At 39.6% G+C, this 47,293-nt stretch carries 47 protein-coding genes and 1 tRNA gene; 19 read left to right on the top strand and 29 right to left on the bottom strand.

What is annotated here, in order from left to right; translation table 11 throughout:
- From O2942_11140 to O2942_11130, 3 genes are all read right to left on the bottom strand, one after another.
- On the bottom strand, positions 1-281 hold a 281-nt coding region (locus O2942_11140; protein ID MDA0782803.1), incomplete at its 3' end, for a hypothetical protein.
- Complete coding sequence (locus tag O2942_11135) at positions 281-520, bottom strand: helix-turn-helix domain-containing protein (GenBank protein MDA0782802.1); 240 nt, start codon at positions 518-520, stop codon at positions 281-283. The genes O2942_11140 and O2942_11135, both read right to left, overlap by 1 nt.
- 136 nt (positions 521-656) lie before the next feature.
- A complete protein-coding gene (locus O2942_11130; protein MDA0782801.1) occupies positions 657-1,364 on the bottom strand; it encodes a hypothetical protein in 708 nt (235 codons plus the stop codon).
- A gap of 96 nt (positions 1,365-1,460) precedes the next feature.
- Here O2942_11130 and O2942_11125 point away from each other — a divergent pair, with 96 nt between their 5' ends.
- The 5 genes from O2942_11125 (at position 1,461) to O2942_11105 (ending at position 4,412) form a co-directional block, all read left to right on the top strand.
- Positions 1,461-1,970 (top strand): DNA polymerase V, encoded by a 510-nt coding sequence (locus O2942_11125; protein MDA0782800.1) that lies wholly within the window; start codon positions 1,461-1,463, stop codon positions 1,968-1,970.
- A 123-nt stretch (positions 1,971-2,093) separates the two neighbouring features.
- On the top strand, positions 2,094-2,279 hold the full coding sequence (locus tag O2942_11120; protein ID MDA0782799.1) for a hypothetical protein: 186 nt from the start codon (positions 2,094-2,096) through the stop codon (positions 2,277-2,279).
- Positions 2,272-2,691: a DUF2924 domain-containing protein gene (locus tag O2942_11115; protein ID MDA0782798.1), complete on the top strand. Its 420-nt coding sequence runs from the start codon at positions 2,272-2,274 to the stop codon at positions 2,689-2,691. The genes O2942_11120 and O2942_11115 overlap by 8 nt, the downstream gene beginning before the upstream one ends.
- Complete coding sequence (locus O2942_11110; protein MDA0782797.1) at positions 2,692-4,002, top strand: recombinase family protein; 1,311 nt, start codon at positions 2,692-2,694, stop codon at positions 4,000-4,002.
- The gene (locus O2942_11105) at positions 4,002-4,412 is read left to right on the top strand and encodes a hypothetical protein (GenBank protein MDA0782796.1); all 411 of its coding nucleotides are present in this window, start codon (positions 4,002-4,004) and stop codon (positions 4,410-4,412) included. Before O2942_11110 ends, O2942_11105 begins: the two co-directional genes overlap by 1 nt.
- A gap of 20 nt (positions 4,413-4,432) precedes the next feature.
- Here O2942_11105 and O2942_11100 read toward each other — a convergent pair whose 3' ends face one another.
- Both O2942_11100 and O2942_11095 read right to left on the bottom strand, forming a co-directional pair.
- On the bottom strand, positions 4,433-5,185 hold the full coding sequence (locus tag O2942_11100; GenBank protein ID MDA0782795.1) for a hypothetical protein: 753 nt from the start codon (positions 5,183-5,185) through the stop codon (positions 4,433-4,435).
- A 1-nt stretch (position 5,186) separates the two neighbouring features.
- Positions 5,187-5,939 (bottom strand): nucleotidyltransferase, encoded by a 753-nt coding sequence (locus O2942_11095; protein MDA0782794.1) that lies wholly within the window; start codon positions 5,937-5,939, stop codon positions 5,187-5,189.
- Between the two features lie 316 nt (positions 5,940-6,255).
- Here O2942_11095 and O2942_11090 point away from each other — a divergent pair, with 316 nt between their 5' ends.
- Both O2942_11090 and O2942_11085 read left to right on the top strand, forming a co-directional pair.
- Positions 6,256-6,606, top strand: a complete 351-nt coding sequence (locus tag O2942_11090; protein ID MDA0782793.1) for a helix-turn-helix transcriptional regulator — start codon at positions 6,256-6,258, stop codon at positions 6,604-6,606.
- Positions 6,593-7,468, top strand: a complete 876-nt coding sequence (locus O2942_11085) for an ImmA/IrrE family metallo-endopeptidase (protein ID MDA0782792.1) — start codon at positions 6,593-6,595, stop codon at positions 7,466-7,468. The genes O2942_11090 and O2942_11085 overlap by 14 nt, the downstream gene beginning before the upstream one ends.
- A gap of 346 nt (positions 7,469-7,814) precedes the next feature.
- Here the strand turns inward: O2942_11085 and O2942_11080 are convergent.
- The 3 genes from O2942_11080 to prmC all read right to left on the bottom strand — a co-directional run bounded on the left by O2942_11080 (position 7,815) and on the right by prmC (position 9,328).
- Positions 7,815-7,904, bottom strand: a tRNA-Ser gene (locus O2942_11080).
- A 75-nt stretch (positions 7,905-7,979) separates the two neighbouring features.
- On the bottom strand, positions 7,980-8,396 hold the full coding sequence (locus O2942_11075; GenBank protein MDA0782791.1) for a DUF4167 domain-containing protein: 417 nt from the start codon (positions 8,394-8,396) through the stop codon (positions 7,980-7,982).
- A 77-nt stretch (positions 8,397-8,473) separates the two neighbouring features.
- The gene (gene prmC / locus O2942_11070) at positions 8,474-9,328 is read right to left on the bottom strand and encodes a peptide chain release factor N(5)-glutamine methyltransferase (GenBank protein MDA0782790.1); all 855 of its coding nucleotides are present in this window, start codon (positions 9,326-9,328) and stop codon (positions 8,474-8,476) included.
- Positions 9,329-9,513: 185 nt separating this feature from the next.
- On the opposite strand from prmC, the gene O2942_11065 reads away from it, so the two are divergent.
- A complete protein-coding gene (locus tag O2942_11065; GenBank protein MDA0782789.1) occupies positions 9,514-11,379 on the top strand; it encodes an SLC13 family permease in 1,866 nt (621 codons plus the stop codon).
- Positions 11,380-11,404: 25 nt separating this feature from the next.
- Positions 11,405-12,370: a mitochondrial fission ELM1 family protein gene (locus O2942_11060; GenBank protein MDA0782788.1), complete on the top strand. Its 966-nt coding sequence runs from the start codon at positions 11,405-11,407 to the stop codon at positions 12,368-12,370.
- A gap of 246 nt (positions 12,371-12,616) precedes the next feature.
- On the opposite strand, the gene O2942_11055 is transcribed toward O2942_11060, so the two are convergent.
- The 5 genes from O2942_11055 to murB all read right to left on the bottom strand — a co-directional run bounded on the left by O2942_11055 (position 12,617) and on the right by murB (position 17,171).
- A complete protein-coding gene (locus O2942_11055) occupies positions 12,617-13,138 on the bottom strand; it encodes an HPP family protein (GenBank protein ID MDA0782787.1) in 522 nt (173 codons plus the stop codon).
- Between the two features lie 2 nt (positions 13,139-13,140).
- Complete coding sequence (gene ftsA / locus O2942_11050) at positions 13,141-14,373, bottom strand: cell division protein FtsA (GenBank protein MDA0782786.1); 1,233 nt, start codon at positions 14,371-14,373, stop codon at positions 13,141-13,143.
- A gap of 154 nt (positions 14,374-14,527) precedes the next feature.
- Complete coding sequence (locus tag O2942_11045) at positions 14,528-15,370, bottom strand: cell division protein FtsQ/DivIB (protein ID MDA0782785.1); 843 nt, start codon at positions 15,368-15,370, stop codon at positions 14,528-14,530.
- Positions 15,358-16,260, bottom strand: a complete 903-nt coding sequence (locus O2942_11040; GenBank protein ID MDA0782784.1) for a D-alanine--D-alanine ligase — start codon at positions 16,258-16,260, stop codon at positions 15,358-15,360. Before O2942_11040 ends, O2942_11045 begins: the two co-directional genes overlap by 13 nt.
- Positions 16,260-17,171, bottom strand: a complete 912-nt coding sequence (gene murB, locus O2942_11035; protein MDA0782783.1) for a UDP-N-acetylmuramate dehydrogenase — start codon at positions 17,169-17,171, stop codon at positions 16,260-16,262. The genes O2942_11040 and murB overlap by 1 nt, the downstream gene beginning before the upstream one ends.
- A 237-nt stretch (positions 17,172-17,408) precedes the next feature.
- Between murB and O2942_11030 the strand changes: the two genes are divergently transcribed.
- The gene (locus tag O2942_11030) at positions 17,409-18,518 is read left to right on the top strand and encodes a hypothetical protein (GenBank protein MDA0782782.1); all 1,110 of its coding nucleotides are present in this window, start codon (positions 17,409-17,411) and stop codon (positions 18,516-18,518) included.
- A gap of 32 nt (positions 18,519-18,550) precedes the next feature.
- Here O2942_11030 and O2942_11025 read toward each other — a convergent pair whose 3' ends face one another.
- The 5 genes from O2942_11025 to ccmE all read right to left on the bottom strand — a co-directional run bounded on the left by O2942_11025 (position 18,551) and on the right by ccmE (position 22,104).
- Positions 18,551-18,697, bottom strand: a complete 147-nt coding sequence (locus O2942_11025; protein MDA0782781.1) for a hypothetical protein — start codon at positions 18,695-18,697, stop codon at positions 18,551-18,553.
- A gap of 64 nt (positions 18,698-18,761) precedes the next feature.
- Positions 18,762-19,148 carry a cytochrome c-type biogenesis protein CcmH gene (locus O2942_11020; GenBank protein ID MDA0782780.1) on the bottom strand — a complete coding sequence of 129 codons (387 nt, stop codon included), beginning with the start codon at positions 19,146-19,148 and terminating at the stop codon, positions 18,762-18,764.
- Positions 19,149-19,283: 135 nt separating this feature from the next.
- The gene (locus tag O2942_11015; protein ID MDA0782779.1) at positions 19,284-19,862 is read right to left on the bottom strand and encodes a DsbE family thiol:disulfide interchange protein; all 579 of its coding nucleotides are present in this window, start codon (positions 19,860-19,862) and stop codon (positions 19,284-19,286) included.
- Positions 19,799-21,670 carry a heme lyase CcmF/NrfE family subunit gene (locus O2942_11010; GenBank protein MDA0782778.1) on the bottom strand — a complete coding sequence of 624 codons (1,872 nt, stop codon included), beginning with the start codon at positions 21,668-21,670 and terminating at the stop codon, positions 19,799-19,801. Before O2942_11010 ends, O2942_11015 begins: the two co-directional genes overlap by 64 nt.
- On the bottom strand, positions 21,667-22,104 hold the full coding sequence (ccmE, locus tag O2942_11005) for a cytochrome c maturation protein CcmE (protein MDA0782777.1): 438 nt from the start codon (positions 22,102-22,104) through the stop codon (positions 21,667-21,669). The genes O2942_11010 and ccmE overlap by 4 nt, the downstream gene beginning before the upstream one ends.
- Positions 22,105-22,345: 241 nt before the next feature.
- Here ccmE and O2942_11000 point away from each other — a divergent pair, with 241 nt between their 5' ends.
- The 4 genes from O2942_11000 (at position 22,346) to O2942_10985 (ending at position 27,265) form a co-directional block, all read left to right on the top strand.
- Positions 22,346-23,320, top strand: coding sequence for a quinone oxidoreductase (locus tag O2942_11000; protein ID MDA0782776.1), 975 nt, complete (start codon positions 22,346-22,348; stop codon positions 23,318-23,320).
- Between the two features lie 85 nt (positions 23,321-23,405).
- A complete protein-coding gene (locus O2942_10995; protein MDA0782775.1) occupies positions 23,406-23,840 on the top strand; it encodes a hypothetical protein in 435 nt (144 codons plus the stop codon).
- Positions 23,841-23,918: 78 nt separating this feature from the next.
- The gene (locus O2942_10990; GenBank protein ID MDA0782774.1) at positions 23,919-25,979 is read left to right on the top strand and encodes a TonB-dependent receptor; all 2,061 of its coding nucleotides are present in this window, start codon (positions 23,919-23,921) and stop codon (positions 25,977-25,979) included.
- Between the two features lie 26 nt (positions 25,980-26,005).
- Positions 26,006-27,265 carry a PepSY domain-containing protein gene (locus tag O2942_10985; GenBank protein ID MDA0782773.1) on the top strand — a complete coding sequence of 420 codons (1,260 nt, stop codon included), beginning with the start codon at positions 26,006-26,008 and terminating at the stop codon, positions 27,263-27,265.
- 373 nt (positions 27,266-27,638) lie between these two features.
- On the opposite strand, the gene O2942_10980 is transcribed toward O2942_10985, so the two are convergent.
- The 11 genes from O2942_10980 to serB all read right to left on the bottom strand — a co-directional run bounded on the left by O2942_10980 (position 27,639) and on the right by serB (position 41,495).
- Positions 27,639-29,396, bottom strand: a complete 1,758-nt coding sequence (locus O2942_10980; GenBank protein MDA0782772.1) for an alkaline phosphatase D family protein — start codon at positions 29,394-29,396, stop codon at positions 27,639-27,641.
- A gap of 130 nt (positions 29,397-29,526) precedes the next feature.
- On the bottom strand, positions 29,527-30,384 hold the full coding sequence (locus O2942_10975) for a hypothetical protein (GenBank protein ID MDA0782771.1): 858 nt from the start codon (positions 30,382-30,384) through the stop codon (positions 29,527-29,529).
- A 105-nt stretch (positions 30,385-30,489) separates the two neighbouring features.
- A complete protein-coding gene (locus O2942_10970; protein ID MDA0782770.1) occupies positions 30,490-31,911 on the bottom strand; it encodes an efflux transporter outer membrane subunit in 1,422 nt (473 codons plus the stop codon).
- A gap of 117 nt (positions 31,912-32,028) precedes the next feature.
- On the bottom strand, positions 32,029-35,148 hold the full coding sequence (locus tag O2942_10965) for an efflux RND transporter permease subunit (protein MDA0782769.1): 3,120 nt from the start codon (positions 35,146-35,148) through the stop codon (positions 32,029-32,031).
- Between the two features lie 305 nt (positions 35,149-35,453).
- Positions 35,454-36,515, bottom strand: coding sequence for an efflux RND transporter periplasmic adaptor subunit (locus O2942_10960; protein MDA0782768.1), 1,062 nt, complete (start codon positions 36,513-36,515; stop codon positions 35,454-35,456).
- 86 nt (positions 36,516-36,601) lie between these two features.
- Complete coding sequence (locus O2942_10955; protein MDA0782767.1) at positions 36,602-37,927, bottom strand: hypothetical protein; 1,326 nt, start codon at positions 37,925-37,927, stop codon at positions 36,602-36,604.
- A 196-nt stretch (positions 37,928-38,123) separates the two neighbouring features.
- Positions 38,124-38,495, bottom strand: coding sequence for a hypothetical protein (locus O2942_10950; protein MDA0782766.1), 372 nt, complete (start codon positions 38,493-38,495; stop codon positions 38,124-38,126).
- A gap of 218 nt (positions 38,496-38,713) precedes the next feature.
- Positions 38,714-39,175: a 23S rRNA (pseudouridine(1915)-N(3))-methyltransferase RlmH gene (locus O2942_10945; protein MDA0782765.1), complete on the bottom strand. Its 462-nt coding sequence runs from the start codon at positions 39,173-39,175 to the stop codon at positions 38,714-38,716.
- 11 nt (positions 39,176-39,186) lie between these two features.
- Positions 39,187-39,513, bottom strand: a complete 327-nt coding sequence (rsfS, locus tag O2942_10940; GenBank protein ID MDA0782764.1) for a ribosome silencing factor — start codon at positions 39,511-39,513, stop codon at positions 39,187-39,189.
- 182 nt (positions 39,514-39,695) lie between these two features.
- Positions 39,696-40,274, bottom strand: a complete 579-nt coding sequence (nadD, locus tag O2942_10935; GenBank protein MDA0782763.1) for a nicotinate (nicotinamide) nucleotide adenylyltransferase — start codon at positions 40,272-40,274, stop codon at positions 39,696-39,698.
- Positions 40,275-40,595: 321 nt separating this feature from the next.
- On the bottom strand, positions 40,596-41,495 hold the full coding sequence (serB, locus tag O2942_10930) for a phosphoserine phosphatase SerB (protein MDA0782762.1): 900 nt from the start codon (positions 41,493-41,495) through the stop codon (positions 40,596-40,598).
- 157 nt (positions 41,496-41,652) lie between these two features.
- On the opposite strand from serB, the gene miaA reads away from it, so the two are divergent.
- From miaA to tuf, 5 genes are all read left to right on the top strand, one after another.
- Positions 41,653-42,570 (top strand): tRNA (adenosine(37)-N6)-dimethylallyltransferase MiaA, encoded by a 918-nt coding sequence (gene miaA / locus O2942_10925; protein ID MDA0782761.1) that lies wholly within the window; start codon positions 41,653-41,655, stop codon positions 42,568-42,570.
- A 328-nt stretch (positions 42,571-42,898) separates the two neighbouring features.
- Positions 42,899-43,270, top strand: a complete 372-nt coding sequence (gene rpsL, locus O2942_10920) for a 30S ribosomal protein S12 (protein ID MDA0782760.1) — start codon at positions 42,899-42,901, stop codon at positions 43,268-43,270.
- Positions 43,271-43,305: 35 nt separating this feature from the next.
- Positions 43,306-43,776, top strand: coding sequence for a 30S ribosomal protein S7 (gene rpsG / locus O2942_10915; protein MDA0782759.1), 471 nt, complete (start codon positions 43,306-43,308; stop codon positions 43,774-43,776).
- 178 nt (positions 43,777-43,954) lie between these two features.
- Positions 43,955-46,051 (top strand): elongation factor G, encoded by a 2,097-nt coding sequence (fusA, locus tag O2942_10910; GenBank protein MDA0782758.1) that lies wholly within the window; start codon positions 43,955-43,957, stop codon positions 46,049-46,051.
- Between the two features lie 46 nt (positions 46,052-46,097).
- On the top strand, positions 46,098-47,273 hold the full coding sequence (tuf, locus tag O2942_10905) for an elongation factor Tu (GenBank protein MDA0782757.1): 1,176 nt from the start codon (positions 46,098-46,100) through the stop codon (positions 47,271-47,273).
- Positions 47,274-47,293 lie beyond the last annotated feature (20 nt).

Genomic DNA, 47,293 nt, shown 5'->3' with positions numbered 1-47,293 from the left:
TTTTGATCCCATATAGCTTTTTTAGGCACATCACTGGTGAGTTTAAAGCCGTCATCTTCAATATGAATAGTGCCGGTATCTTTCTCTAAACGATGACGCTTAGCCTGAATACGTTCCTTATATTTCAAGCCAATAGCGGCCTCTATCCACTGCTTTGTTTTTTTTGCGTTGGCAAAATACTCACTTGCAGCACATAAGAGCTCATTAAGTTGCCCTGAAGATAATGTTGTAAGATCTCCAACAGGAGTATGAGTAATTGTATGAATATTCAAATTTTCCATTACACAGCCTCCTGTATAAGTGCTTCTTGAGGCAAAGAAGGTGTGACAGACAATTTTCCTGTAGATCCATTATTATGCTTAGCTTCGAATTGCTCGATTGCCTCAAGCGTATAGCGTATGCGTCCGCCAATTCGAATATGTGATAATTTTTCACCACATGCGCGCCAGCGTTGTAATGTCCGATGAGATAATCCCCACCGTTTTGCCAGTTCTTTTTCAGTAATATGTTGTACCGTCATTTGAAGGCTCCTTATTGGTTAATGAAAAAACAATAAGAGCAGGATCTCACTCACGAGTGGTGGATGTCGTGGGGCTTGGTGAGGGCTTGGGTGGGGATGAAGGTGGTGGATTGCTGGGGGATGGGTGGTGGATGAACTACAGATTTAGTCTGTATTTGCCTTTTCCATCAGATAAAATTAGCTTCTGCCAATCTTTTTTTGATTTGAACAAATCACGAATTCTTGTGCTTGTTGAACCGGCCTTATCCAGCAATGGTTTGCAATGAACCCACTGGTGGTTAGTTTTGCTGGCAATATGTAGAGTTTCTATGATTTTTGCCTGAATCATGCCAAACTCAAACACGAGTTCATCATACTCAATATGGTGATAATCATTTTCCTGGTAAAATGTTGTTTTGCTTTTTGATTTTACAATGCTACAGACATTGTTCTTTTTCTTATGATCAAAATCATACTCCGTTTCATAGCGGCTCTTTTCTTCTCTGACTATTACCAAGTCTGATTTTTGTACGGTAATGCCATTATCTTTACGTATTTTGCAATATTCTTGAGGATTACCAACGTGAAAATAATGTATTTTGGTTTTTCCTCTGCGGAATATTTTACGGCAGTCATCTGGCAATAATTGATGAAGTCCTCTGTATTTTATAATTTCATGCGATACTGCGGAATACCTGCCATCAGCGGTTTTCTCATAAGTGCCAACCTCCACATCGACATTTAGCAAGAAAAAACATGCTGTCAAATGACCGTTTTCTATCAAATATTCAATGTCTACATTGCTGACACCCCAATGATTTATTACTTCATCAAGATAATAGTATTCTCTTTCAGGTGCCGGCATAATATCACCATTATTTAAATTTCTTGTTGCATATAAGGCTTCAATTGAATATAGTAACTCTATTCAAAAGATGCAATCTAAAATTGAAGGAAAAGCATGCCCAGAGGAGGCGCAAGACAAGGAGCAGGACGACCTGTAGGACAGGGATTATATGGCGAGCCGACCAAGGCTGTACGCATACCTATCTCTATTGTTGATGAGGTGAAAGCTTTCGCAAAAAGTATAACTTCTTCAATCCCTTTATACAACTTTCCGGTTGAAGCGGGTGTGCCGTTTTTATCTGGTGACGATAGCTGTGAAATGTACCAGTTAAAAGACCTCAATATCTCAAACCCTAAAGATTGTTTTATGGCAAAAGTTTCCGGATATTCAATGAAAGATGCAGGAATATTACCTGATGACTTGTTGCTGGTTGATCGGAATAAAGAAGCTGCGGATGGTGATATTATAGTTACTTCTGTTGAAGGTGGCATAGTTGTAAAACGCCTGGATAAAAAGAATGGGCAGCTAGTTTCAGAGAATAAGGATTTTACGCCTATAAAAATAACCGACCATTCAAACCTTCATGTCTGGGGTGTGGTTATTAAGGTTGTAAGAGAATTATAATTCCTGATTATCCCATCGTACATAAACGTACTTCTGCGTATTTGTGTCATCTATTCTAATTATCAATGAAGCTATATCCTTCAAAATAGAAACATTAGCAAACTATTTTGAAGGCGGTTATTAATGCAAACCACTCCTATCACAGCAAAAGATCGGCTAAGTGAAGTAGCTTCATTGCTGGCAGTTGCCATTAAGCGGCTAAACATCCGAAAAACATCAAAAAACAGAGAAGTTTCACTGGACTTCACCGCTCACCCAAGCGTTCATGCCTCAGAAGAGTTTAACTCAAATGGAGGTGAAAGTGAGTAAGAGTATTATAAGGCAAGTGCTGGATTTAGATAATAAAACATCAGCACAGTTACGAGAAATATATAACGGTATTTTCGATGATAAATGCACCCATAATGCCAGCAAGGATCAGCTGCGCCCAAAGATTGCCTATCGTTTGCAAGAGCTAACAATTGGCGGGCTAAACGATAATATAAAGTCAAAACTTGAATCTATTTCAAAAGGAGCAACTGTAATAGGCAGCAGTAAGCATAGCAACTTATTGCCTGGAACAAAAATATGCCGTGAGCATGATGGAATAATGCATCAGGTAGAAGTTTTGCGCGATGGATTTGAATATAACGGCCAAAAATTCAGGAGCCTTTCTGCTATTGCCAAAAAAATCACAGGGACGCACTGGAATGGCCCTGCATTTTTTAAAGTGAGGAATTAAATGGAAAAAATCAAAAAACGCTGTGGTATCTATACCAGAAAATCTCATGAGGAAGGGTTAGAACAAGAATTTAACTCACTTGATGCTCAACGTATGTCGGCAGAAAACTATATTGCCAGTCAGGAGCATGAGGGCTGGGAATGCCTTCCGGTACAATATAATGATGGTGGATTTACAGGTGGTAATTTAGAACGCCCGGCGTTACAGAGATTATTTCAGGATATTCGTGACGGTAAAATTGACTGTATAATAGTTTACAAAATTGATCGATTAACCCGCTCATTGCTGGATTTTTCTAAAATAATAGAACTTCTTGATGAACATAATTGCAGTTTTGTGGCTGTTACTCAGTCTTTCAACACCTCAAATTCTATGGGCAGGCTAATGCTTAATGTCCTGCTAAGCTTTGCCCAATATGAGAGAGAGCTTACATCTGAACGTATCCGAGATAAATTTGAAGCATCCTGCAAGCTTGGCATTTGGATGGGCGGCAATCCTCCGCTGGGTTATAATCCAAAAGACAGGAAACTCCTGATTAATGAAAGTGAGGCCAAACTCGTCCGCATTATTTACCAACGTTTTTTAGAAGTTGCATCACCTACAGAAGTTGCTCGTGATATGAACGAGATGGGTTTTAAAACAAAAACATGGATATCGGAATCAGGTAAGCTTCACAAGGGAAGTAATTTTACGAAAAGATCCATACGCCATATTCTTGATAACCCAGTTTATGCAGGCAAAATTTCTCATAAAGGCAATATATATGATGGTGAGCATGAACCAATAATTATGCCCGATATGTGGAATAAAGCGCAGTCCATATTTAAGCGGAAAAACGACAAAGTCACAAAGCCAACCTCACGAATTAGCAAACCACCACTGCTCAAGGGCATATTTTCTTGTGGATTCTGTGGAACCGTTATGACTCCAACCTATACCAATAAAAAAGGCAAACGTTATCGCTATTATGTCTGCTCGGCAAAACAGCGCGGCGTAAATGAGAAATGCCCTGTTGGAACAATATCAGCATCAGAAGCCGAGCAGGTTGTTATAGATCAGGTATTACAATTACTATCATCTCCTGAAATTACAGCGCGCACTCTTGCTGCCACCTCAGGTGAATTGCCAGATACTCAGGTGATATCTGGCCTGCAAAATATAGATAAAGTCTGGGGTGAGCTATTTCCATCGGAGCAATCGCGCATCATACACTTACTTATCAGAGGCGTAATAATAACACCAAAAGGCATCGATATCACCATACATTCAGATGGAATCAATTTACTTAAACAAGAACTGGAGGCGGCATAATGAGCACAATATATAAAAAGATTGATGATAAAACTGTAAGCATATTTATACCAATGAAAATCAAAAAACGTGGTGGTGCTGCCATGGTGATCTTGCCAAATGGTGTGCGCAAAAATGATTCTTACAATTACGATCAAAAGCTCATCAATGCCATTGCCAAGGCATATAAATGGCAGCAGACGCTCAAGATGGATAACAACTTAACAATAACAGAACTGGCCGCAAGAGAAAAAGTAGGCTTGTCATACTTTAGAAAAATAACACGCCTAAATTATCTATCGCCTTATATAATTGTTTCCATTCTAGAAGGCAAGCAGCCTCGCAATCTAAAGCTCCAGGATTTTATGGATAAACCTATTCCTGATTTATGGCAGGAGCAAAAGGAAATGTTTGGATTTAATTCTTCCTAAGAAAATCACTTGTGAAAACATTAAGCCTTCATAACAAGTGCATATTTATTCCAATCTACCGCAGGAACAGTGCCAAGTCCCTGTAGTTTTTGAAGAAGTCGGAACATAAAATACCCCAAAGAATTATTTGTAGGACATATTTCTAATTTTTCTCCAAAATCATCAAAACACCCACCAGACACCGCTAAGCCACAATTAATTAACTTGTTGCCATTTAATAAGCTATGATTATCTATAAATGCGTTGCTATTGAACCCTTTTGTCCACTCTACATTAACTGCAATTATCCCTGAAAGAATTGGGAATAATTCTCTTGGTGGAGATTCTCCTGCTGCATGCGTAATTGCAACGCTAGTCCTTTCTAGAATACGAACTGATTCTGCTTTTTCTGCTGCATACTCAAGATACTCTTTGTTAACCGTTGGTTTTACTTCAAATATGCCATAAACAGCTTCCGCTGGTACAAACCGATGATTATGTTGATCAAATAAAGTCGGAGTATACTGCTTATCAAAAATCACTATATCAATTTGATCACTAGAGTATCCATTTGAGTCTATTACAACTGCACTATCTATTGCATAACGATTTGGAAGGTATTTCCTCAACACCTCTATGAAATGCTGTTCATTTACATCACCCATCACTCCATCATGTGTAATGGACACGGAAGAAAAATTTAGTTTCACCTTAAGAAGTTCTTGTTCTGCAGAAAATGCGGAACAAAGAAATGATTTTCCATCGGTGTTAGAAGTGATTTTTGCCTTATTCATTTTACCAAACGATGCTCCCCCAGTTTTTCTGACTTCTTGATAATTTAGCTTTGTTTGCAATAGTTAATTTTTCTGAATAAGTTAAATCATTTGAGATGATATTGTTAGTATTTGCTGGATCCACATATTGGGTTGCTGTTAAATTATTACTAATAAACTCTAGTACAGTCAAAAAATTTGTAGAAATATTACCGCTCCTTGCATATTTCAGTGAATCAATAACGGACATCTCAAGATAAAAAGAAGGGAAGTCTAACTGATGCAGTTGACACCATATTTTTGCTAATTTTATCTCTGATAACCTATTACTGTTAGCAACGTATGTTATATGGGTGTTAATGTTGGTTTTCGTATAACTAGCAGCTTTACGTAGATATAGACTATGGTCATTACCATATTGAGATTGACGGCGGGCTGGAACCAAATCTACTTTGTATCCATTCACAGTTGTTCCAATTGAGACGTTCTGTCGTCTTGTTTCATACCCTGCCTGAGATATAGCATTGTGAAGAGTGTTATAAAGATCTGCCAATGTTCCTGGAGTGCTGGATGACATCGAAAGAAAAATATCAGCATCAGTACCAATTGAAATTGCGGTTCCTTTGGATAAAGATCCGGAAAACTCTGCTTTTACCATATAACCATTGCCCCAACGCTGTAAAATGGGATACATTAATTGCCCTGCATTTTGCGCATTAGAAATATTTACGGCATACTTTTTGATAACATTGTTTAAATATATGTCCCCGGACATAAAGTTTTATCCACCTTGTATTAAATAATATTTTTGTTGAATAGTGTTTAAAATTTCATTTTTTCTTTCTATTTGGACGTTGTGTTAAAGCTGACGCTGCTGCCGTTTTTGCAGTTTTACTTGATTTGGGATTACGTAATACCCTAGATGCTGCTGTCCCTGCTTTCTTTCCGGTAACCTCACATTTTCGTTTATTGGCCATAATAATAAAAATCCTTATTGTCAGTTGCAAAAATATGTAATATAAAATATTACGCTATCGTATATAGCATGATATATACGATATTGTCAAATATTATATTACGGAGTCGTCCACATGAATAAAGAGTCCAATGTTTTTGCCGAACGACTCAAAACGGCTCGTGAAGAATTAAGAGGATTAAGTCAAGGTGCTCTTGCAAAAAAAACAGGGTTGCAACCATCAGCTATTTCACATTTTGAGACTGGATCAAGAAAAGCATCATTCGATAATTTACGGAAACTAGCTAATGGGTTAGATGTCACAATAGACTATCTTTTAGGGCGTAGCGATGACCCATTTGCACATGGTGAAGTAGCAGCTAAATTAGCTCGTCATGTAGAGAATTTTAGTAGTGAAGATATGGAATTGGCTGAAAATTTCTTACAAATGTTAGGGGAGAGAAATAATAAAAATGATGATAAATAAAAAAGATCGATGTGTTATGGTACAACGCAAGGCTGAACATTTTCTAAAAGAAAACAATTTTTATGAACTTCCTGTAGATTTAGATGGTATAGCAAAAAAACTTGATATTTTAGTTCAAGCGAAACCTAAAAATGCCTCTGGTGTTTCTGGCATGTTACTAAAACAAGGGAATGATTTTGGCATTATGTATGCCACTCATATTGAAAATGATGGTTTTCAAAGGTTCAGCATAGCCCATGAAATAGGGCATTATATATTAGATGGACATATTGAACGAGTTCTACCAAATGGGGATGGTATGCATATATCTGAGTCAGGTTTTACGTCACAAGATCCGTATGAAATAGAAGCAGATAATTTTGCCTCAGCATTACTAATGCCCAGTGAGCTTTTTCAAAGAGCTATACGTAAAAATGGAGAGGGGTTAACAGCAATAAAAAAGTTAGCTAGTCTTTGTAGGACTTCCATTCTAGCCACAGCAATTCGCTATACAGAATTTGCAGAAGAAGCATGTGCAATTATTGTTTCAGAAGGCAATAATATAGATTATGCCTTTATGTCAGAAACATTAAAACAATTCCCTGATATAGAGTGGATTAGAAAAGGTAATAGTATTCCGACAAGCGCCTTAACAAAGACATTTAATGCTAAATACATAGGCAATTGTACTACTGAAGAAAATAGTAATTCAGGCATTCTTTCCGATTGGTGTGGGGAGTATGATTTGGAAATACAAGAAGACGTAATCGGATTAGGCAATTATGGTAAAACACTTACGATAATTACCGTAACCCAAGACCTTGAAGAATACGAAGAGGAAGAAGAGTTAGAAGAATCGTTGCAAATCCGATTTAAAAAATAAATACTACAAAGTGTATTTTCTAACACAGAATGTACATGACGCTCCTATGATATAAATGTTACTTCATAATATTTTGTCAGTTACACTCACCCGACCGCTTTACCACTTTCGAACCAAAACGCTATAACCCTTGTAAAATATAGGGTCACCGAAAATCCAAAAGATACCCTGAAACAGAGAAAGAGAGAGGAAATTGGCTAAAATGGTGTTTTTTTTATCAAATATAGTTTTGAAAAAGAGAGGGTGAAATGAAAAGGAAAGTCCGAAAACCCTTGCTCACACTGGGCTTTACAGCCCTACAAGGAATCAAAAATTCGTAGCAGAGAGCGGTTATCTAATAAGATAATGGCGGACAGAGAGGGATTCGAACCCTCGATACAGTTACCCGTATACCTCCTTAGCAGGGAGGCGCCTTCAGCCACTCGGCCACCTGTCCGTAATATAAAAACAAGATAAAAAATCCTGAAGAAAGCTTTTTAACGAGGAAAATCACTTTTTGCAAGCACAAAACTTAACTTGCGTTGCCTTCTTTTAATTCTTTCTGAGAAGTATTGTTTTTTCTCTCAGCTATAATATCGGTTGAATTGTCTGGATTTTCAAGTTGTTGGCTATTAATTTCTGCTCTTTTTTCTTCTGTTTGGATATTTTCGTATTCTGCTGCCTGAACAGATTCCTTTCTTTCTTCGGCCTCTATAAGAATCCTTTTGTAATGATCGGCGTATTGTAAATAATTTTCTGCTGAAACCCTGTCACCTGAAGACCTTGCTTCCTTTGCCTTTTCCGTATATTTTTCATAGTTTGTTTTTACAGAGGTAAGATTTGCAGAATTGTTAGAATGGTTATTACGCTTACCCCCGTTTTGCCTTCCACTTCCACTTCTGTTTTTGCCATTGCTATTGCGTGGCGAACGGTTTCTCATAATTGCCATATAAAATCCTGATTATTTTTAACATAATTGTTTTTCATAGTACCTAAATCCGGTAATTTTTTTCGGGTATTCTTGAATTAATGTAGTTTTTGCCTGCGTACGGTAATACATCTGTTAATACCGGCTAAATCCTGTTTGTAATTAACAAAACTAAGATTATTATTTTCCAGAATCTCCCTTATCTCGGTTTCCTGACCGATGCCATGCTCAAATACTGCAAATCCGCCTTCGCATAATAAATTAAAAATCTGTGGAGCTAATTCAATATAACATTCAAGTCCGGTCTTACCGCCGTCTAATGCTTGTATCGGCTCGTACTTGGAAACTTCAGGTTCCAGACCTTCAATATCCGAATATTTTATATATGGAGGATTGCTTATTATAAGGTCATAATTACCCTTAATACTCTTACCCCAATTACTTACTACAAAACTACTACGTTTGGCAAGACCTAATTTCAATGAATTTTCTTTTGCAACCGAAATTGCAGCCTCACTTATATCCGCTCCGACACCCTCGGAGTCGGTAAACTCGGATAGTAAAGTCAATAAAAGGCAACCTGTTCCGGTTCCAAGATCAAGTATCTTGGCGGGCGGATTATTATCATATAGTTCCAGTACCTGTTCTATCAGGCTTTCCGAATCGGGGCGGGGGTCTAGCGTTTTCTTGTTAACTATAAACTCTTTTCCCCAAAATTCACGTATGCCCAGTATGTGGGAAATAGGCTCTCGTGCAGCACGCCTTTGCACCAGTTCGTTAAAATGTCGCTCCTCGTTTTGGGATAATATACGCATGGGATAGCAAAAAATTTCCTCTTTTGATATTTTAAGGACATGCGACATTAGCAGATAGGCATCTAATGAATAAGACGGTATCTGTGCGTTTTTAAGTTTTTTTCTTGAAGTCGCTAAGAGCGAACGTATAGTTTGCATGTGGCTTTTATTTTTGCTCAATTAGAAGGCTGTGCAAGCTTATAACATAAGTTTTGTTGTTTTTACAATACAATATTTGTGTTGTAAAAATGATGTATTTAGGCGGTAGTTCTTGTAAAATTGTTTCTTCTGATATATTGTCCTGACTTTGTTGATAAGTTTTATTTGAGTGAAAACTAAAAGAAATGTTCAGTATTTTTGATATTACGCAATATGATGCGTATCATATGTGGTTCGTTCTGATTTTGATAGCGGTGACAATGGTCGCATACGCTATTGATAAGATTCCTCTTGAATTAACATCTATAGTTGTTTTTTCGTTACTGCTTTTATTCTTCCATTTCTTTCCGTTAAAAGATGTTGAAGGAAAAGATCTTATTGATACCGGAAAGATAGTAGCAGGATTTTCAAATCAGGCACTCATAGCGGTTATAGGACTGCTGGTGGTGGGGCAGGCTGTCGTGCAGACCGGGGCGTTGAACGAAATAGCCCATATAATTACAAAAATATCCGGAAATAGTGCGATTGTCGCTATATCGCTTTCGCTTGTAGTTGTAATGCTTGTCAGTGCAATACTGAATAATACGCCTGTTGTGGTAATATTCATACCGATACTGGCGGTTCTGTCAAAAAGCCTTAATATGTCGGTAAGTAAGGTTATGATACCTCTTTCATATGCGGCTATTTTAGGCGGTATGATGACGCTGATAGGAAGCAGTACCAACCTTTTGGTTTCAGGCACGCTTGAGGAGATGGGGTATAAAGCCCTGACATTCTTTGATTTTACAGTGCCGGGGGCAATTATGGCACTTGTCGGCTTGCTTTATGTGCTGTTCATCGCACCAAGGTTGCTGCCTGACAGGGCATCTTTCGCAAAATCCCTTGTAGGAGATGATGAAAGGCAGTTTATCGCACAGATAGAGGTGGACAGGAATTCTGATTTTGTAGGTAAAAAGCTGGAAGAGGGTAAGTTTCCCGAATATAAAGATATAAATGTGCGTATGGTACAAAGGGGCGAACATGCCTTTTTGCCTCCTTATGATGAGAATATGACTATCCGTTCAAGGGATATACTTGTGGTTTCCGCCACCAGAAAAGAGTTGACCGAGCTTCTTTCAAAACAGCCGAGCAGTTTATTGCAAAATAACCCCGGAGCGTCAGAAGTGGCTGATGATACCGATTCGGATACCTCGATACAGTCAGATGTAAGCCTTGCGGAAGTTGTTGTTACACCTACCTCTAAAATGATAGGGCGAAATCTGGAGCAGATTGGATTCCACCACCATTATAACTGCGTTGTGCTTGGTATTCAACGGGAATCAAGGATAATAAGGGCTAGGGTTTCCGAGATACGACTTGCAGCCGGTGACGTGCTGCTTATCATGGGTAAACGTAATGATATAATGGGCTTGAGGGAAAGCAAGGATATGCTCCTGCTTGAGTGGTCTGCCGAAGAAATACATTCTGGAAGCAAGGCTAAGTCGGCGGCACTTATCTTAGGTTTAGTCGTAGGGCTTGCCGCATTTGATATCGTACCTATCGCAATATCCGCTTTTGCAGGCTCCGCTGCCGTTATACTGACCGGCTGTATAAATCTGCGTCAGGCAAGAAGGGCGGTGGATAGCCAGATATTACTGATAGTAGCCGCATCACTTGCTATGGGGACTGCATTGCAGGCTACCGGAGGTGCATCATATCTTGCGACAAACGTTGTTTCGCTAATGTCGGGGGCAAGTCCACTTGTTATAATGTCGGCACTTTTTCTAATGATGGTTGCGGTGACAAACGTATTGAGCAATAATGCCAGTGCTGTTTTGTTCACCCCTATTGCGGTAGAAGTTGCCGTAAGGTTAAATGTTCCTATAGAGATGTTCGTATATGCAGTTATATTTGCTTGTAACTGTTCGTTCATAACGCCTATAGGATACCAGACCAACTTATTGGTGATGGGACCTGGGCATCATAAGTTTTCAGACTTTATAAGGGCGGGGCTTCCCTTAGCTATAATCGTATGGTTAACTTATACGGCGTTTGCGTTCTGGTATTTTTGATTTGTTATAAGATAGGTAAGATTATATGACCGAAAAGAAACCGGTAATCTGGGTGTTAGCCGATGACAGAGCCGGAAATGTAAATCAGGTTCTGGGTGTTGCAGAGGCAATGGGGCTGCCTTTTGAAGTGAAAGACGTTGTGTATGATGAAATGGGAAAATGGCCGAACATATTGCGTGGTTCAAGTCTGCGTGGTGTGGACGTTGAAGAAAGTTCGGAGTTAAAATCGCCATGGCCGGACATTGTAATTGGTGCAGGGAGGAAAACCGCACCGGTGGCAAGGTACATAAAAAAAGTATCGCAAGGTAAAACCAAAGCCATACAGATTATGTGGCCGGGCTTTCCTTACAGGCATTTCGATATGATATTCGTACCGCAGCATGACGGTATAGCCGCAGGCGGGCGTATCGTAACTACCGTAGGCTCACCAAACCGCATCAACAAAGACGTGTTAAGTAAAAAGAAGCAAAAATGGGAAGAAGCTTTTTCCTATATGCAAGACCCGTTTGTTGCACTTTTGGTGGGCGGTGATACTAAAAAAGGCAAATTCACAGCCGCACATGCACAAGAGCTTGCCAATAAAGTAAATCTTTTCTTTCAGGATAAAAAAGGCTCATTGTTAGTAACTAATAGCCGTAGAACAAGCGAAGATGCCGTACAAGTCTTGAAAAAAGAAATAAAGGTAAAGTTCCATTATCACGATTATTACAGCACTAACGAAAATCCGTATTTCGGTTATCTGGCAATTTCAGACGCAATTATCGCAAGCGGTGATTCTATTTCTATGTGTTCGGAGGCATGTTCATCAGGCAAGCCGGTGTTTATATACGCACCCGAAAGCCTTACTCCCGATAAGCACCGTAGGTTCCATCAAAATCTCTACGAAAAAGGCTGTGCAAGACCGTTGACCGGAAAATGGGAAAAATGGAAATATGAGCCTCTTGACGATACTAAAAGAGTGGCATCAATGATATTGGAAAATTTTTGCTAATACAATTATTAATTGAGAATATAAAAATCAGCCTTAAAATCTAAATATTATCAATAGTCGCTTAAAGTTAACTTGTTGATAAACCCTGTTAGTAGGTATCTAATATCGGATTCTAAATGAACATGAGGACCAGATTACAAACCCGATCATGCCGGGTATTCTCCGGATCTAATCCGATAGAAAATCTGTGGGTAAAACGAAGGGATTATGAAAGCGATGACGCATTTATGCAGGGGTTTATAAAAGTCATTTTTTAGGATACTCACGTTTAGCAAAAGGTAAATTATGCAGTATAATAGCTATAACAATCATGCAAAAACTTCCCAAAAGTGCAGGTATCATTACTTTCATAACAACATCATCATTGTGGTGATATATAAACATGATAAACGGTATTGCTGAAGCCGGAGGGTGAGTAACCCTAAAATATGCCATTAATGTTATGGTAATAGATAGCATTAGCCCCAGTACCCACCATGTATCCGGCAAAAATTCCAAAGCTAATATACCTATTGTACACGCTATAAAATAACCGCCCATTACGTTCATAGGTTGGGCAAACTCTTCCCTTGGAGCCGTATAAATAGATATGCAGCTTGCCGCAAAAGGTGCTATAACAAGCGGGTGTCCCGAAAAATGTCCGATAGCACCAAGAATAGTAATTGTTATAAGGGCTTTTATACCCATTTTTACGCATTCAAAAAAAGGCAACGCAGGCTGTAACCTGTTAAATAGGCGTTTGATAAAACTTGGTCTTCGTTTCCACATACTTAAAAATTATTCCTAAGCCAGAAAAATACTTTTCCAACAAAACCTTTATTTCCTATGTTACTAAGATTAAAAGTTTTATTGTTTCTTTGCCTTTTTGTCAGGTTAAGCATTCCTACAGATGTCGCAAAAGAACAGCCTCGTGTACTTTCTGCCATGCCTTCAATAAATTCAGGAGTTCCTACCCTTACCGCCCTTGATAAATGCTGCTCGACAAAATCATCCATACCTCGTATCTGGCTTGCACCGCCTGTAATAACTATCTTGCCGCCCGTGTTATGGAAACCGAACTTTTTGATGGAGTTATATACAAGTTCAAGTATTTCTTCAGCCCTTGGTTTGATAATTGCTATAAGTTCTGATTTTTGTACCTGTGATATATCGGAACTTTCATTGACTCCTGACGGTATCAAGTCAATTATTTCCTGTTCGTCCTTTTCCGCTTTAAACACATTTCCGTGCAGGGTTTTTACCCTCTCGGCAATCTCAATCGTAGTAGATAGACCTATGGCAATATCGTTTGTTATGTGCCTGCCTCCTACTGCAATGGTATCAAGATATATCATCTTGCCGCCCTTGAACACGCATATTGAGGTGCAGCCGGCACCAAAATCTATAAGGGTAACCCCGAGTTCCTTCTCATCTTCGGTCAGGCAGGACACGGCAGATGCATAAGGGGAGGCTATATATCCTTCAATATTTAAATGGCATAAGGCAAGGCAGCTATTTAAGTTCATAATGTTAGATGATGCTACCGTAACAATATTTAAGTTAGCGACAAGGTTATTAGCATACATGCCTATAGGGTTCTTTATGCCTGCCGTACCGTCAATCTCATAATCAACCGGTATGCAGTGGATTACCTCCTCATCTGTGCTGAATTTTTCAGCACCTTCGGATATTATTCTACTGATGTCACGTTCGGATATTTCACTACCCTTTATTTTCAGGTCGATTTTTGTTTTCACCGACCGCAGCTTGTTGCCGGATACGTTAACTATGACCCTGTCAATATTCAGCTTTGCCATTTCCTCGGCAGCACCCACCGCAGAGCGGATAGAATTTTCCGCCTGTTTTATATCTACGATAACCCCTGATTTTATGCCTTCTGCAACCTGATGACCTATGCCGATAACGTTAAGTTCCCCGTCACCGGACAAGCGTGCAATAAAGCATGCAACCTTAGCACTTCCGATGTCTAGTACGGCTATAATGTTACTGTTGAATTTAGACATAATGTATCAAGATATTAGAGTCTCATATAATATATATGTGATTTTTTATAAATTCAATTATAGAAGATAATAATAGGTTTAAATAATATTTGGCAGTGCTAACTTAAATAGTTAACACGTAAAACTATATTAGTTAGCAATGCCTTAATTTCACTTACTTAACAAAAATCTTGTTCTCGTCTTTGATTCGTAGGTCAATGTTTGAGATGTCCGTATCCAATATAGACGTATCCTGCTGCAACTGTGCAAGGTGAGCCCATGCCTTGCTTGCGTTTTCTTCAGGTAATTTGACCTCAACATCGTTCATAAACCTCACGTTCCATCTGCGTTTGCCTACCCTTATTACCGATGACACCCTTTTTGCAAGGTCAGGCTGGCTGTTAAGCAGATTAAATAATGACTGTATGTGCGAAGGTGATTCGTCTCCTACCAATATTATTAAATCCGAAAACTTCTCCAGTTCCTGCGTATTTATAACTTTCCCGTCACTATCGATTAACTGAACGATACCGTCATGCTGCCAAAGGGCGATTGGCTGTCTTTCGATAATACTTACGCTTAAAGTAGACGGATAAAGACGCTCAACCGAGGCATGTTTTACCCATGTAAGATTTTCAAGCTTCCGCCTAATGCGTTTTAGGTCGATATTTAAAATAGGGTCGCCTATAGTTAGGTGTTCGCTATCATCTATAGTGGCTTTGGTCATGATATCGATGATATCCTCTTTAGGTGTATATTCCTGTCCTTCGAGTAATATGTCCTTCAAAACAAGACCTGATTTTACCGATACGTAACCGTTTGCATCTATTGCTTTTTGCCTGACAAAATCATAATGCCCCGAATAATAAAACCATGTACAAAATATAAATACGGCTATACTGAAAGAAAGCTGGGGAATTTTTATCAATTTCCATAAAAACAAAGAAAGACGCAACAGACGTGACTGTCGTTTTCTGGTCTTTGTTGTTTTTTTCTTTTTCTTGGCTACTTCTTGCATGAGGCATTCTCTACCAGATATTCTACCAGTTGAGCATAACTCATTCCTGCATGTTTTGCAATTTTAGGAACTAATGAAAATTCCGTTAAACCCGGATGAGTATTAATCTCAAGAAAATACAGGTTGCCGTTATCCGAAAGTATCAGGTCGGTTCTTGTAATGCCTCTGCACTCAAGTGCCTGATGTAATTTATATGACGATTCCATAGCCTCATCATATATGTTTTTGTCGATATCGGCAGGCATACGGTAATCGGTAGTGCCTGAGCTATATTTATTCTTGTAGTCATAAAAACCTTTCTTGGGTTTTAGTTCAAGAACTCCTAAAGAACCGAAATCTGCAACGGCTACGGTTAGTTCACGCCCCTTTATATATTGCTCTACAAGGAACCGTTTATATTGTTTTATATCTTCATATTCGGGAAGCTTGTCACCTTCTTTTACAATATAAGTGCAGATGCTAGAACCCTCACTTACTGGTTTTATTACAAAAGGTCTTGGAATTTGAATTTTGCCGCCGGTTATTTCCTCCGGCGTGCAAATCTGATGTTTAGGGAATGTAATGCCGATATCCCTACCTATATGCTTGGTAAAAAGCTTGTTCATAGCTATAGCAGACGCCATAACGCCTGAGTGGGTATAAGGTATTCCGGTCAATTCAAGCAAACCCTGTATGCAACCGTCTTCTCCGTATGTGCCGTGTAAAGCAATAAATGCAACATCGGGAGCCGCCTGCTCAAGTTTTTTTGCAATATCCCTGCCTACATCAATAACGGTAACTTTGTAGCCGAGTTCTTTTAAAGATATTTCAACACCCTTGCCGGACATTAGGGAAACTTCCCTTTCTGACGATAATCCGCCAACCAATAATGCTACATGCTTTTTAGTCATTACTTCTTATTTCCTATAATTTTAATTTCCCATTGCAGGTCGATACCGCTATTTTCCTTAACTCTTTTGCGGACTTCCTCTCCTAATGTTTCTATATCTTCTGCCGTTGCATTTCCGGTATTAATAAAAAAATTACAGTGTTTTTCCGAAACCTGTGCATTTCCTACCTTTAATCCCCTACACCCTGCCTCGTCAATTAGCTGCCATGCCTTCTTTCCTTCAGGGTTTTTGAAGGTGCTACCGCCGGTACGACTTTTTACAGGCTGGGTGGATTCCCGTGTTTGAGTTATCTCATAAATGCGTTTTTCTATATCCTCTTTGTTCCCTCTTTTGCCCTTGAAAACACCTTTAGTGAATATTATACCGTGCGGTAAAGTATTACCTCTATAGATATATCCTATATCAGAACATGTCACGGTGTTTATATTGCCGGCCTCGTCAATAATCTCGGCACTTTCTAAAACAGACGATACATCAGAGCCATAAGCACCTGCGTTCATGAACAATGCACCGCCTATGGTACCCGGTATGCCCGACAAAAATTCAAGACCGGCTATATTGCCAGATGCTGCGAACATTGCGGCATTAAAACTCAAACCGGCAGCCCCTGCTATCAGTTTTTCGCCGTCACATTCAAGCTGCGTGAAACCACGCCCGAGCCTTATTACCACTCCGTCAATGCCTCCGTCCCTTACAAGGAGGTTTGAGCCTACCCCAAGTACCGTAACTTTTACGTCCTCGGGTTTGTTCTTTAAAAAAAGTGCAAGGTCAGCACTGTCTTCAGGGCGAAAAACAACCTCGGCATTGCCTCCGACATTGAACCAGTTTATTTTTGACAGATTAACATTCCGGCGGTAGTTGCCGCGAACCTGTGGCAGCCTTGCTACTAACGAATCACTCATTTTATGCATCATTTTAGTTTTTATGAGCCTAATAATCTACATTTTACGAATACAGTCAACTTTATAGTATTCTTCATTTTATTATCCTGCGTTGCCGTTCTCATTCTCATTCTTATCTTTATAGCTATATTAACCAGTCAGGCTATGGTTAAAATTTTAATAAATGACTTTACAAAAGCGTCCTTTGCATGCATAGTGTTATACTGGGGCGGGTGTTAATTAATTTTTAAACGGTATATTTATCAGATGGGAAATAAATTCAATATTAGTAAAATAGGAAAAGTCGGTTTTCTTATAGCCTTATCGATACTTGCCCCTAAAAGGTCTGGCAATGCTAATGCACAAGATACTGAACTGACATATTCTGATTTAATAGATAAATACGGCAATCCTGAAGAAATGAGAGCGGATGTATGTGATGATAAAAAATATAAAGATATAAGAAAAGAATATAAAGAAGCTATAAAAAACGGTTATGAACTTATAGAAGAGATTCGTAACTCTTACAAACCTAAAGTGTCGAAGAAAGATATGCTTGAGGATATGTATGCAAGGAATTTAGGTAATAGTGAATGCGGTAAGGAGACTAATAAAAATCTGTTTGAAAGCGGCTATCCCGTGCTTGTTGATAATAATACCTTTGAGGAAATTCATAAGAGTTCGAATACCGGTTCGGGTTCTAAGCAATATTTATCTGCAAAACATAACGATAAAGTTGCTATCGTAAAGAAAATACCCGGAAAAAATGGTGATATCGTCAATGAGTTTAATAGAGTTTTTTTAACTGATGTAGAAGATAAGTATATAACCAGTACAAATATAGAGCGTGATATTTTAATAGGCTCCTCTGAGTTTGAACCAAAGGACACAACCAGATTTGCTATCGGATTACATGTTACAAATAGATTGTATAATAAAAATAATAACAATGATGATAAAATATTATTAAATAAAAAAATACTCAAAAGTTATGTTTCTTCATTCAGTGATGATGAATTATCAAAAGATAACAAAAAATTACTAAATAAATCTATTGATAAAGAGGCTGAAAGTAATGGCGGGTATATTAATTTGTCATTATATAACAAACAAAATAGTGATTTAGGAAACGCCCTGTTAGAATCATTTAAAACTATCGGACAAAAATATAGTTCAATTAAAGATGTGAAAGTTTCGGGTGCTAGTTATGGTCCGATAAGAATGCTGACTAAGCAAAAACATTCATTTGGTATAGAAAAAAATGCAAACGCCGAGCATTTGAAAAGTTGGTGTAAAAAACATTCCCCCGATACAGAATATAAATATACCGATATGGTTAAAAAGTCAGGACAAAATTTCCACGCAAGAGAATTATAAATTTCCTGATTATAAGTTTTAAATTAAATTTTTTATTTACCTGCCCGTACTCGTGCTTTTGCCCTTTTACGTGTTTTCTTTTTGTGATTATCATCAAAATGTTCACATTCGTAATGTGTTCCGTAAATTATCATTGCTGTGACGGTAAGAATGAAGAATATTGCAATTATCATGTACATAACTAATACCTCCTAGATAACGTTAGAAGTTATCTCATATAGTATTATTGTACCATATTTATAGTCATTTGTCCGGCTTTTGCCTAAAAAATACCACTAAAAGAACCGCTCCTATCAATAATATTATTAAAGGTGCGAGCCATAGAATAAAATTTTGCTTGTTTACAGGCGGTTTCATCAGGACGGAATCGCCATAGCTGTGAGTGATATCGTTTAATATCTGCTTTTCATCAAGCCCTTGGGAAAGTTTTTCTCTTATCAATACACGCAGGCTTTTGGCAATATCCGCCTTGGAATCGTTAATGGACTCACCCGAACATACAACACAGCGGACTTTTTTAAATATCCGGTGTGCCTGACGTTCTTTTTCAGGGTCGGCAAGGCGTTCCTCCGCCGTAAGTGCAAGAGTGGAAAAGGGGATTAACAGAAGGATTATTAATATTCTAATCATATAAAAAAACTCTATATTATTTAACGTAATATTCTATTAATTTACTATAGGAACCTCTGCAAAAGTGTACAAACTACTCCCTCTCCCAAAGGGAGAGGGTTATTTAATAAAATTATACCGATTATCTAACAACAATTAATCGTTCACCAAAGGTAGTATCTCATTTTTGTAAATAGATTCGTTCACAACGCCTGCGTATCTATATAATATCTTCCCCTCAGGGGATATCAAAAATGTCTCAGGTGCACCGGTGACCCCTAGTTTTACTATAACCTTGCCTTCCTTATCCTCGCCAACCTTAGTATAAGGGTTACCCTTTTGCTCAAACCATTTTTCGACTATCTGTGTATCATCCTTCCAGTTAATACCGTAAATGGGCAGTTTACCTTCTTCTTTTATCTTTAGTAACTGTTCATGTTCTATCTTGCAGGGAATGCACCATGAGGCAAAAACATTAACCAATGTATATTTTCCCATAAGGTCGTTGTTATTAAAACTTGAATCGGTAGCAACTCCCGCAGGCAGGTCAAACTCAGGCATGTCCTTGCCGATAATAGGGGAGTCTTTTTTATTATCGGTTTCCAGCATCTTTGCCATGAACAAAAAAACTACTATCAGAAATATAACTAAAGGTGTTAAGAAAAATGCTTTCATTTCTTCCTCTTTATCATCGCTACGAACCCACCAACCGCCATTAAAACACAACCAAGCCATATGAGATTAATCCAAGGTTTATGATAAACCCTAACAACAAAACCGCCCTTGTCGTTGCTGTCACCCATCGCAATATACAGGTTTGACAGCAGGCTGTAATATATATCCGATTCAGTCGTGTTGCTGCCCTGAACAGGATAAAATCTTACTTCAGGGTGTAAGGTGGCAACCTTCTTGCCCGTATAGTCGGTTACATCGAAGTTACCGAACCTCATCATATAGTTATCCTTAGCCGCTATATACATATCAACCAACTTTACATCATAATATGCTATTTTTATAGATTCATTTGCATATAATATCTTTTCCTGTTCCTGCCCCCAAATGCTTACTACGGTAATGCCTGCCGCTAATACGCCAAGCCCTATATGGGATATTACCATACCCAAAAAAGGTATAGGGATTGATGATTTACGCCTTTCATATAAAGAGTATAACATCGATGATATAAGCCATGTGCTAAAGCTAAGCGATATAGCGGCCATAAAAGATTGTGTATCAGGTACGAAAAGTACCAAGCCGAATATAAATAAAGCACAAATTAACGGCACTAATAACTTTGTTTTTACTTTTTCGGCATTATCTTTTTTCCATTTAAGGATTGGAACTATTCCGGCAAGCACGAGTAGAGGTAAAGCAATCGGGTTAAATACCGAGTTAAAATAAGGCACACCGACGGCAACCGAGTTCTCGCTGAACACCTCTACGATAATAGGGTATATAGTGCCTAGGAAAACCGTAAGGCATAATACTACCAATATCAGGTTGTTTATTAGTATTCCGCCTTCTTTTGAAAAAGGTGCGAATTTGTTCTTAGGTTTTAATTTGTGAGCTTTAATTGCGAATAGCGTTAGTGAAATGCCGACTACCAGCCCTAAAAATATAAGTATGTAAGTGCCTCGCTGAGGGTCGGACGCAAATGAATGTACGGAGGTTAAAACACCTGAACGCACAAGGAATATGCCCACTAAGCTAAGTGCAAAGGTAAATACACCTAACAGTACCGTCCATACTTTTAAGGACTCACGTTTTTCAAGTACTATAAGCGAGTGCAAAAGGGCAGTAGCTGCAAGCCATGGCATCAATGAAGCATTCTCTACGGGATCCCAGAACCAGAATCCGCCCCAGCCAAGTTCACGATATGCCCACCAACTCCCCAAGCCAATTCCGAGGGTCAGACATGACCAGCTAAATAATGTCCATTTTTTCAATGATGTTGCCCAACCCCTATCAGCTTTTCCCAATATCAGTGCTGCAACAGAATAAGAAAGTCCAAGTGAAAAACCTATATAGCCCAGATATAAAACAGGGGGGTGCATGGCAAGACCGATATCCTGCAATAACGGATTTAACCCTATACCGTTTTGCGGTTTGGGAAAAATACGCTCAAACGGATTGGAAGTAAAATATATAAAAGCCAGAAAGCCTACATTCACAGCACTTTGAACCGATATAATAATATCTTTCATTTTCGTTTCTAGCTTATTTAGCAAAGTGAAGAAAAAACAATATGCGGCAAGTATAAGGCACAGTAATAACATAGAGCCTTCATGATTGCCCCATGTGCCTGTAATTTTGTATATTAGAGGTTTGTGCGTATGTGAGTTTTTATATACGTTCAATACCGAGAAATCAGAATTCACGTAAGAATATAGCAAACACCCGAATGAAGAGGCTACAAGCAGGAATACCGAAAGGCTGATATATTTAGCGTCAATTTCCTTGTTCTTACAAAAAGGCGTGAATATCTGTACAAAGCTTATGCCAAGTGCAATAATCAGAACAAAACTTCCTATTGCAGGAATCATTCTTCTTCCCTCCATTGTCCCGATTTCTTCAATGATTTGGCAACTTCCGGCGGCATATAGTTTTCATCATGTTTTGTAAGCAGGTTGTTTGCTATAAAAACATCTCCTTCAAGCTTGCCGGTTGCTACCATGCCCTGACCTTCACGAAACATAGGGGGAAGTATGCCCGTATATTTTACTTTAACCGAATTGGTAAGGTCAGTAATGTTAAATTCATGCTTTTGTCCGTCCTCCGACTGTTTAACCGTTCCTTCTTCAACCAGCCCTCCGATACGGATTAGCTTGTTATAAGCTATAGTCTTTTCCTTTAGTTCGGTAGGGCTATAGAAAAAAACAAGATTATCCTGAAAATTGTTCAATATGATACCGACGGCACTACCAAGACATAACAGTCCGAGCAAAATAAATGTGAGTCTTTGGTGTTTCTGTTTCATATACTTTGTTTACTGAATTTACAGAATGTTTTTATGATGACTACTTTACGTTCTTCAACTTAATGTACTTAATTACACTATGTAACAATAAACCGCCTAATATAATTGCAGCAATAACATATGAGCTAAAAATATATATCATCATTGTTGGAATTTTCTAAAATTAATTTATACTGTGTAAAATAGATAATTTTGTAAAGATTCCAAGTTTTTAATTTTTTAAATAGATGTAGGTTAAAATATGCCAAAAGCAATGATAGTTCAGGAAACGGGTGGACCTGAAGTTTTTAAAGCGGTTAATATCAAAAAACCTACAGCCCCCAAACCCGGACAAGTTCTTTTGAAGCATACCGCTATCGGCGTTAATTATCTGGATATATACTATAGAAATGGAATTTATACCGTACCTAAATACCCCATGATACCGGGAATGGAAGGGTGTGGTATTGTAGAGGCGGTAGGGAAGGGGGTGAATATCCCCGTAGGTAAAAGGGTAATATATGCGACTGCACAGACAGGCTCTTACTGCGAATACCGTCTTATCAACGCCAGCCATCTTGTCGGCGTTCCCGAATCAATACCGGACGATATAGCAGTTGCAGCTTTTACCAAAGCACTTACGGCACATTATATGCTATTTAGAGCGTATAGCATTAGAAGAGGGCAAACTATTCTGGTGCATGCCGCAGCAGGCGGAGTTGGCGGTTTAATGACCCAAATGGCAAAATACGCAGGTGCTATAGTAATAGGTACGGTAAGCTCTCAGGAAAAGGCGAAAGCCGCAAGGCAAAACGGCTGTGACCATGTGATAATATATACCGAACAGGATTTTTCTCAGGAGGTAATGAAAATCACGGATAATCAGGGCGTGCATGTCGTTTATGACGGTGTGGGCAAAGACACCTTCAAAAAGTCAATCGCCTGTGTTATGGAAAGGGGATTGCTGGTTACAACAGGGCAGCCATCGGGAAGTATCCCTCCTTTCAATATCTTAAGTATCGCACAAAAATCAATTTATCTGACCCGCCCGACCCTGATGATATACACAAAAGACCCTCGTGAATATATGTTAAGTGCTATTGAAGTGTTCACCATGATTGACAAGAAAGTGATAAAACCGAAGATTTTCGCAAAATATCCGCTTGAAAAAGCAGCAGAAGCACATGCGGCTATCGAGTCAAGAAAAACTATCGGCTCAAGTATTTTGATTCCTTAAATAGCTTCTAAATTTTTAGAGCTTTAATTTTGGCAGTATTCTTTGTATATTGCCATTTAGCGAAAATAGTATATTTATTTTTCTCATGAGAAAAGCAATCAAATTCAGATATATTTCACTTATTACGCTTGTGGCGTTTCTGATGAACGTGATGTTGCCTTTTTTTGCCGTCTATGATGTGCAGCAGGCAATGGCTGCGGAGGCAGAAAAATCATCTATCGACTCAATGTCTTCGCTATTTGGTGATAAGATTCTGATTTGTACATCTGACGGTTTCAAGCTGGTATCTCTTGAAGACCTGCAAAACGGCAAAGAACGACCGACTCCACACCCGGAATATAAATGCGCCCTGTGTTATGTAGCGGCTCATGGCATAAAACATGTGGTTCCGGCTCAGGAAGTTGCGTTGTTATATCAACAAAGCATTCAATATATTTCCTATTCATTCCGTAATGATGCAGAAATTTCCGCTATCTCTACACTTGGCTTTCAAACTCGCGCCCCTCCTTACATAGCATAAACTTTCATACAAAATTTTCTTTTTAGCGGACTAACCTACGGGAAGCGTCCGCCTTAATACTTATGAATGAGGCTATTTATGTATAGTTCCAAACTATTACCGGTCGTATTATGTGCCGGCACTATCCTTAGCGGTGCAGCTAATGCCGAGGAAACAATAAGGCTAAACCCTGTTGTTGTTACGGCGGAGGGTATAAATGAAACAGGTACAAAAACAGTACCGAGCAATATAGAAGCTCTTGAGATTATCAGGCGTACACCCGGTGGTGTTGCTGTGGTAGACGCAGCAGACTTTGAGAATAAATATACCTTAAACTTTGAAGATACTTTGAAATTAACATCGGGTGTTTATGCGAAAAAGCGTTTTGGTGAAGAAGTTCGTCTTTCTATTCGTGGTTCCGGTTTATCTCGTGGCTTTCACTTGCGTGGTCTAACATTATTACAAGATGGTATTCCGTTTAATCTTGCAGACGGTGCGGCAGATTTTCAGGAAGCAGATAGTTTAGCGTTCCAAAGGCTTGAGGTGTATAAAGGTTCTAATGCCCTGCAATATGGCAGCACTACACTAGGTGGTGCGGTGAATATGGTAACAAAGACAGGTAAAAGTCAGCCGGGCGATCAGGTTATAATTGAAGTAGGTTCAGATAGCACATACCGTACCAATATTCAATCAGGCAGAGTATTTGGTGATTCTGACATATTCATTAGCCTGACCGGTACAAGCAGTGAAGGTTTCCGTGAGCATGACGATCAGGAGAATATCAAATTTAACGGAAACTTCGGTACGACAATTTCTGATAGTGCAGAAACACGTTTCTATCTAAGCGGTAATATTATTGAACAGGAATTACCGGGAAGTGTTAGCCGTTTTGATGCACTGAATAATCCCGAACAAGCCGGAAATGTTATTGCCTCCGATCAAAGGCGTGATATTCGCTCTGTACGACTATCTAACAAAACCACCTTTGATATCGGTAATGACGATAAGTTAGATGTGGGTGCTTTTGTTAATGCAAAAGACCTGTTCCACCCCATCACCCCTTTTGTCGGAGTAATTGATCAGGAAAGCTTGGATTACGGTATGTTTGCACAAGGCTCCGGTGAGTATAATATTGCCGACTACCGTAACATTTACCGTGTGGGGATAACTACACACTTAGGTGAGGTGAAAGCAAAGCTATTTCAAAATATTAATGGTTCACGAGGTTCTTTGACAGCAAATGCCGCTCAGGAATCACAAAATATATCACTTTACGGTGAGAATAGTTTCTATGTAAATCCGAAATGGGCTTTGGTAACGGGAGGGCAATTAACGTGGTCGGACAGAGAAGTTAGCGATTATATAACACCGACAGAAAGTGACAACAAAACATATCGTTCATTTAATCCCAAGATTGGTGTTTTGTACGAGCCTACCGACAGTGTTCAATTTTTTGCTAATATAAGCAAAAGTCACGAAACCCCTACATTTAGCGAGCTAACGCAAAGCGGCACTACGGGCTTTACACCTGTTAATGCACAAAAAGCATGGACGGCGGAAATCGGTACTCGTGGTGAAACTTCTCGCATTGCATGGGACGCAAGTTTGTATCATGCTAGAATTGATGGTGAAATGCTACAATTTACAACAGGTTCCGGCATTCCGGCATCTACATTTAATGCCGAAGATACCGTACACCAAGGTTTAGAACTCGGCTTAACAGTGAAGTTAGCTGATAGTATAGTTACACAAGGCGATAATCTGCAATGGAAGAATGCCTATACCTATAGTGATTACCGTTTTGATGGCGACCGGCAATATGGTGACAATGATATTCCGGGGCAGCCAAAGCATTTCTATCAAACAGAGCTACGATATAACCATGCGTATAATTGGCATGTGGCTGTAGATTTGGAACTTGCCGGCAAAGCAGATGTTGATTTTGCAAATACTCTGGATACTGCCGGTTATGGCATAATCGGCATCAATGCAGGCTATGACATAAACGAGAGGATTAACATTTATATCGATGGACGCAATTTGCCGGATAAGAACTATATTTCCACTTTCAGCACCATTGTTAATACGGCGGGCAATACTTCCGTATTCTATCCGGGAGAAGGCCGCAGACTGTTTGCAGGTATGCTGGTTAAGTTTTAGTTTTTGTATATTAACGGTGATTATGTATGTCTAAAAAACCAAATTATTACAATTATATCCGGCGTTGGCATTTTTATGCCGGATTAATTATATGCCCTGTTTTGCTAGTTATGGCGATAACGGGTGGAATGTATCTCATGCAGCCGCAAATTGAAGATGCGATGTATGGCGATAAAATTTATCTGTCAGAGAAATATACCGGTTCTATAGACCACGATGCCTTAATTACAAAAGCCTCAAACCTTTTTAACGCAAAGAAGATTCACACATATCAGCCGCCAAGTACGGTAGGGCAAAGTGTTCAAATTATACTCACTACCGAAAAATCAGACAAAATCACCGTTTTTATGCACCCAAAAAGCGGTGAAGTTATCGGAACTATAGATGAAGAACTGCGATTAATGAATATTGCAAAAGATATTCACGGAGGCTTGATGATGGGGACTGTGGGTGGAATTATTGTTGAACTGGTTGCTTGCTGGACTTTGATATTGGTGATTACAGGGCTTTATTTATGGTGGTCTAGAGGAAAGAACAAACGCAGTATATTACTTCCTGACATCGGGCAAAAAGGTCGCAAATTATGGAGGGAGTTTCATGCAGTTACCGGTGCATGGGGCGGCTTATGGATTATGGCTATTATTATTACAGGTTTGCCGTGGTCGGTAGTATGGGGAGATTTATTTTCCAAAACCGGACATGCCTTAAACGAAGGATTTCCAAAAGCAATCTTTAGTGAGCGTCCGCATTCTATAAGCGATGCTTCGCTACCCGACATTTCCATAAATACACTGATGAGCAAACTCTCCGAGTCGGATATCAAACATAGCTACAAGATAGATTATCCTTGGTTTGCAAACGGTGTGTTCGCAGTTATGCCGCTTCGTCATGGCGGATCACACAAAGATGTTGCTTACGTCTTCCTAGATAAACGAACCGGTGACATTATCAAGGATTTACGCTGGGACAATCTTGGAGCTTTCGGTAAGGCATCTTCCATAGGTGTGCAATTTCATGAAGGACGGTTATTTGGTATTGCTAATCAGACCATAAACCTTATTGCCGTTATTATCTTGATAGGCTTGGCACTTACCGGCCCGATTATGTGGTGGAAACGCAAACCCGAAGGTAGTTTAGGTGTTCCTGCTGTTTCCAAAGATATTATTTTATCTAAAAAATTTATTGGCTTGATTGTTTTTACGGCAATCTTTCTACCACTCTTCGGTCTATCGGTTATTGCCATTATTGTAGGTGAAATCATTTATAAAAAACGGAGGAAGGTATAAAAATCGAGCTACTCTCTTAGACTCTGTTAACAAAGCATTTGCCGGATAAAAGCATATACAATACATGATAAGAAAGTTGAGTCCGACTTGTATAGTATTTCCAAAATTTATTGAAAATTGTCATCCCCGCCTCCGTGCGGGGATCTTCTGTCAATTAAAACAGATCCCCCTATAATTTTCTACGAAAATTCGGGGGATGACATTATCATTAAAAATTAGAAACGCTATAATATCGTGTATCCGCTATTCTAAACTTTTTTTATCGGAATGTCCCGTTAACTGTTTTATAATAGAATCTGAAACAAGTTCAGATTGATAAAAAAATATAAAAAACCAATTAACGGGACATTCCGTTTTAAATTACTATAGATTGTTACCAAGCCGCCAATTTTAGCTTTTCAGGCTTACTGCTTGCCATGCCGTTTTTTTGAATCCTCTCAAGCTGTTGTCCGTTGCTCCCGTATAGCTGAATCTGCAATTCGTGCGTATCAGGCAAAACCCTTACATGGGCAAAGTTATCTGCCTGAGTGAATCCCCATGCCTTATAATCCATAGAGCCGTGTTCCTCGGATATCTTGAAGGTGTCAGGCGTGCGTGAGTCCTTTGAATCGTGAACATAAGAAGAAGGCTCACCGTCTGCGAATGAGAAAGGCCAGTAAAATGCCGATGAAGTTACACAGTATGATTTTATGTCCTTACCGGCACCCGTAAACTCAAGTTCGGCAAGGTTGGCACAATGTATATCACCGGAAAGAAAAATAACATTCTGTATTTTATGTTCGATTATGGTTTGCAAAACAGTTCGGCGAGTATTAGGGAAAGCGTCCCATGAGTCGCTTTTTTCCTTTTCGTTATCGCCTTTTGTAGAACCTACCTCACTTGGTGCAAATACAGACGAGGTAATAATGAATTTAGGCACATTACCGTGGTCTTCCTGCATGTGACGCATCCATGCACATAAATAATCCAACTGGTTAGGCTCGGCATGATGCAGGCTGGGCTGACCCAGCATGTGGTTATCATCAAGCCTATTTTGTTTGGTAAACCACTCTTTGAGGTTTTCCTTTGCATTCGCCCCCATGCTATCGGTATCCTCGTTTTTGAAACGCTGTGTTCTAGTATCCAGTACAAAGAACGGATAGCCGTTACGCTTAAAGTTATAATATAATTTAGGAGTAGTCTCTCTCTTTAGGTGAACATCATGTCCGGAGAGTTCTCTGCTATGTATATAGCTATCCTCAAATCTTGGACCGTGGCTCCACTGGTAGCTCATGTAAAAGCTGATAGCCATATTAAACAGGGTGCGTTTCTCACTTCTTTTTATTCTGTCCTGAGTCCAGTTATCCTCTATCTCATGGTCGTCAAGCGTCATATATGTAGGTACACGGCTAAGTAATGCTGCCATGTTGGGAGAAGAGAAAGCCGTTCTGTAACGCTCCTGAAATTCTTCATATGTATCGGCAAGCCCCACGGGTACAAAGCGGTTATATAGATCGGCATATATCTGGTCGCCCACCATTAATGTGAAGTCCACATTGTCATTCATAGCTGCCATAGGTCCGAAAATCCTGTCTGCCTCTTTCCTCTTCCACATCATGCCCGGATATCTGCAAGAACCCAGCAGGAAGCTTACAGGTGACTTTTCCGTAGCGTTCATTGATTTTGCGGTTTTGAAAACAGCCTGTGTATAAAGTTCGTCCCTAGCAGTTAGTGCCGATGCCCATACACCGGGAGCAGGAAGGCGTTTTGCGATATATTCGCTGGTAACTTCCAAATCGTTCTCAATAGAATCGTCCAATGTTAATGATGACATTCTTACGGTATATTTAGTATCGGGCTTAAGTTTGTATGGCGCGCCTTTTTTGCCGTCACTCTCCCATAGGCTTACATCTTTCCCGAGGTTGAAAGTTCCCGTCCTGTCATATTCACGCCTTAGACGGAAGTAATATACGTTTTCAGGAAGAACAGCCTGTTTTTTTTCATCATAAACCCCGATAACACCTATCGTCCGGCGGTTCTCCGATTCTTTTGTTTTAACAACGGGGTCACCTGCCGCAATCCATAAACGGCATGAATCTGTTGTGGTGTGACCGACGATAGGACCTACGATAGGTTTACGTAATGAACTCATATTCTTTTCTCTCTACTTGATTATAGTAATTGAATAAGGATTATAAAAATCTTACCCAAAGTGTCTAGTGAAATTCTTAAATTCTTTAATTTTAATTTTATTTTTATTGTAGGTTATCTATATACTTAGTTTAACGGAACATGCTTTTATATTCCTCGTCACTTATAGGCACAAGGTAGTCGGTATATCTTTGAGAAAATTTGTCATAACGCATAGGCCATAATTTTGTTTCTTTAGGCACTCCTATACTTTCCTTGAACTGATCTTCCGCACTATCTTTTGCGTTATCGGATATTTTCCTTACGCTAGAAGGCATAAATCCTGTCACTGCTGAAACGTATAGACCTTTGTTTTTTTCAGGCTTATCTCTAGTTACCTGTTTTTCGTCAGAATTAACCGTTGTTTTGTTATTAAACGACTTAATAAAACTCGCTCCTGCCGCAAATCCTCCGACTGCCGCAGCGGTTGTGAGAGGGTGTTTGCCCTGTGATATCCTGCCTGCCCAAAACCCACCGTAAATAATAGCACTTTTAGCTATCGGCGGTATATTAGCGTCCTTAATAATCTCTTTGGCTACTTTCATAGTTGCGATAGGTAAAGCCAGTGACTTTATATTAGATACGGTTTGAGTTTTTGTTCCGAATAACCTGTCAACATATGTAGTTGCAACGGCGTTTGCTCCGAAGTCTAAGGGAAAATTATTTAAAACCCCTTTGGTGATTTTTGATACGAAATTCTGTTTTTTCGCAGTTTCATTGTTATTACTTGCGGGCTGTTCTTTTGATAAATTAATAATATCGGTTTCGGGAATACTTAAAGCATCTTTTATATTTGATGTAATGCCCTTGATACCTGCACATATCATTCCGGTACAAAAACCCCTTGATGCGGCTATTTCTAGCCCGATTTGAGCGGTAGCCTCCACTTTCTTTTGAGATGTCGCTGCCGATAGCAACAACATTCCTGCCAGTGCTTGTTTTATATTCATAAGCTGATCTTTCTTAATTTTTTAATCTGAAGGTTTTTATATTTTAAATATAGATGTGTCAATTTTTTAAGGTAGGGGCATTACACGGAACATAATGGTCATTAGTCATTTTTTTTCTTCTTGAGTTTTGTCGTATTTTATATCTACGCCGAGTGCCTCAAAAAGGCGGCTGACATTTACAGAATAATTAGTCTGTTCCGAGGCTAGGTTCTGCCTTGCATCGGCAAATACCCTTTGTGCGTCAACTACATCTAAAAAGCTTATTAAACCTTCCTGATATAATGTTTCGGCCTGATTAAAGCTACGCCGACTTGAAGTTACCGACTTTTTCAGTGATTCCTGACGTAATTTTGATGCTTTTATGGCAGCCAGTATCTCTTCTACTTCTTTTGTTGCTTCACGTAAAATCTGCTCATAGTCTGCCAGTGCCTCTTCTGATTGTGCCTTGGCAATAGCAAAGCTTGCCTGTGTGGAACCGCCGTCATATATATGACGGTCAATAACACTGCCGAGTGACGATATAAGGGTTGATGTGGTAGGAGAACCGCTGATACCGGTAAGACCTATACTGATAGCTCCCGTTAACTCAAATTCAGGATAGAACGCCACTTGAGCTACGCCTATGCCTGCTACCGTTTCTTTTAGGCTTTCCTCTGCCGCACGTACATCGGGACGGGTTTCCAAAACCGCAAGCGGCATTAAATCGGGAATAAGGCTATTATATTTGGGTATATCGCCTGTGACTTTGAGCATATCCTCATAAACACCGGGGAAATTGCCTGTAAGTATCGCCAGATTATTTCGGGAATTTTGCAGATCCCTTTCTAAAGAAGGAATTCCGGCACGCAGATTCTCTACTGAAGTTATCGCCCTTTGCAGATCAAGCTCGGGTGATATACCGGATTTTAGCCTTGACCGAACGATGGAAAGGGTTTTTTCCTGTAATTTTACGGACTCTTTTAACAGCTCCAACTGCTGCTGCGTTCCTCGCAAGGTCATATATTCGGAAACTATATCCGAGCTAATACCGAGAACCACCCCTTTTAGCTCCTGCCTTGCCCTTTGGTATCCTGCAACGGACATCTCTACATTGCGTTTAGTACGCCCGAATATATCAAGCGGAAGGGTTGCCGCAAGACCTGCCGCTATACTCTTTGTGGTGCTGTTTGTTCCTCTTTTTATCGAACTCCTTTCATCAATATTGCCGTCAATATCGGCATCAAGTGAAAGGCTGTCACCGCTATCTGCAAGGGCTATCCTTGCTTTTTCCTGCGTTACTCTTGCATATGCGGCTTTTATCTCGAAATTATTTGCAATACCTTCTTCTACCAGTTTGTTCAGGGTTTCATCTTCAAAACCCGTCCACCAGTCAGGTGATATATCCTGTTCGTCTTTGCCGTCATTCAGGCTTTTTAATACGTCCTGCGATACAAACGATTCCGGCGGTTGTATGGAAGGTCTTACATAGTCGGGACCTACCGTACAGCCGAATAAAATTAATGTTAATATTAGTGTTATGTTTTTCATATTTAAAGCCTTGTTATTCTGAACTTGTTTCAGAATCTATAATTTCTTTGCAAAGATGCTGAAATAAATTCAGCATGACATTTTTCTACGGTAATCGAAAAAACATTGTTGTAACTGTTAATTCGTCACCTCCTTCTTGTTTCTTTTCGCATTTTTTAATTGTTTTTCCAGTTCTTTTCCTGAAGATGCACGCGGTTTTACAAACGGTGCTATTATTGAATAACCAAGCGGTGCAAGATATAGGGTAAATAACGTAGAAAGACCAAGCCCGCCGAATACTACCCAGCCTATAGAGTTTCTTGCCTCGGCTCCCGGACCTGTGAATAATATCAGCGGAAGGCTACCTATTACGGTAGATGATACGGTCATAATAACAGGACGCAGACGAACCCTTACACCTTCCATAACCGCATCTTCAACGCTCATACCCTCATCACGCATCTGATCCATGAACTCGACAAGCAATATAGCATTCTTGGTCATCAGACCTATAAGCATTACAAGACCTATCTGGCTATAAAGATTCAAGGACTGACCGGTAAGCAGTAATGCAAATACGGCAGCAGCCAGCCCGAAAGGTACTGTAAACATCACTATGGCAGCACTGCCGATACTTTCAAATTGGGCGGAAAGAACTAAAAACACGACCAATAAGGCTATTAAAAAGGTGAGGGCGGTTTCATAAGATGATTCTTCCAAAGTTGCCGACTCGCCAAGCAGTAATAGATTAGTTCCTTGCGGCAGTTCGGTTTTAGCAAGATTTTTAATATCTTCAAGCACGTCACCTATCGTAGTAGCCGGAGGCAATCCGATATCAAGTTCAATGGCACGACGCTGTGCATGTCTGTCCAGTTCCGCCGCCACACCGCTTTCTTTTACATCTATCAGGGAACTAAGCGGAACAAGTTCATCATTAGTGTTAGTAACAAAAATATTCAAAAGATCACCCGGATCGTTTATCACGCCGTTTGCAGAACCTACCATCACAGGAACTGCCTGATCGTTTACGCTCAGGTCAAGCAGATCAAGCTTGTCAACCATAACACGTAAGGTCTGCGATATTCTTTCCATAGGTACTTTTAGGTCATTTGCTCTCTGGCGGTTTATGTTAAAAGAAAGTTCCGGCTGTGAAGTGTCAAACTGGATATTCACATCTTCAATGATAGGTATATTCTCTTTAAGCTTTTGTGCAAAATCGGTTGATTCTGTGTACAAGTCATCATAATTGTTGCCTGTAAGTGCTATCTGGATACCCCTTCCTCCGCCTCTGATATTCAGGCTGCCACGCTGTATAACCCTTACTAAAGCACCGGGCATATCCTTTAACTTATCATTTATCTCAGATGCCAGTTCCATCTGGCTTACATCACGCTCGTCCCAGTGTTTTAAAGTGGCAATCGTATAGGCACGGTTCTTGTCCCAACGACCGACTATGGTGAATATGTCGGTTACAATTCCCTGCTCCTGATAATGAAAAAGTACCTCCTCTACTTTTTGCGACTGCCTGTCTGCATAACTTAACGACGAACCGTCAGGACCTGTGAGTAGTACCTGTATCGAGCCTCTGTCTTCCTTCGGCAGCAGTTCCTGATTCAACAGGAAAAAGCTGAACATGCCTCCTATAGCAACACCTACAGCTATTATCAGGCTTATTATCTTGTGATGTATAAGGGAATTTAACGTCCTGAAATAAAAACCTGCCGATCTATGTCCGAATCTATCAAGTTTTCCTCTTATAGCATCAAGGAACTTATTGCTCTTGGACAGGTTAGGCAGTCTTGAGGTCATCATAGGGCATAAGGTTACGGCTACGAACGAGCTTATTATAACGGCTATGGTAAGCACCAGTCCGAATTCCTTGAACATACGCCCCGTATCACCCGGTAAGAAGGCGATAGGCAAAAATACCGAAACAAGGGTTATAGTGGTAGCTATTACTGCAAAAAATACCTGCTTTGTCCCTATTACAGCCGCAGCCATTTTTTCCATTCCTTCCGATCTTACACGCTGTATGTTCTCTAATACTACTATTGCATCATCTACTATCAGCCCTGTGGCAAGAACTAACGCAAGCAGCGTAAGAAGATTGACGGAAAATCCGAATAGCCATATAGCGGCAAGCGTTCCTATCAACGATATAGGCATGGTAACGGCAGGAATAAGTACGGCTTTAGCCTGCCCTAAGAATACCCCTATTATCAGTAATACTATTAAAATCGAGAATATAAGTGTAAATACGACATCTTTTAAAGCCCCCTTGATGAATATTGCATCGTCAGAGGTTTTGACCAATGTAAAATCCTTTGACCGTTCGTTTATCTCTTTTAAACGTCTGTCAACCTCATTGGCTATATCGATAGTGTTTGAGCCTGCTTGCCTGATTATACCGAGTCCCACTACCATTCTACCGTTTAGAAGCGAATATGATTCCGCCTCCATAGGAGCATAAAAAACCTCACCTACATCACCTATCTGTATGTCACCTCTTATATATAGTTCTTCAACTTTTTCAGGTTTAACAACAGTTGCCTGCGCTCTTACAAGCAGCTCCTGATCGTCAGATTCATAACTACCGGCAGGTACGTCCAGATTTATGGTGCGTAAAGTATCGACCGCGTCAGATACCGAAAGTTTATATCCGGCAAGCAGAGCAGGATCTAATAAAACACGCAAGACTCTCGGCTGGTCACCGTTTAGCATTACATCTGCAACACCTTTTATTGATAAAAATTCAGGGGCAACATCTTTTTCTATACGTTCTGCAAGCTCGTATTTTAAAAGGGTGTCGCTATATGCAGATAGCTGTACAACCGAATCGGCATCGCTATCTGCTTTTATAACCAGAACCTGATCGATATTATCGGGTAATTGTCTTTGTGCACGGCTTACGGCCTCCCTAACATCACTAGCAGCAACGTTTAAGTCAACCGAGCTGTCGAACTCCACACGCATACGCATGTTATTTTCTTCACTTGAGGATTCTATACTCTTTACACCCGATACACGTGATACCGCACCTTCTAATATACTTGTTACTTCCGTATCCATTGTGCCGGGAGAAGCACCGTCATACACTGCACGCACACTTATTATCGGGCGGTCAACGTCAGGCAGTTCCCTTATATCGATTCCGAAAAAGCTAGCAAACCCCGCAAGCATTATAAGAAGGTTGAAGACCGTTATCAATACCGGTCTTCTTACGCCAAGTGCCGTTATGCCTTCGGAAAACTTGCTCAATTTTTTATCTTCTCCTTTAAATTCGCTTATCCTGAACACCGTTTCAGGATATTTAATTTTTTTATATTAGATGCTGAAATAAATTCAGCATGACAATTATAGTATTTCCAAATTTATAGTAAATTAACTATACGACTACACCCGTCATTACCCGAATTTTGTGTAACAAAATTATAGGGTAATCTCACCGAGATCGCCCTATAGTTTCCTACGGAAACTCCGGCGATGACATTATCAATAAAATTTAGAAACACTATAATTTTTTAATTCTTCATACCTATAGTATTTCGCAGGTATAAAACTATTTACTGCCTCCCTATAACCTCAACTTTAGTGTCTGGTCTTAATCTTTGTACTCCCTCTACAACAACTTCCTCGCCCTTTTGCACATCACCTTCGAGCAATACCGTTCCTGCCATGCGGGCTATGACCTGCGTCATAACTTTTTTTGCAAGACCGTCCCTTATCACCCATATGAAAGAGCCGTCACGTCCCCATTGTAATGATATTTCGGGAACGGTAGCGTATTTATTGCCCGGAATATCCCAACGTGTTTTAAAAGACATTCCCGGACGCAGCAAATCACTATCGTTAATTATGCTTGCCCGTGCCATGATCGTTCTGGTAGCGGGATTTAACCTACTTTCCTGTGCGGTTATCATGCCCTTGAACGTAATGCCGTTATGCGAAGGTGTAGTAGCGGTTATTTCCTGTTTTTCCTTAAGGGCATTTTGAAGCTCTCCTGCCAAAGACTCCGGAACCTCAAAATTGATATATATTATGTCACGGTTATCCAGTCCTGTTATCATAGTATCGGGAGTAACCCTATCACCGGGGTCGATATTAGGAATACCGACAACTCCGTCGAAAGGTGCTATTATCTGCCTTTCTTCCAAAGATAATAAGGCTTGTTCAAGCTCAAGACCGGCAGAGTCATAATTTGCCTGTGCCTCATCTACTTCACTTTGAGGAACCGCTCCGTTCTTTACTGCCTTTTGATAGCGGTTTAGAAGCGATTGTGTGTTCTTTAGCCTTACTTTTGCAAGCTTTACCGCAAGACGTTCCTCCCTATCATCTAGTTGTACCAGAACATCTCCTTTATTTACACGCTGCTGCGATTCGAACAAAACCTCCATAACCTCATCGGATATGGCAGGGTGTATATTTGCCGAAAATTGTGCACGACCCGTACCTACCGCTTCAAACACCTTGTCATTTTCCGTAAACTTAATTGTTTGTGTAATAACCTTTACTCTGGGTTTTGCCGCCTCCTGAGCCGCTACATTAAAGCTTAAAGTGACAGCCAACACAAATATCGCTGAAAATAGCGTATTTTTGAAAATATCTGATATTTTTGTTTTAAACATCTAAGCTCGGTTATTTTTATTAAATTTTGAATTTAAGTCATAGCCTAATTTCGTTTATAAATCATTAAATATTGTTAATGATCGGATTATCTGCTTTTTGCAGGCACTTCCGATAATGAAGGCGGAAGCTTACGATTTTCTTCCTCACGGTCTATTAATCTTTTGGCAGGTAACACCGAATCAGGAAGGTCGGCTACGGACGATACGAATCTCATTATGTTGTATTCGGTTTTTGATGTTGGAATATCACCTGCGGCTATTTTCTTATAAAAATCTATGCCGGCAATTGACATAGTGCTATCGGCATTGAGGTTGTAACCTGTTTCCATAGCGTTTTGGGAACGGCTTTTTTCTATTTCTATCCTGCTTTGTATTTGCTTGCGTGTCTTTGCAAGATTATCAAATGATATACTCCTGTCTTCATATAAACTTAATTTAGCTCCGTTTAGACCAAGCAAAGCCCCCTCTGCCTGAACCTGATAATAACCGCATATGTCGTCCACTTTCTTAATAGCCTCATTAACCGTTTTTATGGGAGCGAAAAGATCGGGAGATTTTTCCTTCTTCTCTTTTATTTTCCGAATTATCGACTCTGACAAATCACCTGACGTTTCGGAAAGTATCTGTTGAAATTCACCGATTGTTTCGTTTTTGCTGTCAATAGTACGTCTAATTGCAGCAAATAAGATGTTATTGCTTTCTTCGGTATTATTTGAGGTTTGTGACAAGGACTTGAGTAAATGTGAAAAAACATATGTTTTTATCTGATGAGGTTTTGGAACGATATTTTCATCAGATTCGGTATATTCGGAGTTGTTAGAATTTGCCGCACTGCGTTCATATGCAAAGGCGGTATCAATAGAGTAATCATTATATTTTGTTTCGGGTGACAAACGCTTGTCGGCTATGGCAGTATAATTTACAATTTTTTCTTTTAATGTTTTAGTCTCGGTATCTTCTTCAAGTATCAAATCGGCAATATTACCCGCCTGAATCTGCATACCCATATTTACGAACGAATGCCTGAATTTGCGTAAATTATCAGTTACCGTATTAGTATCTATTTGTTCCGGCTGTTTGGCAGCTTTCGCTTTTTCCCGCTCCCTCAATAGCTGCATTTCCTGTGATATGGCTACGGTTTTATATAAGTAATCCGCCATACCTAAAGCCGTATATGTTTTTCCGGTAATAAGAATATTGCCGTTATTGTTTATGTCATTTACCAGTTTTGAGTATTGAAGCTGTCTTAGTTGCGGAGAACTTATCTGCTCTATTGCCGTGTTCCTATCAATAAAACCTGATATTTCAGGGTTCTGCTCCTTAAATGTATCTAATGCCATTTTCTTTACGGCTCCTGCTACCCTTTGAGGGTATGAGCTTCTTGTAAGATAACTTGAGAATTTACGTAACATAAAAAAATCTTTTTTAAATAGTAGGTTCGGATTTTAAAATCTACAAATTGCAGCATAAAATGAAAATACCAAATACAAAAGAAAAAAATTAAAAAGTTAACTTTTGGTTGTTGTTACATTACAATAATTACAGAAAATCCGGCTTTCATATTTCAAAATGCCGGAAAGTATTCTTGAGTAGGTTTTGAGATCCTGATTATTTTTTCTTTCTACGGTTTAATTCGGGGTTAACTAATTTGAAGCAGCATCCGATAGCAAATGTATATACAAAAGATAGAACAAAGCTAAGAAGCATAACTAAGAAAATATTAGTACCTATAATGATAGAAACGATAACAAAAAAAGATAAAACAAATAATATCAGAGCATCTAATAATATTATTAAACAATAAAAAGGCGAGAGGAGTCCTGCAACCAACCATATTACTTTTATACCGAAGCTTTTTATTGTAGATAATATTTTAAATGTGGTGAAAACGTTATTTTTCTTACCGTATATGCGAAAAACAAGCTTATCATCTACTTCTTTAACTTCGTAAAATTTGCCTTTAATATCATCTTTTTTCATAAGGAAATTATACGATACAAGTGTTAATAAAGTGTTAATTGACAGTTGGATAGATATGTTGTTGCCATGATTTTAGAATGGTTTATATTAGTGGTGTTAGGGGGTAATGGCGGACAGTTTCGGAAAATGAATAAAAGTAGGTATATGAATGACCGATATAGATACGGTTTGGAATGGCTTGGAAATAGAAAAATTTGCCCATGACAATTATCTTTTTTCTATGAGCGGTGATAAGGATGACCGGCTATTATTGAGCTTGCTCGGTATAACTGCTCGGACAGCATTGCCCTTACCATCATATGCGGCCATGTTAGTTTGCCGAAAGATAGTTTGAAGTCTGCCTTTTCAAGAACTTCTTTGCCGTGTCCTGCTGCTCCTCCTATTAAAAAAGCCAGATTGCTGCTGCCTTCATCTTGCCACGTTTTGATTAATGACGCAAACTCTTCGCTTGATAAATTTTTTCCGTTTTCGTCTAGTGCGATAATCTTTGCCGAAGGTTCAACGCTTTGTAATAATAGGGACGCTTCTTTTTCTTTTAGAAGTTCGGGGGGGAGATTTTTTTTATGTTCGAATTCTTTTAGTTCCACATTCCATTTAGTACGCTTTTTGTATTCTTCAAAAAGCTGAAATGTAGCTGACGACCGCTTATCTTTGCCGATAGCGGCAATTAATACCTTCATTTTACGAACCTTTAGTTAACTACAAGCTCGGCTTCAGGCGTGCAAACCGACCACATTTTCTCCAGATTATACATTTGGCGTATTTCCGGTTTGAAAATATGGATTATAATGTCACCTGCATCAACTAGCACCCAATTGCCTTCACTCAAACCCTCAACGCAGGAAACAACGCCTGAGTCGTATTCCTTTATTTGTTGGATTAATTTTTCGGCTAAAAAACTAGAATGTTTACTTGATGTTCCCGATGCTATTACCATAAGATCGGCGATGTCAGATTTTCCATGAAGATCAACAGTTACGATATTTTCGGCTTTGCCGTCTTCAAGGGAGTTCTGAATAAGGCTTTTCAGGTCATTTATGACCGGCTCGAAATTTGCTCTTTTTATAACAACCTCCTAAATTTGAAGTTACACTAACTGTGTAGGTTAATTAATAAAAACCATGTAAAATAGATGTTTATACATCTAACTTATATTATACTACGTTTGGAAAATTCGTACAAAGGTTTTTTTCATTATATTCAATTTTTAGTTTTATTTCTAAGCTTTGTTGAAGATGCGGGGTGCTTTTTTATATCCAAAAAACACCAGCATGGGGGCTTTTTTTGTGTTAGTAAAGATGTGTTCTCTTTTTTTAACAGGCTGTTTTTAAATGATAATGCTGCTTTGCTTTTTAGAGCCTCTTTTTTTTCGTTACCACGGTCAAAAACAGCAATAAGCGTTGTTTCCATAATTTCCTGCCACTTATACCATTTGTCAAAACCAACCAGATTATCAGCTCCCATTAGCCATATAAATATATTTTCAGGATTGCTATTGTGCAGTGCAGCAAGGGTTTCATATGTACGGTTGCTGTTATTTTGTTTTTCAAAATCAGATATTTTTATTCTGTTCCTATAGTCTTTTGTTATATCAATCGCACTGTTAAAGCGATGTTCAAACGGTAACATTTCATCTTTTGGTTTAAGTGGGTTTTGAGGGGATACCAACCACCATATTTCGCCTAAGCCAAGAATTTCCAGAGCCTCAAGGCTGATATGCAAATGTCCTTTATGAGCAGGATTAAACGAGCCTCCTAACAGTCCGATTTTTTTGGTCATATGTAGTCCTTTATACGTCTGCATAATGGTCCTTTTTTATTTATAAGGTGGTTATATATTTAGCAAATTTGAATTTATAGTCCTTTAAATTAACTTCCACCTATTTTAATGTCATCCCCGCCTACGTGCGGGGATCTTCTGTAAATGGCGGTAGATCCCCCTATAATTTGCTTCGCAAATTCGGGGGATGACAACCTAGGGTACGGAAGTTATTTTAAAATCACTATAACTTACTTCACCCTGTCATTTGACGGCATAAATCGTCGAATGACACTAATAAATGAAATATACGATAATAACCTTAACAAGATATTCAGATGTTTAATTGCAAAACTCATCTTTCGTATATCCCTGTATATAAAGCAGTGCTTTTAAATCCGTATATATAATGTTGTGCCGAACCTGCTGTCGTACATGCGGTTTGGCATGGGTAGCTATGCCTAAGCCTGCATTTTGCAGCATCGGCAGGTCATTAGCTCCGTCGCCGACCGCAATTACATCATCATGCTTGATATTCAGTTTGTTAACTATTTTATTTAGTGCGTCAAGTTTACTTCCCGCATCTAAAACAGGCTCAATTACTTTCCCTGTTAACTTGCCGTTTTTAATTTCAAGCACGTTTGCCCTGTTATCATCAAACCCCAACAAATTTTGTATCTTATCGGTAAAGAAGGTAAATCCGCCAGATACCAAAAGGCAATATGAGCCGTTAGCTTTCATAGTTGCCAACAGTTCTTTTGCACCGGGCATAGGGGTGATGTGGTTTTCATACACTTCTTGTAATTTAGATTCATCAAGGTCTTTTAATAGCGAAACTCTCCGGCGTAATGAGTCGCTAAAATCAAGTTCGCCATTCATTGTTTTTTGCGTAATAGCTGCTATCTTATCTTTCATTCCCAGTTTATCGGCAACCTCATCTATGCATTCTTGTTGTATGATGGTGGAGTCCATATCCGAGATAAGCAATTTTTTGCGACGGTTATTATTTTCTCCGACTATATAGTCAACTTCAATACCTTCTAGCTTGTCGGCTAAAATATTCCTTGCGGTATCTACGTCCAACTCATCAAAAAGGATATCGCATGCCTCATTTTCGGCAAGCCATGACAGGTTTATTATTTTACCGCCTTTTTTCTCTAATGATATGAAAGCTTTGTTAATTATGGCTTCATCAAGTTTTTGTTTAGGATAATTTGTAATTAATGTCACAACGTTCTGCATAGTTACTCTGATTTTTAATTTAATCAATAAATGTACAATTGTTTTTTTTTAAGATATATAAACCTAAATATAACAAAAATATACTATAAGATTTGTATTTATGGAAATTGACACAAGCTGTTTAAAAAAATCCTTGAGAATTTTGAGGTGATACAGATTGCAAAGAAATAAACCTGTCATCATTTTATTCGGTCCCACTGCAAGCGGCAAATCTTCTTTGGCTATGTCCGTAGCAAGTAAGATAGATGCCGTCATTATTAATTGTGATTCCAAGCAGTTATATAAAGAAATACCGATTATTACCGCCCAGCCGACAGAAGATGAGAAAAACCTGATTCCGCACGAGATGTACGGCGTTATATCGGTGTCGGAGCATTGTTCGGTAGGGCGTTGGCTGGACATGGTAAAGCCTGTTATCGAACGGGCGTGGGCAAAAGGAAAGATTCCCATGCTGGTGGGCGGTACGGGAATGTATATAAAGTATCTGACCCAAGGTATTCCGCAAATGCCCGATATAGAAGAGAAAATTAGGCAGCAGGTGAGGCGGCTGGTGTCTAAAGAAGGAAGTGAAGCGGTTTATGCAAAGCTTGATGATGTTATGCGTCAAAAGCTTGAACCTAGTGACAGGCAAAGGGTAGCAAGGGCGTATGAGGTATTGCTGCAAACAGGTGAATCATTAGCATACTGGCAGGAGCAACCGACAATTCCGGTTTTTAATGATGCGGCTTATCATAAATTCTTTTTAAGCCCTGATAGGCAAAAGGTTTATGAAAATTGTAATACACGCTTTGATAAAATGATAGGGGAGGGCGTTTTAGGAGAAATGGAGAGTTTGCAAAAGATGAACCTTTCAGAGGAACTGCCTTCCATGAAATCACACGGAGTGCCTGAATTATTAGCTTATTTAAAAGGTGATATGACCATTGAAGATGCCGTAGAGCAAGCAAAAAAAAACACAAGGCATTATATAAAAAGGCAGTTTACATGGTTTAGGGGGCAGATGAGTGATGCATACGCATTAAAAAGTGCTAGCCCTGAAAATGAAATGATTAGTGTTTTGAATGATAATTTATAAGTAAACTACCACGCAGCAAGCTACGGGGTTATATAGTTTAGTTGCAAGTAGCGAGTTGCAAGTGATGCCTGACTTAAGATGCAACTTACAACTTACAACTTGCAACTTAAATTATACGAAGCAAGCTTCGAGAAATTAAATCTGAAAGAGATTAAAAATACTAGCTGCAACCGTACTTTTGGTGTAATAAATAAATTCATGTGTAAAAAAGTGAAAATTATCCTTGACGATTGTGCATACAATCATTAATATGCGCCCTCCTTCCAAATAGGTTTTTGGGAGTACTGTGTCAATATGTGTGGAATTTTGGAATTTATTTAGGAGATATATGCCAACTATTAACCAGCTAGTTCGTAAGCCTCGTAGACCTAAGAGAGTAATCAATAAGGTGCCGGCTTTACAAGGAAACCCTCAAAAAAGAGGTGTTTGTGTGCGTGTTTATACGACAACCCCTAAGAAGCCTAACTCGGCTTTGCGTAAGGTTGCTCGTGTGCGTTTGTCTAACGGTTATGAGGTGACTGCATATATCCCGGGTGAGGGACACAATCTACAGGAACACAGTGTGGTTGTTATACGTGGTGGTCGTGTTAAAGACTTACCGGGTGTTCGTTATCATATTATTCGCGGTACGCTTGATACTCAAGGTGTTAAAGACCGTAAGCAGCGTCGTTCGAAATATGGTGCGAAGAGACCTAAATAGTATATTTTTAGAATTTTTTAGAGAAGAGTTGAATTATGTCACGACGTCATGCTGCACCGAAGCGTAAGATTTTACCGGACGCTAAATACGGTAATGAGGTAGTATCTAAGTTTATAAATTGTTTGATGAAAGCAGGTAAAAAATCTGTTGCTGAAAAAGCTATTTATGAGGCTTTGATTGAAATCGAATCAAAATTAAAGCAAAATCCATTGGAAGTTTTCCTTGAGGCTATTGATAATGTTAAGCCTACCGTTGAAGTTCGTTCACGCCGTGTAGGTGGTGCTACTTATCAGGTTCCTACCGAAGTAAGACCGGAACGCAGAAGGGCACTTGCTATTAAATGGATAATTGAAGCTGCCAGAAAGCGTAAAGAGAAAATTATCTCGCTAAAGCTTGCCGGAGAAATTATCGATTCTTACAAAAAGCAGGGTGAGTCGATTAAGAAAAGAGAGAATACTCACAAAATGGCGGAAGCAAATAAAGCTTTTGCACACTACCGTTGGTAATAAATTAGTTTAACGGTGAAATTGAAAAATAGTAGAATTGTAAGTTTAAAAAATAATTTTATGATGGTAATTAGCTAAATTAATATGTAGATAAGTTGTACGTTATAATCAATATAAGTAAAACTTTTTCTATTTAACGATTTAACTATTTTGACCATTTAACTGGATAGAGGAAGACATGGCAAGACAGACACCTTTAGAGCATTATCGTAACATAGGTATAATGGCACATATTGATGCGGGTAAAACTACGACTACCGAGCGTATTTTGTACTATACCGGTAAATCTCACAAGATAGGTGAGGTGCATGACGGTGCTGCAACTATGGACTGGATGGAACAGGAGCAAGAGCGTGGTATTACCATTACTTCAGCCGCTACCACATGTTTTTGGAAGGGGCCGGACGACGGCAAGACTTACCGTATAAATATTATTGATACTCCCGGACACGTTGACTTCACTATTGAAGTTGAGCGTTCTTTGAGGGTTTTAGACGGTGCTGTTGCGGTATTTGACGGTGTGGCAGGTGTTGAGCCTCAGTCTGAGACCGTATGGCGTCAGGCTGATAAGTACGGCGTTCCTCGTATGTGTTTCGTTAATAAGCTTGACAGAACAGGAGCAGACTTCTTCATGTGTGTGGGTATGATAAAAGACAGGTTGGGTGCAAATCCTCTTGTTCTGCAAATCCCTGTGGGTACTGAAGATAAATTAAAAGGTATAATTGACCTTGTGAAAATGAAAGCGGCTATATGGGAAGATGAAAGCCTTGGTGCAAATTATAAATATGTAGATATTCCGAGCGACCTGCAAGCTCAGGCTGAAGAATACAGGGACAAATTACTTGAAACGGCATCTGAAGCTGATGATGCCTTGATGGAAAAATATTTAGGCGGTGAGGAAGTTTCGGAAAAAGAGCTTAAGGCTGCTATACGTAAAGGTACTCTTGACGGAGTATTTGTTCCGGTAGTATGCGGTTCTGCGTTTAAAAATAAAGGTGTTCAGCCTTTACTTGATGCCGTTGTTGATTTCTTGCCTGCACCGATTGATGTTCCGGCAATAAAAGGTGTTGATGCTAAAGACGAAGAAAAAGCAATCGTCCGTAAAAGCTCTGATGAGGAGTCTTTCTCTGCACTTGCATTTAAGATTATGAATGACCCTTTTGTAGGCTCGCTTACCTTCTGCCGTATATATTCTGGGGTTCTTTCAGGCGGTGAGACGGTTATTAACTCTACAAAAGATAAAAAAGAGCGTATAGGGCGTATGTTGTTGATGCACTCAAATTCACGTGAGGACATTAAAGAGGCACGTGCCGGAGATATTGTGGCGATTGCAGGTCTTAAAGCTACTACAACAGGTGATACCTTGTGTGACCCTAAATCTGCCGTTATTCTGGAAAGAATGGAGTTCCCGATTCCGGTTATCGAAGTGGCAGTTGAGCCTAAAACTAAAGCCGATCAGGAAAAAATGGGACTTGCTATTTCCCGTCTTGTTGCCGAAGACCCGTCTTTACAGGTTGAAACTGATGAAGAAAGCGGTCAGACGGTGTTAAAAGGTATGGGTGAGCTTCACCTTGAGATTATCATTGACCGTATGAAGCGTGAGTTCGGAGTGGACGCAAATATAGGTGCTCCTCAGGTAGCGTATAGAGAAACTATTACAAAACCTTATGAGATAGTTTACCAGCACAAAAAGCAGTCGGGCGGTGCAGGGCAATATGCGAAAGTTAAGATTAATTTCGAGCCTTTAGAGCCGGGTTCAGGATTCCAGTTCCTAGATACTGTGGTTGGCGGTAACATTCCTAAAGAGTACATACCTGCTGTACAAAAAGGTATTGAAATGATAAAAGAAGGCGGTATATTAGCAGGCTTTCCGATGACTGACTTTAAGGCTACGTTAATAGACGGTTCTTACCACGATGTCGACTCCAGTAGTTTGGCATTCGAAATTGCGGCTAAAGCTGCGTATAAAGAAGCGTGTGCACAAGCCGGTCCGGTACTGTTAGAGCCGATGATGAGGGTGGAAGTTGTCACGCCGGATGATTATACGGGTGATATTATAGGTGATTTAAATAGTAGACGCGGTCAGGTAGGCGGAATGGAACCAAGAGGAAATGCACAGGTGATAAATGCACTTGTACCGTTATCTTCTATGTTCGGTTATGTGAATACTTTGCGTTCTATGTCACAAGGCAGAGCGCAGTTTACAATGCACTTTGAAAGTTATGCTCAGGTGCCTCAACAGGTAGCTGAAGAAATAAAAGCCAAAGTTGCATAAAATTTTTAGGATTAATTTTAACATCTAAATAAAAGAGGAAAGAAGGATGTCTAAGGAGAAATTTGCACGTACAAAGCCGCATTGTAATATCGGAACGATAGGTCACGTTGACCATGGTAAGACCAGTTTGACAGCGGCAATCACGAAGTTTTTCGGTGAGTACAGGGCTTATGATTCAATTGATAACGCCCCTGAGGAAAGAGAGCGTGGAATCACTATAGCGACTGCTCACGTTGAGTATGAGACGGAAGCCCGTCATTATGCCCACGTTGACTGTCCGGGACACGCGGACTATGTAAAGAATATGATAACGGGTGCTGCCCAGATGGACGGAGCGATATTGGTTTGTTCGGCGGCTGACGGTCCTATGCCTCAGACACGTGAGCATATCCTTCTTGCTCGTCAGGTCGGTGTACCTGCGATAGTGGTATTTTTGAATAAGGTTGATCAGGTTGACGATGAAGAATTGTTGGAGCTTGTTGAGATGGAAGTTCGTGAGTTGTTATCTTCATATGAGTTCCCCGGTGATGATATCCCTGTAGTAAAAGGTTCTGCCCTTGCAGCGTTAGAGGATACTAAGCCTGAGATAGGTGAGAATGCGGTTCGTGCATTGATGAAAGCGGTTGATGAGTACATTCCTCAGCCTGAGCGTCCGATAGACGGAAATTTCATTATGCCGATTGAGGATGTATTTAGTATTTCCGGTCGTGGTACTGTAGTAACGGGTCGTATTGAGCGTGGAGTTGTCAACGTAGGCGACGAGATGGAGATAGTAGGGATAAAAGATACTTTGAAAACCACTTGTACCGGAGTTGAGATGTTCCGTAAGCTTCTAGACAGAGGTGAGGCAGGAGATAACGTAGGAGTTCTTCTTCGCGGAACTAAGCGTGAGGAAGTTGAGCGTGGTCAGGTTTTGGCTAAGCCGGGTTCTATCACTCCGCACACTAAGTTTGAAGCTGAGATATATGTTTTGAGTAAAGATGAAGGTGGTCGTCATACTCCGTTCTTCGCAAATTACCGTCCGCAATTTTACTTCCGTACGACGGACGTAACCGGAACAGTGATATTGCCGGAAGGTACAGAGATGATTATGCCGGGAGATAATGCTAAGCTAACGGTAGAGCTTATAGCTCCTATCGCAATGGATGAGGGCTTACGCTTCGCAATCCGTGAAGGTGGTAGAACCGTTGGTGCAGGTGTTGTGGCTAAAATTGTTAAATAATTGTTTGATGTCGGCGGGAA

It is taken from the genome of Pseudomonadota bacterium (assembly GCA_027620075.1).
Taxonomy (GTDB): Bacteria; Pseudomonadota; Alphaproteobacteria; order Rickettsiales; family UBA6187; genus 1-14-0-20-39-49.
This window is presented reverse-complemented; position numbering and strand designations above follow the sequence as displayed.

Coding starts and splice junctions, on each gene's coding strand:
- O2942_10990 (MDA0782774.1), top strand. CDS start 23,919: ATGTATAGTTCCAAACTATTACCGGTCGTATTATGTGCCGGCACTATC.
- O2942_11135 (MDA0782802.1), bottom strand. CDS start 520: ATGACGGTACAACATATTACTGAAAAAGAACTGGCAAAACGGTGGGGA.
- O2942_11065 (MDA0782789.1), top strand. CDS start 9,514: ATGTTCAGTATTTTTGATATTACGCAATATGATGCGTATCATATGTGG.
- O2942_10995 (MDA0782775.1), top strand. CDS start 23,406: ATGAGAAAAGCAATCAAATTCAGATATATTTCACTTATTACGCTTGTG.
- O2942_11120 (MDA0782799.1), top strand. CDS start 2,094: ATGCAAACCACTCCTATCACAGCAAAAGATCGGCTAAGTGAAGTAGCT.
- tuf (MDA0782757.1), top strand. CDS start 46,098: ATGTCTAAGGAGAAATTTGCACGTACAAAGCCGCATTGTAATATCGGA.
- O2942_11045 (MDA0782785.1), bottom strand. CDS start 15,370: ATGCAAGAAGTAGCCAAGAAAAAGAAAAAAACAACAAAGACCAGAAAA.
- O2942_11100 (MDA0782795.1), bottom strand. CDS start 5,185: ATGAATAAGGCAAAAATCACTTCTAACACCGATGGAAAATCATTTCTT.
- rpsG (MDA0782759.1), top strand. CDS start 43,306: ATGTCACGACGTCATGCTGCACCGAAGCGTAAGATTTTACCGGACGCT.
- O2942_11090 (MDA0782793.1), top strand. CDS start 6,256: ATGAATAAAGAGTCCAATGTTTTTGCCGAACGACTCAAAACGGCTCGT.
- O2942_10980 (MDA0782772.1), bottom strand. CDS start 29,396: ATGAGTTCATTACGTAAACCTATCGTAGGTCCTATCGTCGGTCACACC.
- ccmE (MDA0782777.1), bottom strand. CDS start 22,104: ATGAAACAGAAACACCAAAGACTCACATTTATTTTGCTCGGACTGTTA.
- O2942_11105 (MDA0782796.1), top strand. CDS start 4,002: ATGAGCACAATATATAAAAAGATTGATGATAAAACTGTAAGCATATTT.
- serB (MDA0782762.1), bottom strand. CDS start 41,495: ATGCAGAACGTTGTGACATTAATTACAAATTATCCTAAACAAAAACTT.
- O2942_11020 (MDA0782780.1), bottom strand. CDS start 19,148: ATGATTAGAATATTAATAATCCTTCTGTTAATCCCCTTTTCCACTCTT.
- O2942_10970 (MDA0782770.1), bottom strand. CDS start 31,911: ATGAAAAACATAACACTAATATTAACATTAATTTTATTCGGCTGTACG.
- O2942_10955 (MDA0782767.1), bottom strand. CDS start 37,927: ATGTTACGTAAATTCTCAAGTTATCTTACAAGAAGCTCATACCCTCAA.
- O2942_11055 (MDA0782787.1), bottom strand. CDS start 13,138: ATGTGGAAACGAAGACCAAGTTTTATCAAACGCCTATTTAACAGGTTA.
- fusA (MDA0782758.1), top strand. CDS start 43,955: ATGGCAAGACAGACACCTTTAGAGCATTATCGTAACATAGGTATAATG.
- prmC (MDA0782790.1), bottom strand. CDS start 9,328: ATGCAAACTATACGTTCGCTCTTAGCGACTTCAAGAAAAAAACTTAAA.
- O2942_11075 (MDA0782791.1), bottom strand. CDS start 8,396: ATGGCAATTATGAGAAACCGTTCGCCACGCAATAGCAATGGCAAAAAC.
- O2942_11110 (MDA0782797.1), top strand. CDS start 2,692: ATGGAAAAAATCAAAAAACGCTGTGGTATCTATACCAGAAAATCTCAT.
- nadD (MDA0782763.1), bottom strand. CDS start 40,274: ATGACCAAAAAAATCGGACTGTTAGGAGGCTCGTTTAATCCTGCTCAT.
- O2942_11130 (MDA0782801.1), bottom strand. CDS start 1,364: ATGCCGGCACCTGAAAGAGAATACTATTATCTTGATGAAGTAATAAAT.
- O2942_11025 (MDA0782781.1), bottom strand. CDS start 18,697: ATGTACATGATAATTGCAATATTCTTCATTCTTACCGTCACAGCAATG.
- O2942_10975 (MDA0782771.1), bottom strand. CDS start 30,384: ATGAATATAAAACAAGCACTGGCAGGAATGTTGTTGCTATCGGCAGCG.
- murB (MDA0782783.1), bottom strand. CDS start 17,171: ATGCATAAAATGAGTGATTCGTTAGTAGCAAGGCTGCCACAGGTTCGC.
- O2942_11030 (MDA0782782.1), top strand. CDS start 17,409: ATGGGAAATAAATTCAATATTAGTAAAATAGGAAAAGTCGGTTTTCTT.
- O2942_10950 (MDA0782766.1), bottom strand. CDS start 38,495: ATGAAAAAAGATGATATTAAAGGCAAATTTTACGAAGTTAAAGAAGTA.
- O2942_10985 (MDA0782773.1), top strand. CDS start 26,006: ATGTCTAAAAAACCAAATTATTACAATTATATCCGGCGTTGGCATTTT.
- O2942_11040 (MDA0782784.1), bottom strand. CDS start 16,260: ATGACTAAAAAGCATGTAGCATTATTGGTTGGCGGATTATCGTCAGAA.
- ftsA (MDA0782786.1), bottom strand. CDS start 14,373: ATGTCTAAATTCAACAGTAACATTATAGCCGTACTAGACATCGGAAGT.
- O2942_11060 (MDA0782788.1), top strand. CDS start 11,405: ATGACCGAAAAGAAACCGGTAATCTGGGTGTTAGCCGATGACAGAGCC.
- O2942_11125 (MDA0782800.1), top strand. CDS start 1,461: ATGCCCAGAGGAGGCGCAAGACAAGGAGCAGGACGACCTGTAGGACAG.
- O2942_11095 (MDA0782794.1), bottom strand. CDS start 5,939: ATGTCCGGGGACATATATTTAAACAATGTTATCAAAAAGTATGCCGTA.
- O2942_10960 (MDA0782768.1), bottom strand. CDS start 36,515: ATGTTTAAAACAAAAATATCAGATATTTTCAAAAATACGCTATTTTCA.
- O2942_11015 (MDA0782779.1), bottom strand. CDS start 19,862: ATGGCTTGGTTGTGTTTTAATGGCGGTTGGTGGGTTCGTAGCGATGAT.
- rpsL (MDA0782760.1), top strand. CDS start 42,899: ATGCCAACTATTAACCAGCTAGTTCGTAAGCCTCGTAGACCTAAGAGA.
- O2942_11085 (MDA0782792.1), top strand. CDS start 6,593: ATGATGATAAATAAAAAAGATCGATGTGTTATGGTACAACGCAAGGCT.
- O2942_10945 (MDA0782765.1), bottom strand. CDS start 39,175: ATGAAGGTATTAATTGCCGCTATCGGCAAAGATAAGCGGTCGTCAGCT.
- O2942_11000 (MDA0782776.1), top strand. CDS start 22,346: ATGCCAAAAGCAATGATAGTTCAGGAAACGGGTGGACCTGAAGTTTTT.
- O2942_11010 (MDA0782778.1), bottom strand. CDS start 21,670: ATGATTCCTGCAATAGGAAGTTTTGTTCTGATTATTGCACTTGGCATA.